We start from the raw sequence: 56,411 nt of genomic DNA, 5'->3' as shown, positions 1-56,411 counted from the left end.
GATTGGATCGACGCGTGACAGTCGAGGGTTTTCAGTTGATCGCGCAGCGGCCGATGCTCGAGGCGATGCCCGCGTGGGCGCCGCACTTTCCCCAGTTCGACCTCGTGTTCGGACACTCCGACCTGGGGCACGCGTTTCTGGTGAACAGCCAGTCGGGGGAGTGCGCGGTGCTACATCCGTACCGCGCCGCCGCGAAAGGGTACGGCGCGTTCGCCGATCCCGCGGATTTCGCCGACCAGGTCCTGCGCGAGCCGGGGTTCGCCGCGTTCGTCCTGCGCAACGAGCACGTCGCATGCATTCGCGATCTGCTCGGGCCGCTCGATCCGGAGCAGGTGTACATCGCCACGCCGTATCCGTTTCTCGGCGGCGGCGAGGAGCCCGAGACCTACGACACCGGCGAACTGTGGACGTTCCTGGAGCTCGTCGCACAAGCGCAGCAACTTTAGTTGCGGGCACCGTTCCGACCGGTTCGTAGACGTGTCATGATGGGAACATGTGTTCGAATTGCGGTGCGGCCGGGTTGGGTGGTCGACGGTGAGCGAGGATGCCTTTTCGGCGGTCCGGCGCCTGCCGCGCCCCCGTCCGGTGCTGGTCGATCCCAAGCGGATCTGGCTGCTGCCGAACCGGCCGGGACCCCAGCGGCCGTCGCTGGGTGTCGCGTCGAACAGCCTCGATCCGAGGTTCCAGGAACCGTGGGTGCAGGCGACCCAGTACGGCTGGGTCCGGCTGCACCTCGGGCATTACGTCGCGTGGTACGCCGAGGTCGCGGTCGACTACCGCACGCGTAACAAGCTCACGGAGACAACGCTGCGCCACTGGGTGCCATGGGATGCGGTGCGATTGCCGTCGGCGGGTAAAGGCTCGTGACGCTCAGTGCGATGAGTCCCGGCTACGCTCCAGCATGCGCTGCGCGGTCCAGGTCCGGGTTCGGTTCCCAGACGGTCATGTTGAGCATGTATGCCCCGCCGTGGGTCGGCGTTTGCCCGAACTCCTGGATTCCTATCCCCGCTTCGATGATCTGTGCCGCCTGACGGGGTCGACAGCGCGATGACAGACGTGCGGGTATGTCTTGCTCCGCTGTGGGTATCCGCACCGGACCAGCAACTTCGGTGCATCCCTAGGAGGATGGAATGAAGTACGTGGTTTCCTGGACCTACCGTTGGAACGGCTCCGCGGCCGAGAATGAAGCCGGCATGCAGCGCGCGTTGGACGTGTTCGCGAATTGGAAGCCGTCTCCCACCATGACGTACCACCAATTCGTCGGCCGGCTCGACGGCAGGGGCGGATTCGCGGTGGTCGAGACCGATAATCCGATCGACCTGGCCGACGGTCCGTCCAAGTTCGGCTTCTTCGCGGAGTACGAGGTCTACCCTGTCGTCGAGATCGCGGAGGGCGCGCAAGCATTCCAGCGGGGCGCGGACTTCAGGGCATCGATCGGCTGAACCTCGCCGATCAGCTCCGATACCCGTTCAGCGTGAGCGCTCATGGGAGAAGGCTGTCGCGATCAGCAGAATCCTGATCGCGACGCAGCGGCGTGCCGATACTCGCTCCACGCCGCTTCTGCGAATTTGTGAGCACAGTGTGTTTCACGCTTCCGAACCCGTACCTGAGCAGTCGCGAACCAGGCCCGTCACCGACACCGTGAGCTGATCTGGACGCGGACTTCGCCGCCGCCTTGGCCCTCGCCGCCCGCGAGACCGCTACGCGTGCCCAGAAGATGGCCGAAGCCGCCATCGCCTACGAACGTCGCCTCACTGACGAAAACGCCGGTACCGCGCGGTTCGAGGAACCCCTCGGTCCTCTGGACACATACCGGCCGCCGCTCGAGATGGGCACGTTCGATATCAATGGCGGTCCACGACCGCTTCCGTACCGAACCCGCCTTCCCGACCGCCGTCAACGATTCGGTACGGCGCGCTGATCTCATGGAGGCCGTAGCGGACGACGACGCAGGCCAAACCCGCGCCGCAAAGGCCCGCGCCGCCGCCAACGCCCTCGCCGCCAGCGCCGACGATCGCGCGCGAGTCCGCGGGGAGAAGATCACGCAGATCGCACAAGACGCAGTCTCGGCTGCCGCCGAAGCCACACGAGCCGCCGAGGACGCCGCCAAAGCCGCCAACGACTGCAAAAGGCGCTGACGGCATGAAGTGATCCTCGACCCGCTCAGCGATTGTCACCCCGAAGGCGATCAGGGCCTGATCCGCTGGGTTCGGTCGACAAGGGCTGTACGCGTGGCGATCTCGGTGCCCGTACAGCGCCGATCGCGCGGCGACCTCACCGTTCGGGCTGTGCTGCACGATGTCGAGGATTCGCCGAGCTGGTCTGCGGTGTCGGGCAATTGGCGTTCGGTGTGTTCGCTGGTGAGGAAGAAGCGCGGGCGTTCGGTGTCCGCGGCCACGACGGGAGATCGTTCACCGGCGGGCCGGACGGACCGGTCCCGATGACGGCGACGCCGCGCACCTGCGCGCGAGCTCAAACGCGCAGACCGGTGAAGGGCGCGATCGGAATGTTGCGCAGCACCAGCCAGCCGAGCACCAGCGCGAGCACGATATGCGGCGCGTTCCGGTACTGATACCAGCGCACCGAATCACGGCCGCGGACGCGATCGCGCGTCCAGAAAACGAACGTGCCGATCAGCGCGATCAACGCGATCAGGCCGAGGGCGTTGTAGTGCAGCGCGCCGGGAAGGTCGCCGTGCAGCAGCGAATACAGCATGCGGGAACTGCCGCAGCCGGGGCAGTTGATGCCGAGCAGCGCCTTCGACGGGCAGACCGGGATGACGCCGCCCGGCGTGGTGGGATCGGCCCACAGCAGGGCGGCGCAAACCAGCGCGCCCGCACCGGCGACCGCGACGGGCGCGGCCAGCCGGTGCGGCATCGAGACGGGCGTACTCACACGCCGGACGCCCCGATGAGCGCGACATTGAGGACGATGACGATCACGACGCTGATCACGCCGCACACCGCGGAGATCATCGTCCACTTCTTGGCGTCCTCGGCCGCACGGTAGGCCTCGGCGGCCTGGCCCTGCGCCCACAGGTTGTTGACATTGGCCGCCTTCATGATCGCGACGATGCCGAACGGAAGGCAGCAGAACACCGTCGCGAGGATCGCCCAGATCATGTTGTTGTCCGGCGGCGTGCCGGGGTTGTAGCCCGGACCGTAACCGGGCGCGGCGGGATAGCCGGGGGCAGCGGGATAGCCGCCCGCGGCCGGATAACCCGGCGCCGCGGGGTAACCGGGCGCGGCCGGATAACCCGGAGCCGCAGGGTAACCCGGAGCGGCTGGGTATCCGGGCTGCTGCGCGTAGGGATCACTCGCAGGCTGCGGCTGCTGCGGCTGCTGCGCGTACGGGTCGGACTGCTTGTACGGGTCGAAGCCGGGCTGGGGCGGGGGGTACGTCATCAATTCCTCACTTGTCGTCGACGCTCGGCGAGCGCGGATGTGGACTTCGGTGGAACTCCGAGTGCGCGCGCCCCCCGAACGACCCTGACAGTCTGTTGACCAGGTCTCCGGCAGTGTAGTGGGTCTCGGCCGCCCTCTCCCGTCGGACGCCCGCCGTCGTCCTCGCGCCCGCGACAGCGTGTTTCGGCCCGGCGGGCACGAGTTCGGCTCACGCTGATCGCGATCGGCCGCACGCGCGATCACGCACGCCGGGCCGCGCCGCGCGGGGACTCGCGGCGCGGGCGCGACGCACCGTACCGGCGACGAGTGGTAGGAAAGGGACGTGTCCGTTAACGGCGAAGACTCCGGTCCGAACAGCAGATCACGTGCGGTGGACGAGGTCGTCGAGTTGGTCAGTCAACTGATCAGATTCGACACCTCGAACACGGGCGACCTGGCCACCACGAAAGGTGAGCGGGAATGCGCCCAGTGGGTGGCCGATCAATTGCAGCAGGTCGGATACATCACCGAATACGTGGAATCCGGTGCACCATGCCGCGGAAACGTGTTCGCGCGCCTGAAGGGAGCCGATCCCAGCCGGGGCGCGCTGCTGATGCACGGGCACCTCGACGTGGTGCCCGCCGAGGCGTCGGACTGGAGCGTGCATCCGTTCTCCGGCGCGGTGCGCGACGGCTATGTGTGGGGCCGCGGCGCCATCGACATGAAGGACATGGTCGGCATGATGCTGGCGGTGGCGCGCCAGTTCAAGATCGAGGGCACGGTGCCGCCGCGCGACATCGTCTTCGCGTTCCTTGCCGACGAGGAGAACGGCGGCAAGTGGGGGTCGCATTGGTTGGTGGACAACCGCCCCGACCTGTTCGACGGGGTCACCGAAGCGGTGGGGGAGGTCGGCGGTTTCTCGCTGACGGTGCCGCGCCGCGACGGCGGTGAACGCAGGTTCTACTTGGTGGAGACGGCCGAGAAGGGCCTGGGCTGGATGCGCTTGCGCGCCAAGGCCCGCGCCGGACACGGCTCGTTCCTGCACGAGGACAACGCGGTGACCATCCTCGCCGACGCGGTGGCGCGGCTGGGCAAACACACCTTCCCGCTGGTGCTCTCGGATTCGGTGGCCGAGTTCCTCGCCGCCGTGTCGGAGGAGACCGGCTTCCCGTTCGACCCGGAGAGCCCGGACATCGAGGGACAGCTGGCCAAGCTCGGCACCATCTCCCGCATCATCGGCGCCACGCTGCGCGACACCGCCAATCCCACCATGCTGCAAGCCGGTTACAAGGCCAACGTCATTCCGCAGACCGCGGAGGCGGTGGTGGACTGCCGGGTGGTGCCGGGCCGGCAGGCCGCCTTCGAACGCGAGGTGGACGAGCTGCTCGGCCCCGACGTCGAACGCGAGTGGATCACCAAGCTCGACTCCTACGAGACGACCTTCGACGGGCACCTGGTCGACGCCATGAACGACGCGATCCTTGCCCACGACCCGCATGGCCGCACGGTGCCCTACATGCTCTCCGGTGGCACCGACGCGAAAGCCTTCGCCCGCTTGGGGATTCGCTGCTTCGGCTTCGCGCCGCTGCGGCTGCCGCCCGACCTGGACTTCAGCGCGTTGTTCCACGGTGTGGACGAACGTGTTCCGGTGGACGCCCTCGAGTTCGGCACCCAGGTGCTGGAACACTTCCTGTTGCACAGCTGATCCGTATACACGGCCCCGAAATACAACGGCTCCGAAAAGAGGAACGATGACCTACGACCCCTACGACGCGCTCCCGAAGGTACCTGGCTTCACCCTCACCTCCGAGGACGTCACCGACCGGGCCCCGCTCGGCAACGATCAGGTCAGCGGCGTGTTCGGCGCCGGAGGCAAGGACGTCTCCCCGCAGCTGTCCTGGTCCGGGTTCCCCGCCGAGACCAAGAGTTTCGCGGTCACCGTCTACGACCCGGACGCCCCGACCGCCTCCGGCTTCTGGCACTGGGCCGTCGCCAACATCCCGGTGTCGGTCACTTCGCTGCCCAGCGGTGCGGGCAGCGAGGGCGGTTCGCTGCCCGCGGGCGCGGTCACCCTGCGCAACGACGGCGGCTTCGCCGGATTCGTCGGGGCCGCACCGCCGCCGGGCCACGGCCCGCACCGCTACTTCGTCGTGGTGCACGCGGTGGACGTGGAGAGCCTGGGCATCGGGCCCGACGCGTCGCCCGCCTACCTGGGCTTCAACCTGTTCCCCCACACCCTGGCCCGCGCCACCATGATCGGCACCTACGAACAGTAGTCCTGCGCTGAAAAGGACCGTGGCCCCGGGCTTTTCGCTCGGGGCCACGGTCGTCTCATCGCGGCTCAGGAGACATTGACGACCGTCTCGGGCAGCGGGTTGGTGTAGAGCGTCGCGATCTCCTCGGCGTACTTCGCGGCGATCGGGTTGCGCTTGAGCTTCATGGTCGGGGTCAGCTCGTCACCGCCGGGCTCCCACGGCTTGCCGACGATCGTGAAGCGCTTGATCTGCTCGACCCGCGACAGTTTGCGGTTTCCGGCCTCAATCGCGGCGAGCACTTCGTCGACGATCTCCTTGCGGGCGGCCAGTGCGGCGAGATCCTCGGCGGGAGCGCCGATCTCCTTGGCGCGGATCGCGGCGGTGTCGGGGTCGAGCACGATCAGCGCGGAGATGTAGGGCTTGGCCTCTCCGATCGCCACCACCTGACCGACCAGCGAGGACGCCGCCTTCACCGCGTTCTCGATGTTGGTGGGCGAGATGTTCTTGCCCGCCTCGTTGATGATGAGTTCCTTCTTGCGGTCCACGATCCGCACGTAGCCGTCGGCGTCGATGGTCGCCACGTCGCCGGTGTACAGCCAGCCGTCGGAGTCGAGCGCTTCCTTGGTCTTGTCGGGCTGCTTGCGGTAGCCCGGCGTGATGATCGGGCCGCGCACCAGCAATTCGCCGTCCTCGCCGAGGCGCAGTTCCAGCCCGTCCACCGCGCGGCCGACCGAGCCGGGCCGCGGCTTGTCCAGTTCGGTGTAGGTGGCCACGCCGCTGGTCTCCGACATGCCCCAGACCTCGGTGACGGTGAAGCCGAGGCCGAGGAAGTACTCGAGGGTTTCCGGCGGGATGGCGGCCGCGCCGGAGGCGGCGACCTTGAGATTGTCCAGGCCGAGCGCGTGCCGCAGCTTCGAGAGCACGAGCGCGTCGGCGAGCTTGTGCTGCAACCCGAGCACCGGGCCGCGTCCCTTGCCCGCGAGATCGGCGCGCGCGGCGGCGATTCCGGTGCCGATGGCCCAGGCCGCGAGCGACTTCTTGACCGGGCTCGGCTCGGTGGCCAGCTTGCCGTCGATGCCCGCCTTGATCTTCTGCCACACCCGCGGCACGCCGAAGAACACGGTCGGCCGCGCGTCGGGCAGCGCCGCGGCGATCTCGCGCGGATCGGGGACGCAGGTGATGAGGATGCCGGTGAGCAGGCTGATGGCGTGGCCGGAGATGCGGTCGGCGACGTGCGCGGCGGGCAGGTAGGAAATGGCCCGGTCGTCGTAGCCGACCCGCAGCGGCCCCGACACCAGCGCGATGATCTGGGCGAGCATGTTGCGGTGGGTGATTTCCACGCCCTTGGACGGGCCGGTGGTGCCCGAGGTGTAGATCAGCGTGGCCAGATCGCCGGGCTCGACGGCCTGCCAGGCGGCGGCGAAGTCGAAGTCGGCGGCCGGGTTGGCCTCCACCTCGTCCAGGGAGATCCCGCCGGCCGCAGGGCCGTCCACCACGACGGTGTGCGCGAGTTCGACGCCCGCGCCCGCGATCACGTCGAGGAACGCGCGTTCGGTGATCACCACTTTGTTCTCGGCGTTGGTGAACAAGTGAGTGATCTGTTCGGGGGAGCTGGTGTTGTAGATCGAGAACGGTGTCGCGCCCAAGTGCAGTGCGGCCGTGTCGACGAGGTTGAACTCGGGCCGGTTGGTGAGCATGATCCCGACGGTGTCGCCGCGGCCGACGCCGAGCGCGGCGAGCCCGGCCGCGATCGATTCGACCCGCTTGCCGTACTCCCGCCAGGTGATCTCCGTCGTGCCGCCGACCGTGCGTAGCGCGATCCCGTCCGGCCGCAGCTTGACGGTCTCCTGGAACGCCTCGGGAACGGTGTAGACCGTCTTGCCTGATTCGTGCGCGAAACCGATTTCTGTAGTGCTCATATTCCCTGTTCCCGATGATCCTGTCGGTGAACCGACCCGATGCGCTCGGCGCCAACCGCTGACGCAATGCGCCAGACTGTATGTCATCTTCTCACCGCATGGGTGTCAACGTGTGGCGCGGCTCACTCATGGTAGCCACAGCCGGCCGAATATGACGGTCTTTACAGCGCGAGCAGCCGACGCCACCAACACCCCGGCGTCAACCGCCGGGACGAGAACCGCCGGACCGAACGCCCCAGCCCCGACCAGGTCTCGTCCTCGGCCGGAAGCGTGTGCCCGCGCCTTCGCCGTTTGGCCTCCAGGTACCGGCGGGCGCGCTCGCTGCGCGGCCGCGTCACCAAAGGTATGACGGTGACGGCGATGCCGAGCTCGGTCAGGGCGCGCACCTTGTCCGGGTTGTTCGTCAGCAGGCGCACCGACCGAAGCCCGAGGTGCAGCAGCGCGCGGGCCGCGTGTTCGTAGGAGCGCGTGTCGACGCACAGCCCGAGCCGCTCGTAGCTGTCGAAGGTGTCCAGGCCGAACACCTCGCTGGTGCGCAAACCCCTTGCCTTGTCGACCAATCCGGCGCCGCGGCCCTCCTGTTCGAGGTAGACCAGCACGCCGCACCCCGCGTCCTGGATCAAATCCATCGACAGATCGAGCTCGGGCCCGCAATCACAGTCGTCGGAGCGCAAGGCGTCGCCGTACAGGCAGCGCGAATGGATGCGCACCAGGCAGCCATCGACCACCGAGCCGAACACGAGGGCGTGCCCCCCGTCCTCGGCGCCAGGGATCGCCAAGACTCGAACGCGGAGTTCTCGCCCCTTGCGAGTCAGACGATGCCCGGTCTCACGGAGATCGGGTGCCGCTCGGTCCATGCCCCTCCGATGCCATGCCCCGCTGATGCACAGTGCAGCGGTCGGCGAGCTGCGGAATCCCCAGTCGCACAATCCATCTATGGTAGCCGGAGGCCGGGCATCGCATCAGGGGCTAGACCAGAACCGGTGGCGCGCTTTCGTGCGCGGGGCCCTCCGGCAGCGCGCCGCCGGAATCCGCCCGCGGCAGAATGGTCTGCTCCAGCGACCACGGCGATTCGCCGTTGGGGATCCAGTGTTGGCGCCTGCGGCGTTTGGCGTCGAGATACTCGATGGCGCGCTGACTCAGCGCCTCGGTGACCAGCGGAACCACTTGCACCGCAAGGCCTACCTCGCGCAGCGCGTGCATCTTGGCCGGATTGTTGGTCAGCAGCTGGACGGTCCGCAGGTTCAGCACGTCGAACAGCGCGCGAGCCGCCTGCTCGTAGGAGCGTCCGTCCGGCGGATAGCCCAGCTTCTCGTAGCTGGTGAAGGTGTCCTCGCCCGATTGTTCGCTCTCCAGGTACCCGCGCGCCTTGGCGAGCAGGCCCGCGCCGCGGCCCTCCTGCTCGAGATAGACCAGCACGCCGCCCCCGGCCTCCTGGATCATGTCGAGGGACTTGTCCAGTTCTGGACCACAATCGCAGTCGTCCGATCGCAGCGCCTCACCGTAGAGGCAACGCGAATGAACCCGAACCAGACAGCCGTCGCCGATGTCTCCGAAGACGAGAATGTGGCCACCTCCGTCGCCGTGATCGGGTAGTTCGATCACGCGAACGCGAGTGTCACGCCCCTTGCGCGTGAACCGATGACCGGCTTCGGCAAGATCCGACGCAACCGTCGTCAACCGCTCCTCCGACTCAACAGGTGCGGCGACTGCCGCACATCCGAGATGACCTCGCAACGTTACCCCGCGTGTGACGTAACACGCATGTTACTACCAGGTCTTTTGTGTTAAAATACGCCGCCGCGCCGCGCGGATCAGGTCATTGTTCGTTCCCCAGCCGGACCACATCGTCGATGCGGTCCTTGTCCGGCATCGCGCGCGGCACCGCACCCAGCTTCTGAGTCGGGATCATCGCCGCGGTCGCCCAGATGAAGTCTTTCGCGGCCAGCTCACCGCCGGTTTCGACCAGGCGGCACGCCAGCGCCGCGGAGAACGCGGCGGCGGCGCCCGGCGAATTCTTCAACGCACCGTGGAACCGGCCGACATCGAGATTCAACCGCTCGGAGCGCACCGAACAGCGAAATCCGTCGATCGCGCACACCGCGCGCACCCCCAGCCCGCGCAGCCGCTGCGCGCTGTCTTCGGTGGAGCCGGTCGACACCACCGGCAGCATCGCCTCGAGTTCCGCCGGCGATCCGACCAGGTAGTCCACCACCTCGAGGTACTGGTAAAGGTCTTGCGGCACAGCGGGACTCGGCGACGGGCAGACGATCACCTGCGGCCGCGGCCGCATGCCGCGCACCATCGCGAGGACCTGTTCGGCGACGCCTTTGGGGTGTTCGAGCGTCAGCAACACCACCTCCGAGCTCGCCAGCGCCGCGTGCACGCCACCGGTGTGCAGATCCGTCACGTCGAGCTTGACTCTGTCGTCCTTGCACCCGATGAGTCTCGTCTCGCCGCTGGAATCCATGATCACGGCCGTGACGGGGGACCGGCCGCCGTCGACGATCTTGACCAGATCGCAGCGGACGTTCTCGTTGGTCAGGAAGCCGATGATCTCCGCGCCGTCCTTGTCGTTGCCGACCGCCGAGACGAGCGCGACCTCCAAGCCCAGGCGTGCGGCGGCCACCGCGCGATTCAGCCCCTTCCCACCGGGCGGCCTGGTGAAGCTGCCGCGCGCCGCGCGGTCCGCGGCGGGGAAACCGTCGACGCGGTAGAGGTGATCGATGACCGCGTCACCGACCACCGTCACCGACTTCGGCCGCCGGACCGAATCGGGTAGCGAGACAAGGATTTTGCCGCTCGGCATGGCCTGGGGGATGACGTAGCCCGTGTCGGCGGTGAGCAGATCGGCCAGCGCGGTGAAGGTATCGCCCTCCGACGACGTGCGCAGCCGCTTGACCGTCGGCGCCTCGGGAACGCGATCGACCCCGAGCGCTTCGTGCAGCCGCCGCCAGTGCTCGACGAGGTATCCGCGCCGAGGGCCGAGGTTGTCCGCGTAGAGCCGGGCGAGATCGACGCCGTCAGGGGGGTTGTCACGAAAAAGGCCGAGCGCCAACGCCGAATCGGCGATCAGGCGATCGGTCGGGGGCAGCTGTCGCACCGTCTCGCGCACGACCGGTAGCAAGGATTCGCCCGCGGGCAGGCCGGTGCGTTGCGCGTGCTGGCGCACGATCGGCAGCTCGAGCAGGCTGGTGACGTCGATCTCGGTGTTGCCCAAGCGTTCTGGCCGCAGACCGTAGTAGGTGCACAAGCGGGTGAGGATGTCGCGAATCGCGATCGTGCGGGGATTCTGCGGAGCCATCGGCGAGTCCGCCCTCCATCGCGTCGTTGCCGTTTCGTCGTGCTTCTGCGGAGATTGCCCTCATTGCGGTGTTTAACAGGCAATGAGACCGGCAATTCCCAAGATACTCCGGCAATTGACCGGGGGAAAGGCAAATGCCACACTGATTTTGGGCGATCTGGTCGTCCTCCACCAGCGGACTCGGGAGGGCCTTGGTGATGAAAGAGATTCTGCTGATACGTCGCAACCGGCGGCGCAGGCGTCACAAGCCCGGCGCGGCCGAGACCGAACTCGGGTCTCACCGTCCGGCCGCGTAGTCCTCGTCCGACCATCGCGACACCCGAACCGTGTCAACCGCCGGTTCCGCTCCGCCGTCCAGCGAGCCCCGGCCCGTGCGTGACTCGCGCACTTCGCCGGGGCTCGCCGCTCTCCGAACTCTTCGGTGACCCCACTCGACCCTCGGATGCTCGACAGGAGGCATTCGTGACCATCTACGTCACCGACTGGTCGATGACCAGCGATTGCACCAACGAATCGGCGCAGCGCGTCGCCGACAAATGGCCCAAGTCGTGGCGGCTGAGCTGGCTGCCCGACCGCCTGCTCACCCGCGAACAGGCACTGGCGGGGATGGATCTCGCCGAGATCGTCAGCACCCAGACCTACCGGCACGATCGGCTCGCCCACCTGCGGGCGGTGCACTACGCCGGACAACTCGGAATTCCCCTGGAGCAGATTCTGCTCGGGCTGTAGTACCGGAGGCAGCCAATGACCATTCACACCACCGAATGGACCATGATCAGCGACCTGACCCCCGAATCGGCCTACCGCGACGGCGAACTCAGCGCCGACACGTGGCGGCTGAGCTGGTTGCCAGGTCGCACGCTCTCCCGCGAGCAGGCGCTCGCGGGCATGGAGCTGGACGAATTGCTCAGCGACCCGGACATGGTGCACGACCGCATGACGCACGCACGCGCCGCCGAGCGCGCCGACCGGCTGGGCATCCTGCTCGACCACGCGATCATCTTGTTGCACAAGCGGATCGTCGCGCGACTACGGGACCGACCGGACGAGTCGGCGCCCGGCCCCGTCGGCGCATGCGGCAGCGGTTCTGGCGCGCACGGCATGCCGCGGCGCACGAGCGGCCCGCCGCGCGTGTACGGGTGAGCGAATTCAGGTCCTCGCCACGTTGTCCGCGCCGACCGCCTCGGCGATCGAGCGGTAGCCGTGGTCGCGCAGACGCGCGGCGAGGCCGCGGTGGATCTTGCGAGTCCAGAACGGGCCGCCGTAGATGAAGCCGGTGAAACCCTGCAGCAGGCTGGCGCCCGCGAGGATGCGCTCGAAAGCCTGGTCGGGGGTTTCGATCCCGCCGACGGAGATCAGTACGAGGCGATCGCCGACGCGCCGGTACAGCCGGCGCAGCACCTCGAGCGAGCGTTCGGCCACGGGCGCGCCGGACAGGCCGCCCGCGCCCATGGCGGCGACCTCGGCGGCGTCGGTGCGCAGGCCGTCGCGGCGAATGGTGGTGTTGGTGGCGACGATGCCCGCGAGACCGAGTTCCAGCGCGAGGTCGGCGACGGCGTCGATGTCCTCGTCGGACAGGTCGGGGGCGATCTTCACCAGAACCGGCACCCTGACGGTGTCGAGCACGGCCCGCAGCAGCGGGCGCAGCGATTCCACGGCCTGCAGGTCGCGCAGGCCGGGCGTGTTGGGGGAGCTGACGTTGACCACGACGAAGTCGGCCAGCGGGCCGAGCAGTGCGGCGCTCGTCGCGTAGTCGGCGGCGGCGTCGGCCGCTTCGACGATCTTGGTCTTGCCGATGTTGGCGCCGATCGGGATGGTGGCGGCTCTGGCCCGCAGTTGGTCGGCGGCGCGGGCGGCGCCGTGGTTGTTGAAGCCCATCCGGTTGATCAGGGCGCGGTCGGCCGGGAGCCGGAACATCCGCGGTGCGGGGTTGCCGGGCTGGGCCTTGGCGGTGACGGTGCCGACTTCGGCGAAGCCCCACCCGAACGGCCCCCAGATGTCGGCGCCCTCTGCGTTCTTGTCGAAACCGGCCGCAAGACCGAGCGGGGCGCGGAACTCGACGCCGAAGACGGTGTTGCGCAGGATCGGGTCGTCGACGACCGCGAGCCGCTCGACCAGCAGCCGGGTCGGCGCGAACCGGGCGGCCACCCGCATGGCCGCGAAGGCGAGGTGGTGGATGCGCTCCGGCGGAACCAGGAACATCAAGCGAAGTAGCAGTGCGTACATCCGTCTCACATCCCCGGCTCTGGCTGGGGTAGTAGCGAGGTCTTGCGACGACGCAGCAGCACCTTACGGCTGCCGTCGGTGTAGGCGCGCACGCGCGAGAGCTCCCATCCGCCGAATTCGGCCTGAATCGCCAGGCGCATCGAGGCGGTCACCCTGGTCACGTCTTTCGGTAAACGCAGCGGGACGTATTCGTAGTCGTCGCTGCTGGTCTCCCAGTTCGCCGGTAATGCTGTGCGGGAGCTTTTCGGCGCCATCACTGACCTCTCTTCAGCTGGTCCGCGCGGATCCGCTGGACACCGTCCCCGGTGGCGGATCCGACGAACAGATCACCGGTGCGCTCGTCGACGGTCACCGAGTCGGGCTGCCGGACGGTCGGATAGCGTCCCACTTCCTCCGGTATGCCCGCCGACAGATCGAATCCGACGACTTCGTTGCTCTGGGTGCACGTCACCCACACGGTCTCGGACCGTCGATCGTAGGCGAGCGCGTAAGGCGACGATCCTACCGGGAAACGCTGGCGCAGGACGAGTGGTCCGGTGGTGTAGACGAGCAGTTCCTCGCCCGCGGTGTCGGTGACGATCACCCTGCCGAAGTGGTCGGAGATCATGTTCGTGGCGCCGTCGCCCGCACGCAGGGCGAGCCCGAGGTGGTCTTTGGCGGGGTCGATCTCGGTGACGGAGGTCTGGCGGCGGTCGAGCACCGCGATGCGATCCGGGGTCAGCGCGACGACGTCGGCCGAGACCAGGCCGGAGACGGAGTCGCGCACGTCGCCGCCGGGGCCGAGGATGCGGACCGAGCCGTCGGCGGTGCCGACGACCAGCGTGCCGTCCGCACGCTGACCGACCGAGCGGACGTCGCCCTCGACCGGCGTCTCGGTGACCGCGCCGCTCGCGGCGTCGACCCGGATGATCCAGCCGGGCGCGGTGACCAGGACCTCACCGGGGTTGCCCTGGGCCAGGCTGGTCCCGTGCGCGGGCAGGGTGACAGTGCGCTGGCCTGCGCCCGCGGGAGCGGCGGGGTCGATCAGGAAGAGCAGGGTTGAGCTGTCGCTGCTCGCGTCGAGAGCGGCGAGCAGGCCGGTGCCGGATTCGGCGAACATGTTGCGGATCGGGGCGCTCAGGCCGATCACCTGGCCCGTGGGCGCGGTTCGCGGCGCGGGGGCGATGGCGGCGGTGGCGGGTTCCCGGGTCGGGACGTCGGGTTCGCCCTTGTCGGAAGAGCATCCGGCCAGCAGGGCGAGCACCGCCGAGCCGACGACGAGCGCTGAGGGGACCGAGCCGCGAGGGCGCACCACCGAACTCCTCCTACCGACGAATCAACCCGACGTCACCATCTGACCATGATGGCGCAACACCGCCACCGACCGGGGTGGCGGCGGCACCGAATAACCCGTGATGGGGGTTACCGTGTAATCAAACAGTGTCCAACCCAGGGAGATCCGGTTGAAAGCCGACCATCCATCGGGATTTGCCATCGATGACATAACCGTTGGTCCGTTTGCTCACGGGTTCGGCACCACCGCCGACGGCAGGCCGTACGCGTTCCGCACGGTGCGCTCGATCCTGACGCTCGAGATCTACCGCGCCGACCTGGACAGCGACGTGCCGGGTCCGGAGGACGTGGTCGCGGTGGCGGAGGTCCGGGTCACCGACGTCGACTTGGACGACGAACGCAGTGTGGTCGCGCTGGTGCGCGACATGATCCCCGACGCTGTCGCGGTCGAGGCGGCCGCGGACCGTGACGTCACGACCGTGCGCGCCCTGCTCGGGCGAATCAGTTCCGTCATCGATGGTATGTAGGTAGTGATGTACTCCACACGAATCGCCCGAATCGCGCTGGCCGCGCTCGCCTGTGCCACGGTGGCCGCGACCGCCGCGTGCAATTCGGGTCCGGACGAGGCCTCGGTCGAGGCGGCCCGCTCCAAGGCCATCGCCGAGCTGTCCTCCTCCGCCGCCGCGACCTCCAGTGCCATCGCCAACCGGCCGCTGCCGACCGCCGCCGAACTCGACGCCCAGATCAAGCGGGCGCTCGACCCGACACTGCCCGACAGCGAACGCACCGCGCTGATCGAGGACGGCGACGCCTTCCGCGACGCGATCCCGGACATGTACCGGGCGCTGCAGGACAACCCGCGCGCCGTCTACGGCGTCACCGATCCCGTCTTCGACAACCGCGACGGCACCCTGACCGCCACCATGCGACTGGACAAGGACGGCACCGGCACCGCCGTGCGCACCACCGTCGTGCACTTCGTCTACCTCGACGGCCGCTGGAAGATCTCCCGCACCGACCTGTGCGGCATCCTGCGCTCGGCCGATTACCGCACCGCGGCGTGCGGCTAGCGGCGCGGCCCGTTAGATGCTGCATTCCGGTTTCCTGGGGTGGGGTCGGCTCGTCCACCGCTACCGCTATCTCGTGCTGGCCGGATTCGCGCTGGCCGTGCTGCTGTCCGGCTGGTACGGGCGCGACCTGACCGAGCGGCTCAGCCAGGAGGGCTGGTTCGACGAGAGCAGCGAATCGGTGGCCGCGTCCGAACTGGCCGACGCCACCTTCGGCCGTGACACCGACAGCGACCTGATCCTGCTCTACACCGTGCCCGATGGCAGCACCGTCGACTCCCCTGAGGTGCGCGCCGCGGTCACCGGCCAGCTGCGCGGTCTGCTCGAACGCTATCCGGACCGGATACTGAAGATCGACAGCTACTGGGACAGCCCGTTCACCGCCAACGCCAGCGACGCCACGAAGACCCACGCCTTTGCCAGCGTCGGACTCCGCGGCGAGGGCACCGCCACCGTCGAGAACTATCTCGCGATCAAGGACGCACTCGGCGCTGGCAACGAAGGCGGCGGACCTGGCGGCACCACGGTGCAGCTCGCAGGGTTGCAGCCGATCGTCGAGGGCATCAACACCGGGATGCAGAACGACATCCAGCGCGCGGAGCTGATCGCGCTGCCGATCGTGGCGATCATGCTGTATTTCGTGTTCGGCGGGGTGATCGGGGCACTGCTGCCGGTGATCATCGGCGGGATGACCATCCTGGGCACCCAGGGCATGTTGCGCGTGCTCACCGACCACATCGAGGTCAACGTCTTCGCCAACGCGGTGATGACCCTGGTCAGCCTCGGCCTGGCAATCGACTACGGCCTGTTCACCGTCACCCGCTTCCGCGAGGAGTTGGCGGCCGGACGCAGTGTGGAGGAGGCGACCGCCCGCACCGTGGCCACGGCGGGACGCACGGTGATGTTCTCCGCCGCGATCATCGCGATCAGCCTGGCGGCACTGTTCATCTTCCCCAACGGAGTGCTGCGCTCGGTGCCCTACGGCGGCATCAGCTCGGTGCTGCTCGCGGCGCTGCTCTCGGTGACGGCGCTGCCCGCCGCGCTGAGCATCGTCGGCCGCCGCATCGACTTCCTCGGCTGGAAACGCTTCTCCCGCACCAAGACCGAAGCCCAGATCGACGCCGGATTCTTCTCCCGGCTCGCGCTGTTCGCCATGCGGCGGCCGTGGGCGGTGGCGGTGCCGATCGTGCTGGTGCTGCTCGCGCTGAGCATTCCATTCCGCAATATCGAGTTCGGCGGGATCAGCGAACGCTATCTCGCCGAGGACAATCCGGCCCGGGTCGCCCAGGAGAGCTTCGACGAGCTGTTTCCCAGCTTTCGTACCGAACCGTTGAAACTCGTTGTGGTCGGCGCGAATCCGCAGCAGCTCGGCGACATCCGCTTCGAGGCCAACCAGGTGCCTGGCCTGACCGGGCGCTTCGAACCGGCGGCGGCGACCAAGGACGGCGTCAATGTCCTCGATGCGGGGCTGACCGACAAACGCGACGCCGACGCGGTGATCGCTGCGCTGCGCGCCATTCCCGAACCTGCGGGCGTGCGGGTGATGGTGGCAGGCGTGCCCGCGCTCGAGCGCGACAGCATCAACGGATTGCTCGACGGTCTGCCGATGCTGGTCGCGATCCTGGCCGGTACCGCGCTGGCGGTGATGTTCGTCGCGTTCCGTTCGATCGTGCTGGCGCTCAAGGCCGTCGCCATGAGCGCGCTGAGTCTCGCTTCGACGATGGGCATCCTCACCTGGATCTTCGTGGAAGGGCACGGGGCGGAGGCCTTCCGGTTCACGCCGGGACCGCTGATGTTCGCGGTGCTGGCGTTGATCGTGACGGTGATCTTCGGGCTGTCCACCGACTACGAGGTCTTCCTGCTGTCCCGGGTCGTCGAGGCGCGGCAGGCGGGAGCCGACGCACCGGAGGCCATCCGCTACGGCATCGCCCACACCGGCGGGGTGATCACCTCGGCCGCCGCCATTCTCATCGTGGTGACCGGCGCGTTCGGCTTCTCCGATCTGGTGCTGATGAAGTACATCGCCTACGGCATGATCGCCGCGCTGATCATCGATGCGACCGTCATCCGGATGCTGCTGACCCCCGCCGTGCTGAAGCTGATCTGGCGGTGAGCGGAGTAGGCCGAGGTCAGCGGCGGACCGGAAGGACCAGTTGGGCGCCCGTGACCGGATGGTCGAGGACTTCGACCGGATGCTGGTAGACCCGGCTCAGCAGTTCGGTGGTGAGCACCTCGCGCGGCGGACCGTCGGCGGCGACGCGGCCGGATTCCAGCACGGCGACGCGATCGGCGTAGGCGGCGGCGATACCGAGGTCGTGCAGCACGACGACCACCGCGGCGCCCGCCGCTGCCCGCTCGGTGGCCAGCCGCAGCACCGCTTCCTGGTGGCCGAGATCCAATGCGGCGGTGGGTTCGTCGAGCAGCAGGGTGGCGGTGTCCTGGGCGAGGACGCGGGCCAGGGCGACACGCGCGCGTTCACCGCCGGACAGCGTCGGGAACGATCGCGTGGCCAGGTGCGCGACGTCGGCCGATGCCATGGCCGCCGCGACGAACTCGTCGTCCCGTTCGCCGCGCGCGGTGCGCACCCACGGCGCACGGCCCATGGCCACGACTTCGCGTGCGGTGAACGGGAATCCGACGGTGTGGCTCTGCGGCAGCACCGCACGCCTGCGCGCCATGTCCAGCGGCGTCCAGTGCTCCAGCGCGCGGCCGTCCAGTTCGACGGCCCCCTCGCTGAGCGCCAGCTCCCCGGCCAACGCCGCCAGCAGCGTGGACTTGCCCGCCCCGTTCGGCCCCACCAGTGCGACGACCTCTCCCGCGGCCACCGCGAAATCGACCGTGTCGAGCACGCGCCGCGCGTGCGCGCTCACGCCACCGCGCCGGTCCACGCTCACCCCGCGCGCCCGCAACGTCACCGTCCCGCGCTCGGGGCGCTGCGGCTCCTCCTGCGTCCGCCCGAGCATCGCGCCCAATCCTTGCCGCATGGCGCTCACCGGCGACCTCCGATCCTCGGATCGTCCGCGTAGCCCGGCACGAGCGCGGCGCGATCGATCGACGCATTCGTGTGCCGGGCGACACCGCGTCGCGCACCAGCGGCGGGCTGCGCTCGACGACCCCGCTGGAAACAGCACGTCCTCGCGGCGACCGCCGAGCCGCGCGATCGGTCCGGGCGAGCAGCGCTCATCCCCACCCTCCGGCGCGGGCGCGGGTACGGCGGAGCAGCCAGAAGAAGAAGGGGCCGCCGATGAGCGAGGTGAGCATGCCGAGCGGGAGGTCGGCGTTGTCGACGAGGGAGCGGGCGGCGACGTCGGCGATCAGCAGCACGACCGCGCCGACGATGGCGCTGAGCGGGATCAGCACACGATGGCCTGGGCCGACGAGCATCCGCACCAGATGCGGGACGATCAGGCCGACGAACAGGATGATCCCGGTGAACGCGACACCCGCGGTGGCGAGTACCGCCACGATGACGATGACGTTGCGACGCAGCCGTTCCACGTCGACGCCGAGGTGGCGGGCGGCGGATTCGCCGAGTGCCAGCAGGTCCAGACGCGGCGCCACCACGATCGCCGCGAGTACGCCCAGCGCGGCGAGCGGGGCGACCACCGCCACCGACTCCCAGCTCGCGCCGTTGAGACTGCCCAACTGCCAGAACACGATCTGATCGCGCGCCGCGGGTGAGGCGACGAACAACAGGAACGCGATCAGACCGCCCGCGAAGGCGTTGATCGCGACACCGGTGAGCACCAGGGTCACCACTTCGGTGCGGCCGTTGGAGCGCGCGAGCAGATACACCAGCAGAGTGGTGAACAGGCCCGCGACGAATGCCGCGGCGGCGACCGACCATGCCGCGACGAAGGCGCCGCCGATCACGATGACGGTGCCCGCACCGACCGCAGCGCCCGCCGAAACGCCGATCACGCCGGGCTCCGCCAGCGGATTGGCGAACACACCCTGCAACAACGCACCCGCTGTCGCCAGCGCCGCACCCACCAGCATCGCCAGCACCACCCGGGGGAAACGCACCTCCCACAGCGTCACGTCACCGGCAGGATGGGCGGGCAGCGGCCCCCAGTCCAGACCGATCCGGTGGAACACGCTGCCCGCGACCTCGGCGGGCGAGGTCGGCACCTGACCGATCGCGGCGGACGCCAAGGCCAGCACCACCAATGCGGCGATCGCCACCGCGAACGCGACGGTGATCCGCGAGACCGAGCGGGTGCGCGTGGGAACCGGCGCGGCGGGCGGCCGTGACTCGATGCCGTTCTCCCGCACGGGCCCGGCGCCGTTGGCCGACGACACCGACGACGTGCCCGCCCTTTCACTCATGCCGGCGCCTCGCCGGCGCTCGGCTCCGGCATGCGCGATGCACGCTGGCACATGATTCGCTCACTACGTTCACTCATGCCGGCGCGGCGCCGTAGACGGCCTCGTCGAGCGCGGCGACCACACGCCCGGTGTTCGGACCGAAGCTCAGCAGCACCCCGTCGGCCATGTCGACCACGCGGCGGTTCTTGCCTGCCGGCGTCTGCGCGATGCCGGGCACCTTCAGCAGTCCGTCCACGCCGCCGACCGAGCTGAGGCCGTCGGTCATGACGAGCAGCACATCGGGAGCGGAGCTGATCATCGCCTCGCTGGTGATGGCGGTGAACGGTCCGGTCAATCCGGCCGCGGTGCCCGCGTCCTCGCCGCCGATGGCGGTGATCAGTTCGTCCGCGCCGGAGCCGGGCCCGGCCATCATCGTGATAGCGGTGCTGCGCAGGTACAGGAACGCGATGCGCAGCGGCTTGTCCTGGCCGGGAACCCCGGCGGAAGCGGCGGCGATCTCGTCGCGGGTGCGGTCGGCCAGGGCACGACCGCGGTCAGGGACGCCGAGCGCGGCGGCGACGGCCTCGATCTGGGGCACCACGCCTGCCATGGTTCGCTGCGGGTCGAAGTAGACGACGGTCACCCCGGCCGCGCGCAGCTGCTCCCGTATCGCGGGCGTGGCGCTGGTGGTATCGGTGAGGAAGACCGTGGGGCGCAGCGCCAGAACGGATTCCACGTTCAGCGAGCCGTTGCCGCCGGTCACGATCGGCAGGTTCTCGATCGCGGGGAACACCCCCGATGTGCTGCGCCCGACGAGGTTGGCGCCGAGACCGAGCGCCCAGACGGTCTGGACGAGGGTGCCGTGGCGGTCGGCGGCGATGATGCGGTCGGCCGAGGTGACCGTGACCTCGGTGCCGTCGAAGGAACGCACCGACGCAGGCAGCGCCGGAGCCGGGGCCGGGCCGATCGGCACCGGTTGCTGATCGCCGACCGTGGCGGTGCTCGGCCCGCGCTGTCCGGAACCCGCCGCGCCGCTGTCGCTGCCGCCGCATGCCGCGGTTCCGGCGAACAGGGTCAGGGCGAGGGCGACGAGGAGGTAGCGAACCACCCCGGGACGGCCACGGTCGAGAAACCTCATGTAGGCAAGCCTAATCTGCATCATTCGATGCGCGCGCTGACGTCGTCCAGTGCGGCCGCGATCGCGCGCGGCAATTCCAGGGTCTCGGCGGCCATCACGCCGGTCAGCTGCCCGATGTCGCGGGCGCCGACGATCATGCTCGCGATGCCCGGCCGGTCCCGGATCCACGCCAGCGCGACCGCGAGCGGCGAGGTGCCGAGCCCATCGGCGGCGGTGACGAGCGCGTCGACCACCCGGGTCGCGCGTTCGTCGAGACGGTGGCGGATCTCGGCCGCGGTCGCCTCGTCGGCCCCGCGCGAGTCCGCGGGCACACCGTCACGGTATTTGCCGGTCAGGATGCCGCCCGCCAGCGGCGCCGAGGCGATCACGCCGACTCCGTGATGCTGTGCGGCGGGCACGAATTCGCTTTCTGCGCCGCGCGCGAGCAACGAATACGGTGTATGGGCCGCGGAGACCGGCGCGATGGCGGCGAGACTGGCCAGCTGCCACGGATTGAATCCGCGCACACCCGCGTAGCGGACCTTGCCGGAGCGCACCGCGTGTTCGAGGGTGCCCGCGATCTCGTCGAGCGGAGTGTTCGGATCCCAGGCCGCGACGTGCCAGATGTCGAGGTAGTCGGTGCCGAGTTCGAGCAGCGTCCGGTCCAGCTGGCGCAGCAGCCCGCGGCGGGACGCGTCGATCTCGGCGCGCGGCGCGGGACCCGGGACGGTGGTCTGCGCAGATTCGGTGCGTGGCAGCACACCCGCGCAGCCGCTCAGCACGAGATCGTCGCGCGACACCAGGTCACCGAGCAGATCGGCGAGGATCCGCTGCGCCGCGCCGCCCGCGTAGGCGGGGGAGGTGTCGACCAGGGTGCCGCCCGCCTCGGCGAACGCCACCAGCTGCCCCGCGGCGTCGTCGGCGTCCGTCTGCGCGCCCCAGGTGTGGGTCGCCAGTCCTATCCTGGACACCCGCAGGCCGCTGCGTCCGACCCTCCGCTGTTCCATCACCGGATCCGCGCTTTCATCACGGCGCCAAGCCTAAAGGTTGAGTGGGCCCCAGACGGTCATCAGCGGCGCATGGCCTTGTGCGAAAGCCGAGGTACGTCCGAACAGGCAGCTCGACCTGCCCCGTCATCGGTGCTTGGCAGGCCTGGAGCTGAGGGCGGGGCAGCGGCCGGAATCACGCGTCCACCGGGCGACATGTACTGTCGCTGCCGTATTGCGGTGCCGCTTTCCGGCGAGCGGTGTCGTCGCTGAACCAATTGCCCAGTCGGAATGGATTTTTCGGGCAGCGGAAGAGGAGGTTGCGTGGGCGAGTCGATGACCTGGTTGCAGGCACTGGTACTCGGACTGGTGCAGGGTCTGACGGAGTTCCTGCCGGTTTCCTCCTCGGCGCATCTGCGGATCGTGTCCTCGGTGTTCTTCGGCGACGACGCGGGCGCCTCGTTCACCGCGGTCACTCAGCTCGGCACCGAGGCGGCCGTGCTGGTGTATTTCGCCAAGGACATCTGGCGCATCGTCGTCGCCTGGTTCACCACCTTGACCGAGAAGATCAGCGCCAGGTCCAGGGAGATGGTGCCGATCACCGATCAGGTCACCACCAAACTGCCCATCGTCACCGCGGGCGGCGTTCCGTACGGGTTGGACGAGGATCGACAACGCGAACTCGACTACCGCATCGGCTGGTATGTGATCATCGCCACCATCCCGATCGGCCTCATCGGCTTCGTGCTGAAGGACCAGATCCGCACCGGCGCGCGCAACCTGTGGCTGGTCTCGTTCATGCTGATCGCCTTCGCGCTGGTGATCGCCGCCGCCGAGTACTACGGCGCCAAGCGGCGACCGCTCGAGCAGCTCACCACCCGCGACGGACTGGTGATGGGTTTCGCCCAGTCCCTGGCGCTGATTCCCGGGGTGTCGCGCTCCGGCGCCACCTCCTCGGCGGGCCTGTTCCTCGGGTTGGAGCGCGAGGCGGCGGTCCGGTTCTCGTTCCTGCTGGCCATTCCCGCGGTGACCGCGTCCGGCCTGTTCAGCCTGCCCGACGCGTTCGCGCCCGCGGGCGAGGGACTCAACGCGTCGGGCCCGCAGCTGCTGGTCGCCACGCTCGTGTCCTTCGTCGTCGGCTACGCGTCGGTGGCATGGCTGCTGAAGTTCGTGTCGAAGCACTCGTTCAACTGGTTCGTCGGCTACCGCATCGTGCTCGGCTTGGTGATCATGGCTCTGCTCGCGGGCGGGGTGGTGTCGGCGACATGAGCCGCTTCGCTCCGACAGCGCCCACTAAGCTGGCCGCATGACGGTGATCCTGCTGCGGCACGGCGTGTCGACCTCGAACACCGCCCGCACACTAGCCGGTCGCAGTCCAGGAGTCGATCTCACCGAGCACGGCGCGGACCAGGCCCGCACGGTCGCCGAACGACTCGGGGCCCTTCCGATTCAGCACATCGTGCACTCGCCGCTGCTGCGCTGCCAGCGCTCGGTCGGTCCGCTCGCCGACAAGCTCGGGCTGGAACCGGAGTACGACGACCGGCTCATCGAGGTCGATTACGGCGAGTGGACCGGCAAGCCGATCGCCGACCTGCTCACCGAACCGCTGTGGAAAGTGGTGCAGCGGCACGCCTCCGGCGCGGTGTTCCCTGGCGGCGAAGGTCTCGCCCAGGTGCAGGCCCGCGCCGTCGCGGCGATTCGCGAACACGATCGTGTCTTCGCCGAGCGGCACGGCCACGACGTGCTGTGGGTCGCGTGCACGCACGGTGACGTGATCAAGTCCGTGCTCGCCGACGCACTGGGCCTGCACCTGGACGGATTTCAGCGCATCGTGGTGGAACCGGCGTCGATCAGCGTCGTCCGCTACACCCCGCACGCGCCCTACGTGTGGCGGCTCAACGACACCGGTTCGGATCTGAGCGCGTTGGAGGCGATCAGACCGCGGCCGCGGAACGACGCGGACGCGGATCGACCCGATACGTCCGGCCCCGTTCCCGGCGGCGAGCTAGGCGGTACTCCTAGTGCGGATAATGGGAATGCGGAGCGCTGAGATTCCTTGTAAACGAGTAGTCGGTGTTTCGGGAGTCCGGGCGCCGCGGATAGTCGATCAGGGTCACGCATCAGGAGGTGCAGATGGCACGAGCAATCCATGTATTTCGCACCCCCGATCGTTTCGTCGCCGGGACCGTCGGTGAGCCGGGCGATCGCTCCTTCTATCTGCAGGCGGTGCAGCAGCCGCGCGTGGTGAGCGTGCTGCTGGAGAAGCAGCAGGTGAAGGTGCTCGCCGACCGCATGGGACTGTTGCTGGACGAGGTGGCGCGCCGCTTCGGCGCGCAGGTACCGCCGCAGGCCGAGAACGTGAGCGACACCGATCCGCTGGTGACGCCGATCGACGCCGAATTCCGGGTCGGCACCATGGGTCTGGGCTGGGACGCCGACGCGGGCGCCGTCGTGGTGGAGTTGCTGGCGATCACCGAGACCGAGGTGGACGAATCGGTGGTGCTGGACGACACCGAGGAAGGCCCCGACGCGGTCCGGGTGTTCCTCACCCCGATCCAGGCTCGCGAGTTCGCGCTGCGTTCGGCGCGGGTGATCGCGGCGGGCCGTCCGCCGTGTCCGCTGTGCGGGGAACCGCTTTCGTCGCGCGGGCACATGTGTGTGCGGACCAACGGCTACAAGCGTGGAGACATCTTCGGCGCGGCCGAGCTGGACGAGGAGTGATGCGTGTCGCGGGTCGACGAGGGGTTCTCCAGCGGTGAGCTGAGCGTGATCGGACGGGTGAGCACCGCGAGCAACGTGACGCTCGTCTGCGATGTGAACCCGGATGTCGACGGGCACCCGCTGCGCGTGGTGTACAAGCCGGTGCGCGGAGAGCGTCCGCTGTGGGATTTCCCGGACGGCACCCTCGCCGGACGCGAGGTGGCGTCGTATCTGATCTCCGACGCGCTCGGCTGGGGCGTGATTCCCGAGACGATTCTGCGTGACGGACCCTACGGTCCCGGCATGGTGCAGCGCTGGGTGGAGTCGGTCGACAACCACACCGAACGGGGCAACCGGCTCGATCTGGTCGACCTGTGCCCGCCCGGCTCGGTCCCCGACGGCTTCTGCGAGGTGTTGCGCGCGCTGGACGGCGCGGGCAACGAGGTCTCGCTGATTCACGCCGACGACCCGCGGCTGCGGCGCATGGCGGTGCTGGACGTGCTGCTCAACAACGCCGACCGCAAGGGCGGGCATGCGCTGGAGGGCGTCGACGGTCAGGTGTACGGCGTCGACCACGGCATCTGCCTGCACAGACAGCACAAGTTGCGCACGGTGCTGTGGGGTTGGGCGGGCAAGCCGATCGGCGACGGCCTGGTCACCGACATCGCCGCCTTCGCCGCCGCGCTGCCCGGCGAAGTCGCCGACGCCCTCGCCGAGCACATCACCGACGCGGAGATCGACGCACTCGCGGGCCGCACGAAGGAATTGCTGGAGCACCCGGTGATGCCGCTGCCGCGAACGTCGCGGCCGATCCCGTGGCCTGCGTTCTGAGGACGGTGTTCCGAGTACGGAGGCGGGAACCGAAGGGCCGGAAAGTGTCCCTGGCAGGGCCTCCCTCCGGCGCGCCCGCTCGGCGAGACTCGATGCATGCTGCGTTATCGACCGTTCGGCACCACCGGCCTACGAGTTTCCGAAATCGTCCTCGGCACAATGGGATTCGATGATCCTGCGCGGGCGCGCGAGATCGTCGACGCCTATGCCGACGCGGGCGGCAACGTGCTCGACACGGCATCCGCCTACGGCGACGGCGAGGACATCCTCGGCGAGATCCTCGGCACTCGGCGCGATCGCTTCGTGCTGGGCACGAAATACACCCTCAGCCGCGATCCCGGCGATGTGAACGCCGCGGGCAATCACCGCAAGAACCTGATGCTCTCGCTGGAGCGCAGCCTGCGCCGGTTGCGCACCGATTACATCGACATCCTCTGGGTGCACATCTGGGATCGGCACACTCCGCTGGAGGAGACCCTGCGCGCCCTCGACGACGCCGTGTCGGCGGGCAAGGTGCTGTATCTGGGGATCTCGGACGCTCCCGCGTGGGTCGTCGCACGCGCCAACACCCTGGCTCAATGGCGGGATCGGACACCCTTCGCGGGGCTGCAGGTGCCGTACAACCTGCTCGACCGCGATGTGGAACGCGAACTGTTGCCGATGGCAGAGGCGTTCGGGATGAGCGTCACCGCGTGGGCGCCGCTCGCCGCGGGAAAGCTGTCCGGCGCGACCGGCAAACGGGTCGATCCGGCCGCGCTGACCGCTCGCGAGCGTGCGGCCGCCGCCGCGGTCGCCGCGGTCGCCGACGAGCTCGGTGTCCGGCCCGCGCAGGTGGCGCTGGCGTGGACCCGGCACAAGTCGCGCGCGGTGCTGCCGCTGGTCGGGATGAGCAGCGTCGCGCAACTCACCGAGAATCTGGCCGCCGCCGAGCTGACGCTGCCCGAGGACGCGGTGCGCCGCCTGGAGGCCGCCGCGCCGTTCGAACGCGGATTTCCAGGCGATTTCCTGGCCGAATGCGAACCCCATCCTTTCGTGTTCGGCACCGCCGCGACCAGGGTGGACGGGCGTCGCGGCGCTTCGCTGTAGATCGCCTCACGGCCGCACGGTGATCGGTCGCCGCGCCGCGGTTTGGGGGACTCACGGCAGGTTGCCGGGCGAACCGCGGACTCCCGGATTCGTCGGATGTTCCCTTCCTCGTGAGCGAAACCATTGACTTCTGGTCGTCGTCGCGTTTCGGCTGGTCCCGGCAGGGTGTGCGGGTAGCGCGGTGGCCCGGGGAGCCGGGTCGAGCGCCGATGAGCTCGGCCACACCTTTACCCTCGAACCATGCAGTCCTGGTCCGATATCGCCCTTCCGACCGTCCCCGGAGCAGGGCCACCGTTGCGGTTGTACGACACCGCCGACGCGCGGGTGCGGCCGGTCACCCCGGGCGCCACCGCCACCATGTACGTCTGCGGGATCACCCCCTACGACGCCACTCACCTCGGACACGCCGCGACCTACTTGACCTTCGACCTGGTCAACCGGCTGTGGCGCGACGCGGGCCACGACGTGAACTACGTGCAGAACGTCACCGACGTCGACGATCCGCTGTTCGAGCGGGCCGCGCGCGATGGCATGGACTGGCGTGACCTGGGCACCCGCGAGATCAATTTGTTCCGTTCGGACATGCAGGCGCTGCGCATCGTGCCGCCGCGCGAGTACGTGGGCGCGATCGAGTCGGTGGAGGAGGTCGTCGAGTTCGTTCAGAAGCTGCTCGCCTCGGGCGCGGCCTACGTCGTCGACGACGCGGAGTTCCCCGACGTCTACTTCCGCGCCGATGCCACCGACCAGTTCGGCTACGAATCCGGCTACGACCGCGCGACGATGGAGCGGCTGTTCGCCGAGCGCGGCGGCGACCCGGACCGCCCCGGCAAGCGCGACACCATCGACGCGCTGCTGTGGCGCGCCGCCCGTCCCGGCGAGCCGTCCTGGCCTGCGCCGTTCGGTGCGGGTCGTCCCGGCTGGCACATCGAGTGTTCGGCGATCGCGCTCAACCGCCTCGGCCCGGAGTTCGACATCCAGGGCGGCGGCAGTGATCTGATCTACCCGCACCACGAGTACTCCGCCGCGCACGCCGAATCCATCGTCGCGGACCGCCGCTTCGCCCGCCACTACGTGCACGCCGGTTTGATCGGCCTCGACGGCGAGAAGATGTCGAAGTCCAGGGGCAACCTGGTGCTCGTCTCGAAGCTGCGCAAGTCCGGCGTCGACGCGGCCGCCATCCGCCTCGGCCTGCTCGCCGGCCACTACCGCCAGGACCGCATGTGGACCGATCAGGTCCTCACCGAGGCCGAGGCGCGCCTGACCCGCTGGCGCAGCGCCACCACGCTGGCCTCCGGCCCCGCCGCCGAGGACACCATCGCCCGGCTGCGCCAACACCTGGCCGACGACCTCGACACACCGAAAGCCCTTGCCGCCGTGGATAACTGGGCCACTCAGGCGCTCCAATACGGCGGCCCCGACACCGCTGCGCCTGCTTCGATCGCGACGGCCGTCGACGCGCTGCTCGGCGTCGAGCTCTAGGGTTCAGCCCGCACTCGGCTCGTCCGCCACGGCAAATCCGCCGATCCTGCCCGTGCGCTGGCGGCCGCGGTCGATGAGCTGCACGAGTCCGTTGGGGAGCTGGAGAAGGTGCTCGCCGACGGCGAGGGCCCGGTTCGTCTCGATGACGAGGGCGACTTGATGATCTCACCATTGACCGCCGAGGATGTGCCAGCCGAAGCGAAGGCACTCGAGGCGGAGCTGACTCCCGATCCGATCGGAGGACCTGATGGACGACCCCGACACCGGCGAGGTCCTCGTCACAGCGGCCGACAAACGCGGGGTGACACCCCTACGGCGAGGTCAAGCTCAACATGACCAACCGGCTCACCCTCAGCGGAAGCTGACTGAGGTTCGGGAGCGGTCGATTCCTTTGTGCGGTGGCCGGGGTCTACATGGTGGAGGCGCGGCCCGCGCGACAGGCCGGTCTCGATCATGCACGCCGAGAAAGAAAGGCTGATCGCCGATGAGCATTCCCGCGACCATGCGCGCGCTGCAGCAGACCTCCCTCAATGGCCCGCAGGACATGCGTCTGATCACCGATGCGTCGGTGCCGAGCCCCGGTCCGGGCGAGGTTCTGATCCGCGTCACCGCAGCCGGTGTCAATTTCGCCGATATCTCGAAGTCTCACGGCACGTTCGGGGACGGCCCGCGGCCACCGTACCTGGCGGGTTTCGAGGCCGCCGGTGAGGTTGTCGCGGTGGGCGAGGCGGTGACCAGTCCGCAGCAGGGGACTCGTGTCGTCGGCGTCGGAGACGGCGCTTTCGCCGAGTACATGGTGCTGCCCGCGGCCGCGGCGGTGCCGGTGCCACCCAGCTGGACGGAGCAGCAGGCGTTGGGGCTGATGGTCAACTGGCCCACCGCGCTGGCCGCACTCGAGCCCCTGGGCGGCATCACCGCCGGGCAGACCGTGCTGATCCAGGCCGCGGCGGGCGCGACCGGCCAGGCCGCGGTCGCCATCGCCAAGCACTATGGCGCGACAGTTGTCGCCACCGCCTCGCCGGCCAAGCACGAGACAGTGCTGGCGCTGGGCGCCGACTTCGTTCTGGACTCCCTCCGCGGCGATCTCGCCGCCGAGGTGTTGAGGCTGACCAGCGGAGCTGGCGTCGATGTGGTGCTGGAATCGGCAGGCGGTGCCACCTTCGAGGCCAGTCTGGCCGCCGCCAAGCGGGTCACCGGTCGGGTCGTCGTCTACGGCTTGGCGGGCGGTGAAGCCGCGATCACCAACTGGGATCTGGTGTACAAGCATCAAGTCCACCTCATCGGTCTCAACATCGGCGTGCTGATCCAGGCCGCACCGCAGATCTTCGGCGAGGTCATGGGCGAACTGTCCACGCTGATAGCCGCCGGTGTGCTTGCCCCCGTCCAGCCCACCGTCTATGACTTGGCCGACGGACCGAAAGCGTTGGCGGAACTGGAGACCAGGGCCACCGTCGGCAAGCTGGCCCTGCTGCCATGAAAGCCCGAATGTCATGCTGGTTCCTACCACCGAAACCTCCGCTGCCCGGCGCGGCCGGCGAAGCAGGAAAGCGAACCTGGCCCGCTACACGACCTTCCGCGGCATGATTCTGCAGCTCAACGAAGTCTGATCGCTAGGCTGGCGGCGTGACATCGCATTTGCGGGCGGCACCGGATCGAGACCAGTTCACCGTCGAGACCGAACGGTTCCGCCGGGAGCTGCTGGCGCACTGCTACCGCATGGTCGGCTCGGCGCACGACGCCGAGGACTTGGTGCAGGAGACCTATCTGCGGGCGTGGCGGTCCTTCTCCGGATTCGAGGGCCGGGCGTCGATTCGTTCCTGGCTCTACAAGATCGCCACCAACGTCTGTCTGAAGGCGTTGGAGCGGCGTCGGATTCGGGTGTTGCCGTCAGGTCTGGCCGGCCCGTACGACGGACCTCATCGTGCGCCGAGTCCCGTTGCACCGGGGGAGGTCTCGTGGCTGGAGCCGCTTCCTGACGCACAGATCGCCCCACTCGATGGCGATCCGGCCGCGGTGGTGGTCGAACGCGAATCGCTGCGGCTGGCGCTCATCGCGAGCCTGCAGCATCTGCCTGCCCGGCAGCGAGCGATCCTCATCCTGCGCGAGGTGCTGGCGTTCTCGGCGCCCGAGACCGCGGAGATCCTCGGCACCACCACTGCGGCGGTCAAGAGCGGCCTGCAGCGGGCCCGGACCCGGCTGGACGAGTTGGAGCCCGAGCCGGAGAAACTGCTCGAGCCGACCGACCAGCGGGCGCGGGCGCTGCTCGACGGCTATATCGCGGCGTTCGAGCACTCCGACGCGAGCCTGCTCGAACAGGTGCTGCGCATCGACGCCACCCTGGAGGCGACGCCGTTCGGCGACTGGCAGTCGGGCCGGACGATGTGTATCCACATACTCGATGCGTACGTGCTGGGCACGCCCGGCGATTGGCGGATGATCGCGACCACCGCCAACGGACAGCCGGCCGCCGTCGTGTACCACCGGGACGCGGACGGCACGCTGCGAGCCGACGGAGTTGTGGTGCTGGCACCCACCGCCACCGGCGTCTCCCACGTGATCAAGTTCTACGATCCGGCGCTGGTCGCAACGTTCGGCTTCCCGGACACGCTCACGCACTGACCCGCCGACATGGCCCGGCCGATGTGGCGGCCCTTGGATTCGGCGACGGCGCGGGCGTGGGCGGCGGTCTTGCCGAACGCCGCGTTCCGTGATCTGGTGCACGAATGTGCAATCTGCATCCTGGTTCTCTGATCGCCGGCCTTCGTGGCGCGCTGGGTGGTCCGCTGCGGCTGGACCCGGTGGGCGAGCCGGGGAACGCGCGGACGGTGGCGGCGCGAGGGCGGTTCTTCGGCGACGCGGCGGATCCCGAGTCCGGTGCGGTGCGGGCCGATCGGGCGGTGCTGTCGTGGGTCGGGTGCACGACGTACGCGCTCGCGCTCGGCGGTTCGGTGTTCCTGCTCGACGCGTGGGTGCCGCGGGTAACCAGTTCCGGTTACGTGCCCGCGACGCCGCAGGAGCTGGCGGACCTGCGTCCCGCCGCGATCTTCATCGGCCACGGCCATTTCGACCACGCCGGTGACGCGGGCGCGATCGCCGAAGCCAGCGGCGCGACCGTCTATGGCACGGCCGAACACTGCACGGCCATCCGCGCCCAAGTTCCCGGGGCCACGTTCCCGACGGTCGCGCTCGGCGACGCGCACACTCCCATCGGGCAACGCCACGAGGTCACCGTCGCCGGGGTCGAGATCACCGCGGTCCGGCACCTGCATTCGGCGCGCACCCCGGAGGACCCGTCCGACGAGGCGCGCCGGTTCTTCCCGCGTCCCGAACTGGGCCCGATCCGGCGCTACCGCCCCACGCTCACCGATCTGCGCCAGACGCTGCCGCGCCTGCTCGATCCGGAGGGCGGTGTCCTGCTGTACCAGTTCCGTGTCCCCGGTTTCACGCTGACCTGGCACGATTCGGCGGGCCCGCTGACGGAGAAGGCGCCCGAGGTCTTCGACGTGCTGGCGGGGTTGCCGAGCACCGACGTGCACATCGGCGCGGTACAGGGCTACAACCAGATCACCAACGGGCTACGCGACCCGCGCAAGTACGTCGAAGCGTTGGGCCCGTCGGTTTTCGTCCCTGCCCACCACGACAATTGGTTGCCGGGCCTGACCGCGAGCGCCGCCACTTACGACGCCCCGCTGAATACCGAACTCGCGCGCTTGGCCCCCGGCCGACGCCCGGAACTGCGCACGATGCACGACCCCACCGACTACCTCAGCCCCGGCCGCCTCACCTTCGCCCTCTGAACCCCGCAGCTCCACACACATCTTGCGCACGCGAAAGTTGTGGTCCAGCCGCGATCGGCGAATCGTTCCGGGCGGTGCGGCACGGAAATCCGCGTGGGCGACCAGTTTTCGGTCAAGCCAGCACCAGCAAGCCGGTCAGGTACATGGCCGCCACACCGACCGCGACGCCGAGGACGGCGGTGGCATCCATCGCCGCCACCGTCCCGGTCGCCCGATCGTCAGTGGTGCGCAACGCGGGCGCAATCTGCACGACGACCTGTGCGATCGCACCGATGCCCAGGCCGAGCAACAGCAGCGACAGTTCGGCATTGTTGACCCCAGCACCGAGCACCGCACCGAGGATCGCCGGTCCGCCCGCGATGAGCCCGAGCCCGAGCAGCCGCAGCACACCGGGGCGTTGCGCCGCCAGTAGCGGGCTCACGATCGCCAACCCTTCGGTGGTGTTGTGCAGCGCGAAGCCGATCACCAGCGCCGCGCCGAGCGCGAGTTCGCCCAGCGCGTAGGCGGATCCGATGGCCAAGCCCTCGCCGAGGTTGTGCAGGCCGATGCCGATGGCGATCATCAGCGCCAGCCGTCCACCGCCGCGCCCGCCCGCGGGGTCGCCGCGGCGATGCAGCCAGCGGTCGACGAAGGTGAGCCCTAGGAAGGCGAGGATCGCCCCGAGCGCGAGCAGGCTGACCCCGCCGAACGCGCCGCCCGAACGGCCACCGAGCTCGAACCCTTCGAACACCGCGTCGACGGCGAGGAAGATCAGCAGTCCGACGGTCGCCGCGAGCAGGAAACGGATGCCGTCCTTGCCGATTCGCCGCAGCACAGGAAGCAGCAGCATGCCGAGCACCACTGGGACGATGCCCACGTACGTGCCGAGCAACGCCATCACCGCGAACAGGTCGCGACCACCGGTGGGCGTCTCGACGGCCGCGCCGATCTCGTGTTCGATGACCAGCCCGGTGGAGGTCAGCATGGACACCAGATACGGCTGCCCTTCCTGCCACGGGTAGTCGAGGGTGAGCACGGTGCTGCGGCGCGGTCCGATCGGGTCCTCGCCGCCGCGCACGTCGACGAAGGCGTCGTTGACGAACACCTGAGCCACCTGCACCGGATCGGGTCCGGCATTGCGGACGGTGAGATCGATGCGGCCCGGCGACATCCGAACCTGTTCGACCGCGATCTCTTCGACGGGCGGGCCGATCCGCTCGGGCAGCGAACGCCCGCCCACGACGGCCAGCGCGGCCAGCGCCAGCCCGAGCAACAGGACCACCGCGACGGTCGACGCCCAGCCGCGCCACCCGCTCGCTGGTTCGCGATTCGCCGCGGCCTCGGGTGTGACCGGCTCGCGTGCGGTCTCGATATCGGTGCGCTCACTCATTCGGTCACCTCGAAGAATCCCATCCACCCCAGTTCGGCGAACTCGGACTTGTGCGCGTGGAACATGTACCTGCCCGGATACGGGAATCGCAGTTCGCAGATGCCGCGCTGGCCTTGGCCCTGGACGATGGTGTCGGTGTATTCCGTTGGCTGCAGGCGAGTTCCGGTGGGGTAGTAGTCGAAGAAGTTGCCGTGGATGTGGAAGCTGTTGATCGGGTCGTACTCGAGCACGTTGACCAGGTAGATGCGCACCAGTTCGTTGCGTTTCACCCGCACCGGTTCGTGCATGTAGTGGAACGGGATGCCGTTGACGGCGTAGAGCTGATTGCCTTCGGCGTCGAAGGTGGTGTTGTAGCCGTGCTGCACCATCACCAGTTCGTCGGCGGCCGGACGCGGTTGCGGCGGGTCGACGATGAATGTCCCGCACATGCCGCGGGCTATGTGTTCGGCGAGCGGCCCGACGTGACAGTGGTAGAGATGCAGCCCGAAGGGCGTGGCGTCGAATTCGTAGACGCTGGTCTGCCCGGGTTCGATGAGTCCTGCGCCGAGACCGGGGGTGCCGTCCATCTCCGCGGGGTGGATGCCGTGGAAGTGCATGGTGTGCGGGTGCTGGGAGCCGTTGGTGAAGGTGATGCGCAGCAGGTCGCCTTCGGTGCAGCGCAGGGTGGGACCGGGGATGCGGCCGTCGAACACCCAGGCCGGGAACTTCACGCCCGGCGCGACCTCGAGTTCCTTGTCGGTGGAGGCGATCTCCCACTCCCGCAGAGTGCGCCCGTCGCGGGTTTTCGAGACGGTGCCGTAGTCGAAGTCGCGCAGGATGTCGGTGGGGTTGAATCCGTTGGCGTCGTGATCGACCGTCGAGCCGATGCGGAAGGTGGGGCCGCTGGCGCCACCGCCGTGGGTGACCGCGCCGTGCATGCCGTGTCCGCCGCCCTGTTCGGTGCGCGGCCGCGCCTCCGACAGACCAGCACGTGCCGCCACCGCCGCGCCTCCGATGCCCAGTAGCGCGCCCCCGCCCGCCAGAAACCCCCGCCGCGAAGCTCCCCCCATCGAGTCACGCTGCACCGGCCCACGCCTTTCCCGCAAAGTTTCGTATTACCTAAGTTAGATCTGCGGGATAACTAATACAACTATGTGGGAATCCGTTCAGAGCGGTCGGTTCGGACTGCGGCGGTCGCCCGCTCAGCTCACCGCGGGATCGAGCGCTTCGATCGGCTCGTGCACCGAGCCGCCCGGCCGATCCACGTAGAGCGCCTCGATCTCAGCCGCGTACTTCTCGGCGATGGGCTTGCGGCGCAGTTTCATGGTCAGGGTGATCTCGTCGCCGCCCGGCTCCCAGAAGACGGGCAGAATGGTGAACCGCTTGACCTGCTCGACCCGCGACAGCGTCGCGTTACCTGCCGCAACGCCACGCGCGATCGCCGCGATCACGCCAGGGTCGGCAGCCAGGGCCGCGGGCGAGGAATCCGGCAGTCCGTGCTGCGCGGCGTAGGGCGCCGCGGATTCGGCGTCGAGCACGACGAGCGCGGCGGTGAACGGCCGCCGATCCCCGATCACGGCCAGCGAGCCGACCAGCGGCGTTGCCGCCTTGACGGCGTTCTCGATATTGGCGGGAGACATGTTCTTGCCCGCCGAATTGATGATCAATTCCTTTTTGCGGTCGACCACCTTCAGGTAGCCGTCCGCGTCGACGGTGATGATGTCGCCGGTGTGCAGCCAGCCTTCGGCGTCGAGCGCCTCGGCGGTCTTGTCCGGTTCCTTGCGGTAGCCGCGCATGACCAGCGGTCCTCGCACCATGAACTCACCGTCCTCGGTGACGGCCCCCTCCAGGCCAGGCAGCAGCTTGCCGACGGTGCCGAGGCGCGCCTGCTGCGGCGGGCTCACGCTGGCCACGCAGGTCAGCTCGGACATGCCCCACACTTCGGAGATCGGGATACCGAGCCCGAAGAAGAAGCCGAGCGTCTCCGGCGGTACAGGCGCGGCGCCCGACATCGCCCACTTCACCTGGTCCAGGCCGAGTTTCGCGCGCAGCTTGGACAGCACGGCGGCGTCGGCGCGCGCCCATTCCTCGGCGAGTGCGGGATCGAGCGGCTCGTCCCGCAGCCGGGCCTCGGCCTTGCGGCGGGCCGTGTCGAGGGCCCACTGCAAGGCGGCCTTGGTGGTGGGATCGGCCTCGTTCACGACCGAGAACTCGATCGCCGCCTTGAACTTCTCCCACACTCGCGGCACCGCGCCCCAGATGGTGGGACGCACGTCGAGCAGCGCGGCGGGCAACTGGGCGCGATCGGGGACAGCGGTGATCTGCGTGCCGAACACCTCCTGCAGATACAGCGCGGTGAATCGGTCGGCCATGTGCGCGGTCGGCAGGTAGGAGGTCTGGCGGTCGCCGAATTCGACCGGCAGAACCGAGGCGAACGCGCGCGCCTCGAACAGCAGACTCTCGTGGGTGATCTCCACGCCCTTGGGGTTGCCGGTGGTGCCGGAGGTGTAGCAGAGGGTGACGATGTCGTCCGGTCGCACGGCCCGCCAGGTCGCCTCGAAATCGAAATCGTCGGCGGCCGAAGCCATGAGCTCGGCGACTCCGAGGGTTCCGGCGGGCGCTCCGTCGACGCACACGATGGTCTCGATCGGCGCTCCGCAGCCGCGAACCCGCTCGACGTACTGTTCCTCGCAGATCACCACCCGGTTGCCCGCATTGCTGAAGACGTATCGCAGCTGGTCGGGGGCGAGGGTGTTGTACACCGAGAACGAGGTGGCGCCGGTGTGCTGCGCGCCGACCTCGAGGGGATAGAACTCGACGCGGTTGCCCATCATCAACGCCACGGTGTCGCCGCGCCCGACGCCGAGCGCGTTCAGTCCGCCTGCGACGGAACGGACCTGGTCGGCGTATTCGCGCCACGTCAGGCTTTGTTCCCCGCCGATCGACCGGACGGCCACGGCGTCCGGATCGATCGCGGCGACGCGCTGAAAAGCGGCACAGGAGGTGTTCGGTTCGGTCATTTCGGTCTCACTCACGACGCCCGGCACTGTGCCTCGACCGTAGGTCGCGCAGGCCGCCGCGCGCGGACTTTCCCCGAATCCTGTTCTCGGACAACACTGTTCCGGTGTCGCGGGGCCGCCACAAACCCGCCTGGGTAGGCTGGATGACATGACCGAGCGCAAGCCGCCGGATCAGACCTTCGAATCGTGGATCGACAAACAGGTCCGCGAGGCGACCGAGCGCGGGGAGTTCGACAACCTGCGCGGCGCGGGCCGCCCGATTCCCGGTGCGGGCACCCCCGTGGACGAGAACTGGTGGTTGCGCGACTATCTGCGCCGCGAAGGGGTGCGCGCCGACGGCATGCTGCCGGACTCGCTCGTGCTGCGCCGCGATGTCGAGCGCATTCACGAGACGGTGGCCGACTTGGACGCCGAGCGTCAGGTTCGCGCCGCGGTCGCCGAACTCAATATGCGCGTGGTCCGCTATCTGCGGGCGCCGACGCCGCCGCACGTTCCGGTCGGGCCGGTGAACGCCGACGCGGTGGTGGCTCGCTGGCGAGCCGACCGCACATCCACGCCCGCGACGCCGTCGCCTGCTGTTCCGCGGCGAGCGCCGTCTGCTGCTGCTCCAAGGCGAGCGCCGGACCCCGCGAGTCCGCCGCCGCGCCGGTGGTGGCAGCTTTTCCGCCGCTGACGTCCGCCGCACGCCGCGGGATCGACAGTCCATACACCGATAGGTGTCGAGCGCGATAGTTCGGCTGCCGGAGGATGCGGCATACGGGATGCTCGCGTCGGCCGCCGCTCGAGTGCTGCGGAATCTACGCTTGCCGCTAGAGATTTTGCGCTCTTATGCCGAGTTGATAAGCCACATACGGCAATTCGCCGATTCCTCGGAGATTGCCGAACGCATGGGCAGCGAGCTGGGTCGGATTGCTCGCGCCGAAAATGTCCCGCAATGTCGCCGCGGCGAGGTCGGCGATATTGCCGAGCAGGGGCTTCTGCCCGGCTCGCAACCTCGAAGGGCCGTGCCATAGTCCGCGAGTGCACAGGGCGTTGGCTTCGTATTCCCAGCCGAGCCCGATCATTCGACGGTGGAACTCGGCACCACCGAAGCCGACGTCATAATCGGCGGCCTCGCAAATCAATCCGCGCCCGGGTCAGTGTTTCGCTTCGGATTCGAGGCGCTGAACGAGTGCGGACATGGTTGCGTCGCGGTCGAGCCAGGCGTCGGTTGCGGTGGCGAAGATGCCGCGCAGCAGTGAGAACGGTACCCAGCGTCGGGGTGCGATGATGCGGGCGGCTCGTCGTTCGATGCCGGCGGTGGCCGCGCGTGCGATCTGTTCGGGCGGTACCGGTTTTCCCAGTGGGCCTTTGAATGCGCGCGCGGCCATGGTGGTCGCGGTCTGGTTGCCGCCGAGAGCGGGGTGCGCGAGGGGTGTGACGACCCAGCCAGGGAGCAGGACGCCTGCGCGGGCGCCGGTGTGCGCGAGTTCGGTTCGCAATGAGCGGCCGAACATTTCGACCGCGGCTTTGGACGCGGCGTAGGCGGAGTTGGCGAGCCCGTTGACGAACGCGTAGATCGACGCGGTCACCAGAACGTAGCCGTCGTTGCGGACGACCTCGTCGAGGCAGGCTTTGACGGTGCGCCACACGCCGAGGAGATTGACCTCGATGACCCTTTCGTAGGCGGCCACCTCCGCGGTGGCGACGGTGACGGGCGGATCGACGGCGATACCGGCGTTGGCGAACACGACGTCGATGCGGCCGAAGCGGGAGACCGCCTGATCGGCGACCGAGCGCATCCGCTCGAGGGAGGTCACATCGGCGGCGACCGCGAGCACCGCCTCGGGTCCCAGCTCGGCGGCGAGGGCGTCGAGGGCGGCCTGGTCCAGGTCGACCAGGACCAGCCGTGCCCCGCGGTCGAGCAGGCTGCGAGCACAGGCGGCCCCGATGCCGCCGGTCGCGCCGGTGATCAGGACGACTTTGTCACGCAAGCTGTAGCGGCTCATGATTCGTTCTCCCGGGTGAGGTCAGCGGCCGAGGCGCTGAACGTTGCGTCTACTCGGGTACTACCCACTTGATCTCGGCGGGAGACTTGTCGATGCGCAGCCCCCGCCAGCTGGGATGACGCAGTCCCTCGGACGTGGCCTCGCGATATTCGATGTCGGCGACCAATTCGGGCGCGACCCAGTGCGCCGCCGCGGCCACCGCACGCGGCGGTGGCACGTCGAAAGGCGTGTCGGGGCGGGTGATTTCGTCGAGGCGGGCGCGCAGGCGGCGGCGTTCGGCGAGTGTCCATCCGGTGCCGACGCTGCCGATCGGCACCAGCCGTCCCGCCGAATCGTGCGCTCCCAGAACCAAAGACCCGAATGTCTTGGCGAACGGGCCATTTCCTGGCAACCATCCGGCGATAACGGCTTCGGCGGTCTTCCGGAACGGCGTCTTGATCCAGTTGCGTGTCCGCTCGCCGGGTTGATATATGGAGTCGAGGCGTTTGGCGACCAGTCCTTCGAGCCCGTTCTCAGCCGCGGCCGCGGCCAGCGCTTCGGGATCGATGTCGGTCCAGTAGGGCGACAACTGGATCGGCGGGCGGGCGAGCTCGAGCCGCGCCAGCAGTTCCCGCCGCTGCGAGTACGGCACGGCGGTGGTTGCGTGCCCGTCGAGGGCGAGCAGGTCGAAGATCATGTACAGCACCGGCACGTCGCGGATCAGCTGCGCGGATGGCGCCTGCACGTGCATGCGCCGCTGGAGCCGGGAGAACGACGGCGCGCCGCCCGCACCCTGCGGCGCGACGATCTCCCCGTCGATGGTGAGCCGGTGAGCACCTGCCGCCACGGCGACGGCGGCGGCGATCTCGGGGAACGAACCGGTGACCTGTTTGCGGTTGCGGCTGTAGAGCTGGCATGTCCCGTCGATCGCCACGGCAATGGCGCGCATGCCGTCCCATTTCATCTCGAAAGCCCAACCGTCCGGGTCAGCGGGCGGTCGTCCGGAACGGGCCAGCATCGGCGGCGGCGCGGACACCACCGATACAGCATATCTTCAGCAAATAGACGTTCGGATAGTCCGCAGGCAGACCAATGGCCCTGGCGCGGCGCATGGTTCCGGGGCACGCTTGCTGGTAGCCGGGTATCGGCGCTCGGGTGGAAGGAGGGACCGCATGGACAAGGCAATGGGAGGCGTGGATGTCGCGGCAGCGCCGGTCCCCACCTCACCCTTGCTAGAGCGAGTCCGGCAAGGGGTTATCGGGGAAGGTGGGGTCTTGGACGGCCCCTATGGTCGGCGCCGGATCACCTACGCCGACTACACCGCCTCGGGCCGATCGCTGGATTTCCTCGAGGACTTCATCCGCAGACAGGTGTTACCGCGCTACGCCAACACCCACACCGAAAGCTCCGGCACCGGATTGCAGACCTCACGACTGCGGCAGGACGCACGCCGGATCATCCACGACGCGGTTGGCGGCACCGAGCACGATCTGGTGATCTTCTGCGGGTCCGGGGCCACGGCGGCGGTGAACAAACTGGTGGGCATTCTCGAGCTCCGCGTTCCCTCCGGGCCGGCCGCGCGCTACCGGTGGGATGGGCAGGTCCCCGATTCCCAGCGGCCGGTGGTGTTCATCGGTCCCTACGAACACCACTCCAATGAATTGCCGTGGCGGGAGTCCATCGCCGACCTGGTGGTGATCGACGAAGACGCCGACGGTCAGATCGATCAGGGGCAGCTCGAGCAGCGGCTGATCCGCTACGCGGACCGGCCATTGCGCATCGGTAGCTTCTCGGCCGCCTCCAACGTCACCGGCGTCTTGTCGGATACCGACCGGATCGCAACCCTGCTGCACCGGCACGGCGCGTTGTCCTTCTGGGACTTCGCCGCTGCCGGTCCCTATGTCCCGATCCGGGTGCGGGAGAGCGCTCCTGGTCGTGGCGACCACAAGGACGCGATCTTTCTCTCACCGCACAAGTTCATCGGAGGGCCGCAGACTCCCGGTGTCCTGGTGATCCGTCGTGAGTTGGTGCGCAACGCGGTGCCGACCGTCCCGGGAGGGGGCACGGTGGCGTTCGTGGACCCGATCGGACACCGCTACCTCGATGATCCCGTCGCCAGGGAAGAGGGCGGAACACCGGCGATCATCGAGTCGATCCGGGCCGGGCTGGTCTTCGCGCTCAAGGACGCCGTCGGTACCGACCTCATCGAGCAACGGGAACAACGGCTGTGGCGTCACGCCTTCGGCCGGTGGCGCGATCACCCGAACATCGAGATCCTCGGCCACCCGCATGCCCGGCGACTGTCCATCGTGTCCTTCCGTGTCCGGTCCGGCGTGGCTCGCTACCTGCACCACAACTACGTCGTAGCCCTGCTCAACGACTTGTTCGGCATCCAAGCTCGCGGCGGCTGCTCCTGCGCGGGCCCGTACGGGCACCGGCTGCTGGCCATCGATCCGCAGAACTCGCGCGCCTACCGAGACGAGATCGCCTTGGGTTGCGAAGGCATCAAGCCTGGCTGGACACGGATCAACTTCAACTACTTCATTTCCGACACCGTGCGCGACTACCTCATCGAGGCCGTCGAGTTGCTGGCCTCGTTCGGCCACCGTCTCCTCACCGACTACATCTTCAGTCCGGACACCGGCTTGTGGCGCCACCGCGGGGGGACCCAACAGCCCCCGCTGCGTCTGACCGACCTCTTCTACGACAGCGCGGGCACCCTGCACTATTCGACGGACCGCGAGACCCTCGACGAATCCGCGTTGACCGAACACCTGCGCGCGGCTCGCACCCTGTTCGGGGCCCGCCACGAGGAGGTCCCCGACGGTCCCACAGGCCTCCCAGCGCATTTCGAAGCGCTGCGCTGGTTCCCGCTACCCCCGCAATGCCTGACGCCCAATTCCCGCTAAGGCCTGGCGCGGCCCATCGTGCACCCTGTCGATAGACCACCCGCTCTGGCGTGGGCCGACCTGCGGGTATCGCGCGGGGCGAAAAGGACGGAGGTGCCCCTCGAGCTTCCGTCAACGCGTCCCGCCCTCGACCAGCGCGGCGTACATTTCCGATCATGGACACGGTCGAGCTGAGCGCACCGGAAGGTCCCCTGCCCGCGCTGGTCGCCCGGCCTTCGGGTGCGGGTCCGTGGCCTGGCGTCGTCGTGGTGCACGACGTGCTGGGGTTCGGCCCGGATCTCGAGCGGCACATGGCGATGCTCGCCGAGCATGGTTACTTGGCGGTCGCTCCCGATCTGTTCTCACGCGGCCGCGCACGCTGTATGCGGGCGGTGATGCGCGCCCTGTGGTTCACCGGCGGCAAGTCCGATGACGACGCGGTCCCGGTACGCGACATCCTCGCCGCACGCGACCGCCTGGTGTCCGATCCGGCGTGCACCGGCCGCACCGCTGTGATCGGTTTCTGCATGGGCGGCGGGTTCGCGCTGCTGACCGCGCCGCGCGGCTTCGACGCCGCGGCCCCGTTCTACCCGGGCCTCTACGGCGACTACCGCACCTTGCTCGACGGCATCTGCCCGGTGGTGGCCAGCTACGGGCGCCTCGATCCGTCGCTGGTCGGCGCACCCGCCGAACTGGAGCGCACGCTCACCGAATTCGGTGTCGCTCACGACATCAAGACGTATCCAGGCGTCACCCACGGCTTCGCCAACACTTTCCCCGGCGACCGGCTGCTGCGCGTCACGGGTCTCGGCCACAACGCCGACGCGTCGGCGGACGCTTGGCGTCGCATCTTCGCCTTCTTCGAGACTCACCTGGCGGATCGTGGGGACACGCCGCCCTCGCGGTGATCGTTCGCGCCTTGGCGCGCCGACAGCCTGGTCGGCACCCCGGCGACCAGACAGCGCCTGTGCGGCCGCCTGGTCGCCGGGGTGTTCGGGACTTGTCGGGCCTACGGCGCGGTGAGCGCGGCGACAGCCGGTGCGAACATGGTGTTCTTGATCGCGCCGAGCGTGCCGGAGTCCTTGCCGCCCAACGGAATCAGCATTTCCAGCGCGCCGGCCAACACTTGCCCTTCGGCGGCGGTCGCGTCGACGATATCGACCTCGGCGGCCGCCTCTCCGCCGTAGCGGCGGCCGGTGGTCATCGAGGCGACCGCGGTCTTCGGGGACAGCTTGGCTTGGATGAGGGCGGCCATGCCGGGGGTGAAGGGGATGCGGATGTCGACTTCGGGGAAGCAGAAGTAGCCGCGGTCGGCGCGCATCACGCGGTAGTCGTGGGCGATGGCGAGCATGGCGCCCGCACCGAAAGCGTGTCCGGGCAGCGCGGCCGCGGTCGGCACCGGCAGGGTGAGCACCCGCGCGAACAGAGCCTGCACGCGTTGGACGTACCACGTGCCGCGGTCGGGGTTGGCGCCGAGCCAGTCCAGGTCGAGGCCGTTGGAGTAGAACTTGCCGCCTGCGGTGGTGACCAGCCCTTGCGCGCCCTCGGCCAGGGCGGTGTCCAGGTGGGCGTCGACTTCGTCGAGAAACTCGGGGGAGAAGCGGTTTTCGTCGCCGCCGAGGTCCAGGACGGCGATCTTGTCGTGGTAATCCAGAGTGGGCATGGTGTTTCCTTCGTCATGGGACTGTTTCACGGGGGCGGTCCGACCGCGAGCACGGCGCGCACGGCGGCCCGAAGTTGTTCGCGGGCAAGGGGTTCGGCGATCCGGTCGCGGCGGATCAGAATGGCGGTCGGCAGGTCGACCAGGCAGGTGGTGAGCACCTCGACGGCGCGGCGGTCGCGGCGGCCCCATTGCCGCTGCGCGAGGCGCGCCATCAGATCGATCAGCGCGCGTTCGGCGGTGCGCACGTCAGCGGCCACGTCGTCGGGCAGGTCCGCACCGAGCAGCTGCTCGCGCGAGACGGTGAGCAGCAGCCGGGAGGAGTCGGGGAATCGTTCGGCGAAAACGCTCGGCGCCTCGGCGGCAGCCACGATCGCCTCGGCCGCACTGTCTTCGACGTCCGACCGCGCGTCGACCAACTCGTTCTGCACCGCGTGGAATCGCCGAGCGGCGCGCAACCACGCGTGCCCGAGCACCCCGGACCGCGATCCGAACGTATGGTACAGCGCGCCGTTCGACATGCCGGTGGCCGCGGCGACGGCGCGAATGGTGACCGCGGCGGGCCCACCGCGAACCGCCAGCGATTCCGCGGCGTCGAGCGCGGCGCCGGGGTCGTGGGTGCGGGGGCGTGGCATGCCGACGACTATAACAGAGCAAGCGCTCTGTTATGCAAGGGTGTCATGGCCCGGCTCGGGTTCCGCACGCGCACTGCATATTTCGCCCGGTAACAGCTACTGTGAGTCACTTAGCGGATTCCGTTGTGCCCGCACGCGCGACCGAATCGATGCGGTACTGTTCGGGCCCTCCCCCTTGCCCGCACGAGCAGAACGGCATCCGCATGTCACGAGTGGTCACCAAGGAGCAGTACTTCGACAGCGCTTTGGAAGTGCTGGCCGAACTCGGGTTCAAGGGCCTCAACATCGGGCTGCTGTGCCGTCGGCTGGGGGTCACCAGCGGCTCGTTCTATCACCATTTCGGTAGCTGGCAGGGTTTCGTCGACGCGCTGCTCGAGCATTGGGAGAACCGGCAGGTGCTCATCCTGCGCACGTTGAAGTTCAATCAGGGCGATCCCGACGACGACGTGCGCGCCATGTCCGATCTCGCGGCGGGCCTGCATCACGAGGCCGAGGCCGCGATCCGGGCTTGGGCCGCCAACGACGAATCGGTGAATCTGGCGCTCAAGCGGGTCGACGAGTCGCGCCGCCGCACCGTGCACAAGGTGATCAACGGGGTGGTCGGTGACGAAGAGACCGCCACCGTGGTCACCTCGCTCGGTATGGCGATGCTGGTCGGCTACCAGCAGATCAGCGCGGCCGGTGGCGACGTGTCACTGCAGCGGCTGCTCAACGAATACGCCCGGCTGATCTATTCGCATGCCCGCCGCCCGGTGTCGGTGGGCGCTCAGCCGAGCAGTTCGTCCACGTAGCACCAGCGCCACGCCTCGCCCGGTTCCACGCTGCGCATGACCGGATGGTTGGTCGCGGCGTGGTGTTTGGTGGCGTGATTGCCGGGCGAGGAGTCGCAGCAGGCGATGTGCCCGCAGGACAGGCACATTCGCAGGTGCACCCAGGTCATTCCCTCGGCGACGCATTCGTCGCACCGGTCGGGTTCGGTGGGTTCGCGCAGCAGCGGCGCGGCCCGCAGGTGCTCGCAGTCGGCCGTCGCGACGGCGGGCGCGGCGAGGAGTTCGTGGCGTTCTTCCTCGGTCTCGTCGAAACGGTCGATCATGGATTCCTCGAGATCCAGCCTGGCCAGCACGTGCTGCAGGATCTCGTAATCCATGCCGCCCGAATCCCGCACCCGCAGCACGGTTTCGCGTTCGGCGTGCAACATCTCCAGCCGCAGCCTGCGGTATTCGGCGGTGGGGGTGCGCTGTTCGGATTCCGCGCGGCCCAGCCGTTCCCAAGCGGCGTTGGTCCGCCAGGTCAGCCGATCCCGCAGCGATTGCACGACCTGCGGCGGGGTGTCGGGTCCGACGGCCGCGTCCAGCGCCGCCATCCCCGCGGTGCTCGCCTGGGTGAGCAGGTTGGCTTTCTGCAGCGCGTCCTCGGAGCGGCTCGGGCCGCGCAGATGCAGCCAGCGCACCAGCCAGGGCAGCGAGGTGCCTTGCAGCAGTAGCGTTCCCGCCACCACGACCAGCGCGAGCAGCTTCAGCACGGGCAGCTGCGGGGTGTTCTCGGGCAACAGCAGCACGGCCGCCAGCGTGACGACGCCGCGCATGCCCGCCCACGACACCACCGTCGGGTAACTCAGCGGGGCCGTCGACCGTCCGAGCCGTTGAAACAGCAGCGACCACGGGAAGATCCACAGCGGCCGCGCCACCATCACCGTGAGCAGCACCGCGATCGCCGAGACGATCAGGGTGGTGTGGTCGAGGCCGCTACCCCACGCACCTTCCAGGATCGCCCGCACCTGCAGGCCGATGATGAGGAACACCGAACTTTCCAGGATGAATTGGATGGTGCGCCAGTTGGTGCGTTCGGCGATGCGCGAGGCCGCCGACTGCCAGACCGGTGCGCCGTGTCCGAGGATCATGCCGCAGGTCACGACCGCGATCACACCGGAGGCGTGGATGCCTTCGGCGGGCAGATACGCGGCGAACGGCGCGAGGAACGACAGCGTGGTGTCCAGCACGGGATCGGTGATCCGCCTGCGCAGCAGCGCGAGCACCGCGGCGACGGCGATACCGACCAGCGCGCCACCGCCCGCGGCGAGCAGGAAGTTGCCGCCCGCCCCCCACACCGACGCCACGCCCGCCGAGGCCGCGATCGCGGTCCGCAACGCCACCAGCGCGGTCGCGTCGTTGAACAGCGATTCGTCCTCGAGGATGGTGACGATGCGCCGCGGCATCCCGATCCGGCGCGCCACCGCCGTCGCCGCGACCGCGTCCGGCGGTGCGACCACGGCACCGAGCGCCACCGCCACCGCGAACGGCACCGGCAGCAGCCACCACACGACCCCGGCCACCGCGAAGGTGCTGAACAGCACCAGACCCACCGACAGTGACGCGATGGTGCCGATGTTGGCGCGGAAGTCCACCAGCGAGGTCCGGATCGCCGCGGTGTAGAGCAGCGGCGGCAGCAAGCCGAGCAGCACCACCTCCGGTTCGAGATGCACTTCCGGCACGAACGGCAGATAGGACGCGGCTACTCCGGCCAGGGTCAGCACCAGAGGTTCGGAGACGCCGAACCGGCGCGCCAGGGCCGCCAGCGCGGCCGCCGACGCGACCAGAACCACCAAGCCGATCGCCACATGCACCAAAGCATTCTCGCAAAACGCGACCGCAGGGTCGGTGCTGCGGTGGACGACACGGCCGCCACGCCGATTCCCGCGAATGGCTGCCGCGCGGCCGCGCACGCGCAATGCTTATCCGATATGGAGGAGTTTGGGAATTGGCGTACGAACGGACACCGGTTCACCCATCGCGGTCACCAGATCTTCTGGACCGAGGGCGGCGGCGGACCCGAAGGGGTCCTGTTGTGTATCCACGGCTTCCCGACCGCGTCCTGGGACTGGCATGCCGTGTGGCCCGGCCTGTGCCAACGGTTCGCGCGGGTCATGGCCGCCGACATGATCGGCTTCGGCTGGTCGGCCAAGCCGCGCACCTACGACTACAGCATCGCCGACCAAGCCGACCTGCAGGAACAACTGCTGCGTGAGCAAGGCGTCCAGCGTTTCCACCTGCTGGCCCACGATTACGGCGACACCGTCGCCCAGGAGATGCTCGCCCGCGACGCCGAACGGCGCGCGGCCGGAGACGACTCGCTGATCATCGAATCGGTGTGCCTGCTCAACGGGGGACTGTTCCCCGAGACCCACCGTCCGCGCCTGGTGCAGCGGCTGCTGGCCGGACCGCTTGGACCGTTGGCCGGCATCTTCGGCGGCGAGACCGCGTTCGGCCGGAGCCTGACGGCGGTCTTCGGGCCCGACACCCGCCCCAGCGCCACCGAGCTGCACCAATTCTGGCTGCTGTGGTCGTCGCGGCACGGTAAAAGCATCGGACACAAGCTGATCCGGTACATGGCCGAGCGTCGTAAGAACCGGGAACGCTGGGTCGGCGCGCTCCAGCGCACCGAGGTGCCGGTCCGGTTGATCGACGGGCTGCGCGACCCGGTCTCGGGCGCGCACATGGTCGAGCGCTACCGCGAGCTGATCGAGCGACCCGACGTGGTGGAGATTCCGGACATCGGCCACTACCCGCAGATCGAGGCGCCGCAGCGGACCCTGGACGCGTTCCTGGAATTCCACCGCACCCGGGTCAGGTAATCGCCGAAAGCACCGGCAAACACCTCGCACTATGGGCAACCCCATAGAATGGACGCGTGGCACGCCGATCCAGTACCGACGGTTCTCGCACCCGCCTGCCCGACGCGCGACAGCGGATGATCGAGGGCGCCATCGACTCGCTGCGCGTGCACGGCGCCAGCGCGACCAGCGTCGACCGGGTGCTGGCCAGCACCGGCGCGCCGCGCGGCTCGGTGTATCACCATTTCCCCGGCGGACGCACCCAGCTGATCAACGACGCGGTCACCACCGCGGGCGACATCATGTCCGGCTACATCGAGCGCCTCACCCGCGACAGCGACCCGGTCGAGGCGCTGGAGAAGTTCGCCGACATGTGGCGCACCACGCTGCGCGACAGCCAGTTCCGCGCGGGCTGCCCGATCTTCGCGGTCGCCGTCGAAACCAACGACGACGCACCGGAATTCGCACGCGCCGCGGCAGCGGTGTTCGAGCGGTGGCACGCCGCGCTCATCGACGTGCTGACCCGGCACGAGGTCCCCGCCGACCGGGCCCGCCGCCTGGCCATCCTCACCGTCGCCTCCTTCGAGGGCGCGATCGCGCTGTGCCGGGTGCAGCAGAGCATCGAACCCCTCGACGACGCCGTGGCGGAACTGCGGGCGCTCTACACGGCGACGCACTGATCCCCTACCGGAGTCGGAGGCGGAGATCCGACCGCACGCGGATGTGCGACCGACGCCGACTGGCTAGCGTGCTTCCAGAGCGGGGCAGGCCCGCATTCCAGCACCGCGCGTGAAGCGTTCGGCGACAGGGGACGGTAGAGCGGATGAAGATCGAAGGTTCACGAGTCCTGGTCACGGGCGCCACCGGCGGCATCGGGCATGCCATCGCCCACGAGTTCGCCGACCGCGGCGCCGAACTGGTGCTGACCGGTCGCCGCGTCGACGTGCTCGGCCCGCTGACCGAGCAGACCGGCGCCCGCGCCGTGCCCGCCGACCTGGCCGACCGCGAGGGCGTGGCGGCACTGCTCGCAGCCGCGGGACCGGTCGACATCGTCGTCGCCAACGCCGCTGTGCCCGGCAGTGGACTACTCACCGACTACTCGATCGAGCAGATCGACCGCGCGCTCGACGTGAACCTGCGCGCCCCGATCGTGACCGCCCGCCTGCTCGCCGAACCCCTCATCACCCAGGGACACGGCCACCTGGTGTTCATCTCCTCCATCTCGGGCAAGCTCGCCTCACCACGCGCCTCCCTCTACAACGCCACCAAGTTCGGGTTGCGCGGCTTCGCTCAGGCACTGCGGCAGGATCTCGCCCCGCACGGCGTCGGGGTGTCGACGATCTTTCCCGGTTTCGTTCGCGACGCGGGCATGTTCGCCGACGCCGGTGTCCCCGCCGCCCCCGGCACGGGTACCTCGAGCCCCGAGCAGGTGGCCGCCGCGGTGCGCCGCGCCGTCGAACGCGATATCGGCGAAATCGACGTGGCCCCGCTCCAGGTGCGCCTCGGCGTGCTGCTGGCCGGCATCGCGCCGGGCCTGGCCGCGCGGGTGCAGCGGCTGGGTGGCGCGGACAAGATCGCGGCGACATTGGCGGACGCGCAGCGCGCCAAACGGTAAGCGCCGCACGGACATCGCGCCAGACTCAGTCCCGCGCCGCAGCGTTCGGCTGCTTCTACTCGACCAGCGCGACCTGCTACTGCCGTTCTCCAGTGCCGACGCGAACGGCCGAACGCTCTGATATTCGGCGACCGGCCGTTTCCCGGCGGCTCGGCCTCACTGCCGAGTGATCTGCTCGTAGGCGGGCCGCCCGGGAGAGTCGATCGATCTCAGCGCAGCCGCAACACCATGGTGACGCTCGTCGTGCCCGCTCGGTTGACGATCTGGGAATCGGGCACGTCGACGAAGCCCACACGCTGGTACAGGCGGCGCGCCGGATTGTCCTCGCGCACACTGAGACTGATCGCCGGGTAGCGGCCGGCGGCGTCGGCGATCAGCCGTTCGAGCATGGCCGTGCCGAGCCCGGTGCCGCGCGCGCTCGGTGCGACAGCGATCGCGAGTTCCGGGGTGGCGTCGTCGATGTAGCCGTAGGCGGCGTTCGCGCCGGTGAGCAGCCGCACCCAGGCCGCACCGCACGGGGATTCGGCTGGGCCGCCGACGACTCCGAGATCGCCCTCGGCGCCCCAGCCGTCGACGTAGCGCGACAGCGCGGGGATCGTCTTCAGGTCGGCGACCGCATGTCCCTGGTCGGCGGCATGCGATGCCTCGTACAGCATTTCCCAGAGGAAAGGTTCGTCGGCGGCCACGGCAGGTCGCAGCAGAGCGGGGGTCACGGACCCGACGATAGGGCAGCGGCGATCGGCGCGGCCACGTCATTTCCCGGTCATATGCTGCGCCGTGTTCGGGGCTGCGCGGGCGGCGACCCTTGACATCAGGATTATGGTGTATGCCATAGTGGTTGCGGCAAGGGCCGAGACCGCACCCAGCACCGACCGCCGTCGCGCGCCGTTAGGAGCCGCCGATGTCCCGCGCAGCCGATCTCCGGTTGGACACGATCGAACTCACCCAGGACGGGCGGGTGCTCACCGCCCGCGCCGTCGCGCCGCCGCTGAACTTCGTGACCACCGAGTTCGTCCGCGACCTCGACCGCCTCACCGCCGCCGTCGACACCGACGACACGGTCGGCGCGGTCGTGCTCACCGGCGGACTGCCGGGACGGTTCCTCACCCATGCCGACCCCAGCGCGCTGACCGGCATGATCGAACTACCGCATCCGTTCGTACCCGCCCGCCTGGCCGCGCCGGTGCTGCGCGCCGCGGGCGCGGCGCTGCGCGTTCCCGGGGCGATCGCGGCAGTGGAGCGATTCGGGGGCGGCCTCGGTGTCGGCCTGGTGTGGGGTCACCGCTGGAAACGAACCACCCTGCGCATGAACCGTTCTCGCGCGGTGTACCTGGCGGCCGTCAACGGGCCCGCGCTCGGCGGCGGTCACGAGATCGCGCTGGCCTGCGACCTGCGCTACGCCGCCGACGCCGACCACGTCAAACTCGGTCAGATCGAGACCATGGCCAACCTCATTCCCGGCGGCGGCGGAACCCAGCGCCTCACCAGGCTGCTCGGCGCGGCCGCCGCCCTCGAGATCACCCTGGAGGGCGCGCCGCTGTCGGTGCGGGAGGCTTACCGCCTCGGCCTGCTGCACCGCGTCGTCCCCGAGGACCAGCTCCTGACCGAAACCCAAGCCACCGCAGCCCGTTTGGCCGCCCGCAACCCGGTCGTCGTCGCCGAACTCAAACGCGCGGTCTACTTCGGCACCGACACCCGCCTGTCCCGCGGCCTCGACCGCGAACAGGCCGGATTCGTCTCCGTCGGCACCACCGCCGCCGCGGCGCGCACCACCCGCGCCTTCTTCGACGACCTGGCCCGCCTCGGCGACACCCCGTTCCTCGCCGACCCGAAACCGTGGCTGGACGGCACCCGCGTCGACCAGGTGAGCCGATGAACGCCCCCGCCCACGACACGGCTCCCGCCCACGACACCGCACAGTGGCACAAGACCGCCTGCATCCTGTGTGAGAACAACTGCGGTCTGCTCATCCAGCTCGACGGCCGCCGCTTCGCCAAGATCCGCGGCGACAAAGACCACGTCGCCTCCGCCGGTTACACCTGCAACAAGGCGCTTCGCCTGGACCACTACCAGAACGGCGGCGCCCGCCTGACCAGTCCGCTGCGCCGCGAAGCCGACGGCACCTTCACCGAAATCGACTGGGACACCGCTATTTCCGAGGTCGCGGCACGTCTGGCGCAGGTACGCGACCAGCACGGCGGCGACAAGATCTTCTATTACGGCGGCGGCGGACAAGGCAACCATCTCGGCGGCGCCTACAGCGGCGCCCTGCGCCGCGCCCTCGGCAGCCGCTATCGCTCCACCGCGCTCGCCCAGGAGAAGACCGGCGAAGGCTGGGTCGACGCCCACCTCACCGGCGGCCACACCACCGGCGACTTCGAACACGCGGAAGTGTCGGTGTTCCTCGGCAAGAACCCCTGGCAGTCGCACGGTGTGCCGCGCGCCCGCACCATCCTGCAGCAGATCGCCAAAGATCCCGCCCGCACCATGATCGTCATCGACCCGGTGCGCACCGAAACCGCCGACCTCGCCGACATCCACCTCCAGGTCCGCCCGGGCACCGACGCGTGGTGCCTGGCCGCGCTGCTGGCGATCCTGGTCCGCGACGATCTGCTCGACCACGCCTTCCTCACCGCGCACACCAGCCAGGCCGAGGATGTCGTCGCCGCGCTGCGCGATGTCGACATCGCCGGCTACGCCGACCGCTGCGGCGTGCCCGTCGACTTGCTGCGCACCGCAGCTCATCGCATCGGCACCGCAGGCAGCGTCGCCACCTACGAAGATCTCGGTGTCCAGCAAAGCCCCAACAGCACCCTGATCTCCTATCTGAACAAGCTGCTGTGGCTGCTCACCGGCAATTTCGCCGCACCCGGCGCCATGCAACCGCACTCGTGGATGGTGCCGCTCGCCGGCTACAGCCGCGACATTCGCCGCAGCCCCGTCACCGGCGCACCCGTCCTCGGCGGCATGCTGCCCTGTAATTCCATCGCCGAGGAGATCCTCACCGATCACCCCGACCGGTTCCGCGCGATGATCGTCGAATCCGCCAATCCCGCGCATTCCCTTGCCGATTCGACGTCCTTCCGCGCCGCCATGGACGCATTGGATTTGGTGGTCGTCATCGACGTCGCGCTCACCGAGACCGCACGCCACGCCGACTACGTCCTGCCTGCCGCCAGCCAGTTCGAGAAGTGGGAAGCCACCTTCTTCACCCTCGAATTCCCGCACAACACTTTCCATCTGCGCGCGCCGCTGCTCGATCCGCTGCCGGGCACCCTGCCCGAACCCGAGATCTACGCGCGCCTGCTGCGTGAACTCGGCGCGGTCTCCCGCACCCGGCTCGCGTTGCTGCGCACCGCCGCCCGTCTCGGCCGACGCCCCTACGCACTGGCTTTCGCGGCGCTGCTGGCTGCCGACAAGAACATCGCGGGTCTGGCGCCCTATCTGCTCTACGAAACCCTCGGCCCGACCCTGCCCGGCAACGCCCGCGCCGCGGCGGTGCTGTGGGCGCTGGCGCAACGCGTCGCCCGTGCCCATCCCGCCGCGATGCGCCGCGCCGGGCACCGTGACGCCGATGCCCTGTTCGACGCGATCCTCGCGGGGCGCTCCGGCGTCACCTTCACCGTCGACGACTACGACGACGCCTGGGACTACGTCCCGCACCCCGGCAAACGCATCCCCCTGGCCATTCCGGAACTGCTGCACGCCCTGGGTGAACTCGACATCACCCCGGCCACGCACACCAGCGCCGACTACCCGTTCGTGCTGGCCGCGGGGGAGCGGCGCTCGTTCACCGCCAACACGATCTTCCGCGACGACAGCTGGCGCCGCCGCGACCCGGAGGGCGCGCTGCGCATGAACCCCGACGACGCCACCCGGCTAGGTCTGGCCACCGGCGACCATGCCCGCGTCACCACCCGCCGCGGTAGCGCCGTCACCACCGTCGAACTCACCGACCGCATGCAACCCGGCCATGCGTCCCTGCCCAACGGTTTCGGCCTCGACCTGCCAGGCCGTGCCCGCACCGGCGTCGCCCTCAACGAACTCACCGACGTCACCCTCCGCGACGCCATCGCGGGCACCCCCTGGCACAAGCACGTCCCCGCCCGCATCGAACCCGCCGACTGAACCCGACACATCGGCAGTGCCCATGTGCAGAGTGCGGCACCAGGTGTGGCACCTGCGCACACCAGCAGCTGACGAACGGAACCAGCGCCGCCTCACTGCGGTCGCGAATGCCCGCCCGGCGTCGATCTTTCGATTCGAAGTCGACGCCTTGCCCTCACGTGCTCGGCGCGGACTCCGCGAGCACCTCGGTGGCCGGTACATCGGATCGCGGGACCGGCGCGGGTGTCACGCGGACCCAGGTGTTGTTGACCGCCGCGGCGCCGGAGAACGGGTCGATCGTCGCGGGGTCGTGCAGCAGGTTGACATTCGCGCCGGGCAGCGACGCGGCCAGCGTCCAGCCGACGCCCGGCTCGCGGTGTCCCCATCCGTGCGGGATAGCCACGACGCCGCGCCGGATTTCGTCGCTCACCTCCAGCGCCACGGTGATCGAGCCGGTCGCCGAGGTGACCGTCACCGGGGCGCCGTCGAGCAGTCCACGCTCGGCGGCGTCGTCGGGGTGCATGAGGGCCGTACAGCGGTCCTTGCCTTTCACCATCGACGGCACGTTGTGCAACCACGAGTTGTTGCTGCGCAGGTGCCTTCGCCCGATCAATTTCAGGTCGAAGCCCTCCGACGGCACGGTCAGCGACCGGCCGCGGCCCGCGTTGTCGACCAGTTCGCGGGCCGCGGCCAGGAAGTCCGGCGGAGCCAACCGCACCTTCTTGTCCCACGTCCCGATCAACTCCCGCAGCCGCGGACGCAACGGACCCAGATCGACGCCACCTGCCGACTCGCGCACCTTCGCCACGGTCAACCCGCCTCGCCCCTTCCGCAGCACGCCGTAAGGGCCCGCCGCCATCGCCGCCGACACCAGCCGCAACGGGCTCAACCGCCCGAACACCGCGTTCGCCACCCGCCCGGTGATCCCGCGCGCAGGCAACGGCAACACCTCGGTCACCAGCCGCGCCAGAATCTGCCAATCATCCAGCCCGTCGGCGGGCGGCTCGAACACTCGCGCGTCGTAGCGCACGTTGTTGCGCACACTGAACATCGGGAACAGGATGCTCAGATCCTCCCGTTCCAGTGGTGACACCGGCGGCAAGATGATGTCGGCGTGCCGGGTGGTCTCGGTGTTCTAGAGACCGGGTTGGAGCGAACTCGCAGCATTTGCGTGTTCATAGCCTTAGAGATTACCGCCATCGGCATCGAAAGCACCTCTGCGACGAGCTCGCGGCCTTGAGCGAGATTCGTTGCGTAGTCATGCATTCCGGGTGCTTGAGTGTCGAATGGTCCGGCAGGCGGCCGTGGATCGTCGATTGTGACTGTGGGGGAATCGGTTTGCGCGGTGGGTGTTGGCTTGGCACCTGGAAAGGAATGGATCGTCGAGCCGTCGCCGGGATGTGCTGTCCAGCAGCACACTTGGCTGGGGGCAGGGCGGCGCAGTATCGCCGGGATGCGCGCGGATCAGCGGTAACGGCGCGCATCGCGGCGGTGTGGTTGCCGAGCTCTCTGACCCATGAAGCGAATCTAAAGCGAATTATGATTGGATGTCAACGATATTGGTGGAGTGATCGGTGGGCGGTCATCCACGAGTTGGTGTCGAATCGACGGCGGCGGTGTCTGAGGTGACCGGTTCCCTCCGGACAGTGGCCACTCGTAGGGTGGTTACGGAAAGTGAGGGAACAGTTCGTGGGTCAGCATCGCAGGAAGTACTCGCCGGAGTACAAGGACGAGGCCGTGAAAATGGTGATCGAGTCACCACAGCGGTCGATCACGGAGATTGCCCGTGATCTGGGTATCGACTCCGGGACGCTGACGAATTGGGTTGCAGCGCATCGGAAGAAGAATCCGGTCACCGAGGAACCGTTGACGATGTCGGAGCGGGCGCGGCTGCGGGAGCTGGAACGCGAGAACCGGGAACTGCGTATGAAGGCGGAATTCTTGGAAAAAGCGGCCTTCTTCGCGAGCCGGCAGCAGTGAAGTTCGCCTTCATCGCCGAGCTGGACGCGGAGAAGGCCTACTCTGTGGCGTTCATGTGCCGGAATCTGGATGTATCGAGATCGGGCTACTACGAATGGAAATCACGACCCGTACCCGAATCCGAGGACCGGCGTGAGGATTTGAAGTTGATGATCCGAGCGGTGTTCGACGACAGCTACCACACTTACGGATACCGGCGCATCCACGCAGTGCTCACCGGCTCCGGTCACCTGGTCGACGACGACACCGTGCGCAAGCTGATGCGCGAGATGGGGTTGTGGCCGGTCCAGCCTCGACCGTGGCGGCCGATCACCACCGACGCCGAGCTCGACCACCGGATCCCCGATCTGGTGGGCCGGGACTTCACCGCGGCGGGGCCGGGGCGGAAATTCGTCTCCGACATCACCTACATTCCCACCGGGGAGGGCTGGCTGTATCTGGCGACGGTGATCGACTGTGGCACGAAGATGGGTGGCCGGCTGGTCGATGGCCGACCATTACCGGACCCCTTTGATCGAAGCCACTCTCGATATGGCAGCCGGTCGCGTGCCGATCGTGAAGGACGCCATCTTCCATTCCGATCGCGGATCGAACTACACGAGTTACGATTTCGGCAAGAAGCTGGCGCGGATGGGGATGCGGCAATCGGTGGGGCGCACCGGCGTATGCTGGGATAACGCGATGGCGGAATCGTTCTTCGGCGCTCTCAAAAATGAGTGTCTGCACCATGTTTCGTTTGCTACCCACACCGATGCCCGGCGCGCGGTTGTGAAATACATTGAGACGTTTTACAATCGGAAACGCCTCCACTCGGGACTCGGCTACAAGGCGCCGCTGCAGGTGCATACCGCATTCCTGAATCAGCAGACAGCGGCATGAGATAGACCTACGGGGCCGCTGTCCGGAAGTCACCGGGCTCCTCAATCAGTGCTGCTTGCCCAGACCCGAACGGTCGGCTCAGCGGGTGTTGGCCACCTTTCGCCAAATTCGAGCCCAGGTGCCGGTTCTCGGGCGCGATCCGCTGTCAGCCTCCGTACAGTGCTGCTCGGAAGGGATCGAGAGGTGGCGATACGTCGTGAAGATTATGGGTTTCATGTCTGTGGTGAGTCTGCTCGGTGCCGCGGGAGTGCAGGGGATCTGGGCACTTTCGCGGTGGTCCGCCGCTGATCGGGTCCGGCTGGACGGAGCTACCGTGGCGGTGCCGGCTGTCACATCGAAGGGACAGGACTGACATCATGCGATCGGAGAAGGCGACTGTCCGGCTGCTGTTCGCGGCCGCGATCCTTATGGTGATCGTCGCGGTCGTGCACGAGGCTGCCGGGTATTTCTGGTACGTCGATCCGCTGGTCGAGGACGCGTCGGAGATACCGAACAGTGTGGAGTCCGGCTCGGAGGGGCAGCCTGTTCTGATGGCGGTGGCCATGTATCACTTCGTCGGCTGGGTGTTCCTGCTGATGGGATTGGCTCCTGGCTGGGCCGCTCGCCTGGTGCGTGGCGGCCAGTACCGGACGGCGCGGGTGCTGGTCCTGGTCACCCTGTGGTTGTTGTGGGCGATGATCGCCACGTTCATCGTTGTCAACGTCGCGTTCCGTGGGCTCGACGACATTCTGGTCCTGGCGCAATGGACCTTCTTCGTGCCGTCGATGATCCTTGCCCACCTGGCTCTGCGTGGAATCGCGACCGATCAGCCAGCGCGGGTGACCAGCTGAAGCGGCGTGTTGACCAGAACGACCAGCGGCATTGGCAGGAGGAACGATGAGTCCGCGCATCCAGCTGGATTCGGCGTCGCCGCAGGCGATCGACGGTCGACAGGTCAGAGCCGCAACCTTTCAGAAGGTCCGGCTGGGGTAC

The 56,411-nt window shown here is 68.7% G+C and carries 55 protein-coding genes and 2 pseudogenes (1 of these 57 running past the window's edge); 33 read left to right on the top strand and 24 right to left on the bottom strand.

What is annotated here, in order from left to right; genetic code table 11:
• Nucleotides 1-14 precede the first annotated feature (14 nt).
• The 4 genes from AB0H50_RS26740 (at nt 15) to AB0H50_RS26725 (ending at nt 2,138) form a co-directional block, all read left to right on the top strand.
• The gene (locus AB0H50_RS26740) at nt 15-446 is read left to right on the top strand and encodes a T6SS immunity protein Tdi1 domain-containing protein (protein ID WP_357457564.1); all 432 of its coding nucleotides are present in this window, start codon (nt 15-17) and stop codon (nt 444-446) included.
• Nucleotides 447-534: 88 nt separating this feature from the next.
• Nucleotides 535-867, top strand: a complete 333-nt coding sequence (locus AB0H50_RS26735; protein ID WP_357457562.1) for a hypothetical protein — start codon at nt 535-537, stop codon at nt 865-867.
• 263 nt (nt 868-1,130) lie between these two features.
• Entirely contained in the window at nt 1,131-1,442 is a 312-nt protein-coding gene (locus AB0H50_RS26730) for a DUF3303 family protein (protein WP_357457560.1), read from the top strand.
• Between the two features lie 405 nt (nt 1,443-1,847).
• Complete coding sequence (locus tag AB0H50_RS26725) at nt 1,848-2,138, top strand: hypothetical protein (RefSeq protein ID WP_357457558.1); 291 nt, start codon at nt 1,848-1,850, stop codon at nt 2,136-2,138.
• Nucleotides 2,139-2,472: 334 nt separating this feature from the next.
• Here AB0H50_RS26725 and AB0H50_RS26720 read toward each other — a convergent pair whose 3' ends face one another.
• Together AB0H50_RS26720 and AB0H50_RS26715 are read right to left on the bottom strand one after the other, a co-directional pair.
• Nucleotides 2,473-2,877 carry a DUF2752 domain-containing protein gene (locus AB0H50_RS26720; RefSeq protein ID WP_357457683.1) on the bottom strand — a complete coding sequence of 135 codons (405 nt, stop codon included), beginning with the start codon at nt 2,875-2,877 and terminating at the stop codon, nt 2,473-2,475.
• Nucleotides 2,878-2,891: 14 nt separating this feature from the next.
• On the bottom strand, nt 2,892-3,404 hold the full coding sequence (locus AB0H50_RS26715) for a CD225/dispanin family protein (protein WP_357457556.1): 513 nt from the start codon (nt 3,402-3,404) through the stop codon (nt 2,892-2,894).
• A gap of 322 nt (nt 3,405-3,726) precedes the next feature.
• Between AB0H50_RS26715 and AB0H50_RS26710 the strand changes: the two genes are divergently transcribed.
• Together AB0H50_RS26710 and AB0H50_RS26705 are read left to right on the top strand one after the other, a co-directional pair.
• Complete coding sequence (locus AB0H50_RS26710; protein WP_357457554.1) at nt 3,727-5,088, top strand: M20/M25/M40 family metallo-hydrolase; 1,362 nt, start codon at nt 3,727-3,729, stop codon at nt 5,086-5,088.
• 46 nt (nt 5,089-5,134) lie between these two features.
• The gene (locus AB0H50_RS26705) at nt 5,135-5,659 is read left to right on the top strand and encodes a YbhB/YbcL family Raf kinase inhibitor-like protein (RefSeq protein ID WP_357457552.1); all 525 of its coding nucleotides are present in this window, start codon (nt 5,135-5,137) and stop codon (nt 5,657-5,659) included.
• A gap of 65 nt (nt 5,660-5,724) precedes the next feature.
• Here AB0H50_RS26705 and AB0H50_RS26700 read toward each other — a convergent pair whose 3' ends face one another.
• From AB0H50_RS26700 to AB0H50_RS26685, 4 genes are all read right to left on the bottom strand, one after another.
• Nucleotides 5,725-7,557: a long-chain fatty acid--CoA ligase gene (locus tag AB0H50_RS26700; RefSeq protein ID WP_357457550.1), complete on the bottom strand. Its 1,833-nt coding sequence runs from the start codon at nt 7,555-7,557 to the stop codon at nt 5,725-5,727.
• A 161-nt stretch (nt 7,558-7,718) separates the two neighbouring features.
• A complete protein-coding gene (locus AB0H50_RS26695) occupies nt 7,719-8,336 on the bottom strand; it encodes a GTP cyclohydrolase II (protein WP_357457549.1) in 618 nt (205 codons plus the stop codon).
• A gap of 190 nt (nt 8,337-8,526) precedes the next feature.
• On the bottom strand, nt 8,527-9,162 hold the full coding sequence (locus AB0H50_RS26690) for a GTP cyclohydrolase II (protein ID WP_357457547.1): 636 nt from the start codon (nt 9,160-9,162) through the stop codon (nt 8,527-8,529).
• Between the two features lie 214 nt (nt 9,163-9,376).
• A complete protein-coding gene (locus tag AB0H50_RS26685) occupies nt 9,377-10,861 on the bottom strand; it encodes a PfkB family carbohydrate kinase (RefSeq protein WP_357457545.1) in 1,485 nt (494 codons plus the stop codon).
• 462 nt (nt 10,862-11,323) lie between these two features.
• On the opposite strand from AB0H50_RS26685, the gene AB0H50_RS26680 reads away from it, so the two are divergent.
• Entirely contained in the window at nt 11,324-11,590 is a 267-nt protein-coding gene (locus AB0H50_RS26680; RefSeq protein ID WP_357457543.1) for a hypothetical protein, read from the top strand.
• Between the two features lie 15 nt (nt 11,591-11,605).
• Nucleotides 11,606-12,004: a hypothetical protein gene (locus AB0H50_RS26675; RefSeq protein WP_357457541.1), complete on the top strand. Its 399-nt coding sequence runs from the start codon at nt 11,606-11,608 to the stop codon at nt 12,002-12,004.
• 6 nt (nt 12,005-12,010) lie between these two features.
• On the opposite strand, the gene AB0H50_RS26670 is transcribed toward AB0H50_RS26675, so the two are convergent.
• From AB0H50_RS26670 to AB0H50_RS26660, 3 genes are read right to left on the bottom strand one after another with little or no spacing between them, the layout of a single operon-like run.
• On the bottom strand, nt 12,011-13,087 hold the full coding sequence (locus AB0H50_RS26670; protein WP_357457539.1) for a quinone-dependent dihydroorotate dehydrogenase: 1,077 nt from the start codon (nt 13,085-13,087) through the stop codon (nt 12,011-12,013).
• A gap of 5 nt (nt 13,088-13,092) precedes the next feature.
• A complete protein-coding gene (locus tag AB0H50_RS26665) occupies nt 13,093-13,341 on the bottom strand; it encodes a DUF5703 family protein (protein WP_068053194.1) in 249 nt (82 codons plus the stop codon).
• Complete coding sequence (locus tag AB0H50_RS26660; protein WP_357457537.1) at nt 13,341-14,381, bottom strand: hypothetical protein; 1,041 nt, start codon at nt 14,379-14,381, stop codon at nt 13,341-13,343. The genes AB0H50_RS26665 and AB0H50_RS26660 overlap by 1 nt, the downstream gene beginning before the upstream one ends.
• A 148-nt stretch (nt 14,382-14,529) precedes the next feature.
• Here AB0H50_RS26660 and AB0H50_RS26655 point away from each other — a divergent pair, with 148 nt between their 5' ends.
• The 3 genes from AB0H50_RS26655 to AB0H50_RS26645 are packed head-to-tail and all read left to right on the top strand — an operon-like array spanning nt 14,530 to nt 17,539.
• Nucleotides 14,530-14,886 carry a hypothetical protein gene (locus AB0H50_RS26655; protein ID WP_357457535.1) on the top strand — a complete coding sequence of 119 codons (357 nt, stop codon included), beginning with the start codon at nt 14,530-14,532 and terminating at the stop codon, nt 14,884-14,886.
• 6 nt (nt 14,887-14,892) lie between these two features.
• Nucleotides 14,893-15,429 (top strand): hypothetical protein, encoded by a 537-nt coding sequence (locus tag AB0H50_RS26650; RefSeq protein ID WP_357457534.1) that lies wholly within the window; start codon nt 14,893-14,895, stop codon nt 15,427-15,429.
• A gap of 16 nt (nt 15,430-15,445) precedes the next feature.
• The gene (locus AB0H50_RS26645) at nt 15,446-17,539 is read left to right on the top strand and encodes an MMPL family transporter (protein ID WP_357457532.1); all 2,094 of its coding nucleotides are present in this window, start codon (nt 15,446-15,448) and stop codon (nt 17,537-17,539) included.
• A 16-nt stretch (nt 17,540-17,555) separates the two neighbouring features.
• Here the strand turns inward: AB0H50_RS26645 and AB0H50_RS26640 are convergent, their stop codons facing one another.
• The 4 genes from AB0H50_RS26640 to AB0H50_RS26625 form a co-directional block, all read right to left on the bottom strand.
• On the bottom strand, nt 17,556-18,410 hold the full coding sequence (locus AB0H50_RS26640) for a heme ABC transporter ATP-binding protein (RefSeq protein WP_357457681.1): 855 nt from the start codon (nt 18,408-18,410) through the stop codon (nt 17,556-17,558).
• Between the two features lie 196 nt (nt 18,411-18,606).
• Nucleotides 18,607-19,755, bottom strand: coding sequence for an iron ABC transporter permease (locus tag AB0H50_RS26635; RefSeq protein ID WP_357457530.1), 1,149 nt, complete (start codon nt 19,753-19,755; stop codon nt 18,607-18,609).
• A 73-nt stretch (nt 19,756-19,828) separates the two neighbouring features.
• Nucleotides 19,829-20,872 carry an ABC transporter substrate-binding protein gene (locus tag AB0H50_RS26630; protein WP_357457528.1) on the bottom strand — a complete coding sequence of 348 codons (1,044 nt, stop codon included), beginning with the start codon at nt 20,870-20,872 and terminating at the stop codon, nt 19,829-19,831.
• Nucleotides 20,873-20,892: 20 nt separating this feature from the next.
• Nucleotides 20,893-21,858, bottom strand: a complete 966-nt coding sequence (locus tag AB0H50_RS26625) for an aldo/keto reductase (RefSeq protein ID WP_357457526.1) — start codon at nt 21,856-21,858, stop codon at nt 20,893-20,895.
• Between the two features lie 303 nt (nt 21,859-22,161).
• Here AB0H50_RS26625 and AB0H50_RS26620 point away from each other — a divergent pair, with 303 nt between their 5' ends.
• The 10 genes and pseudogenes from AB0H50_RS26620 (at nt 22,162) to AB0H50_RS26575 (ending at nt 31,730) form a co-directional block, all read left to right on the top strand.
• Nucleotides 22,162-23,106, top strand: a complete 945-nt coding sequence (locus AB0H50_RS26620; protein WP_357457525.1) for an undecaprenyl-diphosphate phosphatase — start codon at nt 22,162-22,164, stop codon at nt 23,104-23,106.
• A 37-nt stretch (nt 23,107-23,143) separates the two neighbouring features.
• Entirely contained in the window at nt 23,144-23,887 is a 744-nt protein-coding gene (locus AB0H50_RS26615; RefSeq protein ID WP_357457523.1) for a histidine phosphatase family protein, read from the top strand.
• An 83-nt stretch (nt 23,888-23,970) separates the two neighbouring features.
• Nucleotides 23,971-24,558, top strand: a complete 588-nt coding sequence (locus AB0H50_RS26610) for a DUF3090 domain-containing protein (RefSeq protein WP_357457521.1) — start codon at nt 23,971-23,973, stop codon at nt 24,556-24,558.
• Nucleotides 24,559-24,561: 3 nt separating this feature from the next.
• Nucleotides 24,562-25,368 carry an SCO1664 family protein gene (locus AB0H50_RS26605; protein ID WP_357457520.1) on the top strand — a complete coding sequence of 269 codons (807 nt, stop codon included), beginning with the start codon at nt 24,562-24,564 and terminating at the stop codon, nt 25,366-25,368.
• A 96-nt stretch (nt 25,369-25,464) separates the two neighbouring features.
• Entirely contained in the window at nt 25,465-26,454 is a 990-nt protein-coding gene (locus tag AB0H50_RS26600) for an aldo/keto reductase (RefSeq protein ID WP_357457518.1), read from the top strand.
• Nucleotides 26,455-26,694: 240 nt separating this feature from the next.
• Nucleotides 26,695-27,933 carry a cysteine--1-D-myo-inosityl 2-amino-2-deoxy-alpha-D-glucopyranoside ligase gene (gene mshC, locus AB0H50_RS26595; protein WP_357457516.1) on the top strand — a complete coding sequence of 413 codons (1,239 nt, stop codon included), beginning with the start codon at nt 26,695-26,697 and terminating at the stop codon, nt 27,931-27,933.
• A gap of 30 nt (nt 27,934-27,963) precedes the next feature.
• Nucleotides 27,964-28,158 (top strand): annotated as a pseudogene (locus AB0H50_RS26590) (hypothetical protein); the annotation flags it as partial.
• A 259-nt stretch (nt 28,159-28,417) separates the two neighbouring features.
• Nucleotides 28,418-29,410 carry a zinc-binding dehydrogenase gene (locus tag AB0H50_RS26585; RefSeq protein ID WP_357457514.1) on the top strand — a complete coding sequence of 331 codons (993 nt, stop codon included), beginning with the start codon at nt 28,418-28,420 and terminating at the stop codon, nt 29,408-29,410.
• 146 nt (nt 29,411-29,556) lie between these two features.
• The gene (locus AB0H50_RS26580) at nt 29,557-30,552 is read left to right on the top strand and encodes a sigma-70 family RNA polymerase sigma factor (protein ID WP_357457512.1); all 996 of its coding nucleotides are present in this window, start codon (nt 29,557-29,559) and stop codon (nt 30,550-30,552) included.
• A 104-nt stretch (nt 30,553-30,656) separates the two neighbouring features.
• Nucleotides 30,657-31,730, top strand: coding sequence for an MBL fold metallo-hydrolase (locus AB0H50_RS26575; protein ID WP_357457510.1), 1,074 nt, complete (start codon nt 30,657-30,659; stop codon nt 31,728-31,730).
• A gap of 112 nt (nt 31,731-31,842) precedes the next feature.
• Here the strand turns inward: AB0H50_RS26575 and AB0H50_RS26570 are convergent, their stop codons facing one another.
• The 3 genes from AB0H50_RS26570 to fadD11 form a co-directional block, all read right to left on the bottom strand.
• Nucleotides 31,843-33,099: a ZIP family metal transporter gene (locus AB0H50_RS26570; RefSeq protein WP_357457508.1), complete on the bottom strand. Its 1,257-nt coding sequence runs from the start codon at nt 33,097-33,099 to the stop codon at nt 31,843-31,845.
• Nucleotides 33,096-34,148 (bottom strand): multicopper oxidase domain-containing protein, encoded by a 1,053-nt coding sequence (locus AB0H50_RS26565; protein ID WP_357457506.1) that lies wholly within the window; start codon nt 34,146-34,148, stop codon nt 33,096-33,098. The genes AB0H50_RS26570 and AB0H50_RS26565 overlap by 4 nt, the downstream gene beginning before the upstream one ends.
• Before the next feature lie 132 nt (nt 34,149-34,280).
• Nucleotides 34,281-36,098 carry a fatty acid--CoA ligase FadD11 gene (gene fadD11, locus AB0H50_RS26560; RefSeq protein ID WP_357457679.1) on the bottom strand — a complete coding sequence of 606 codons (1,818 nt, stop codon included), beginning with the start codon at nt 36,096-36,098 and terminating at the stop codon, nt 34,281-34,283.
• Between the two features lie 148 nt (nt 36,099-36,246).
• On the opposite strand from fadD11, the gene AB0H50_RS26555 reads away from it, so the two are divergent.
• Complete coding sequence (locus AB0H50_RS26555) at nt 36,247-36,771, top strand: DUF1992 domain-containing protein (protein WP_357457504.1); 525 nt, start codon at nt 36,247-36,249, stop codon at nt 36,769-36,771.
• Nucleotides 36,772-36,907: 136 nt separating this feature from the next.
• Here the strand turns inward: AB0H50_RS26555 and AB0H50_RS26550 are convergent, their stop codons facing one another.
• The 3 genes from AB0H50_RS26550 to ligD are packed head-to-tail and all read right to left on the bottom strand — an operon-like array spanning nt 36,908 to nt 39,104.
• Nucleotides 36,908-37,222: a hypothetical protein gene (locus tag AB0H50_RS26550; RefSeq protein WP_357457502.1), complete on the bottom strand. Its 315-nt coding sequence runs from the start codon at nt 37,220-37,222 to the stop codon at nt 36,908-36,910.
• Between the two features lie 12 nt (nt 37,223-37,234).
• Complete coding sequence (locus AB0H50_RS26545; RefSeq protein ID WP_357457500.1) at nt 37,235-38,086, bottom strand: SDR family NAD(P)-dependent oxidoreductase; 852 nt, start codon at nt 38,084-38,086, stop codon at nt 37,235-37,237.
• A gap of 49 nt (nt 38,087-38,135) precedes the next feature.
• The gene (gene ligD, locus AB0H50_RS26540) at nt 38,136-39,104 is read right to left on the bottom strand and encodes a non-homologous end-joining DNA ligase (protein ID WP_357457498.1); all 969 of its coding nucleotides are present in this window, start codon (nt 39,102-39,104) and stop codon (nt 38,136-38,138) included.
• A 235-nt stretch (nt 39,105-39,339) separates the two neighbouring features.
• On the opposite strand from ligD, the gene AB0H50_RS26535 reads away from it, so the two are divergent.
• Together AB0H50_RS26535 and AB0H50_RS26530 are read left to right on the top strand one after the other, a co-directional pair.
• Nucleotides 39,340-40,974, top strand: coding sequence for an aminotransferase class V-fold PLP-dependent enzyme (locus AB0H50_RS26535; protein WP_357457496.1), 1,635 nt, complete (start codon nt 39,340-39,342; stop codon nt 40,972-40,974).
• A 155-nt stretch (nt 40,975-41,129) separates the two neighbouring features.
• The gene (locus AB0H50_RS26530) at nt 41,130-41,861 is read left to right on the top strand and encodes a dienelactone hydrolase family protein (RefSeq protein WP_357457494.1); all 732 of its coding nucleotides are present in this window, start codon (nt 41,130-41,132) and stop codon (nt 41,859-41,861) included.
• A 101-nt stretch (nt 41,862-41,962) separates the two neighbouring features.
• Here AB0H50_RS26530 and AB0H50_RS26525 read toward each other — a convergent pair whose 3' ends face one another.
• Both AB0H50_RS26525 and AB0H50_RS26520 read right to left on the bottom strand, forming a co-directional pair.
• Entirely contained in the window at nt 41,963-42,616 is a 654-nt protein-coding gene (locus AB0H50_RS26525; RefSeq protein ID WP_357457492.1) for an enoyl-CoA hydratase-related protein, read from the bottom strand.
• Nucleotides 42,617-42,642: 26 nt separating this feature from the next.
• The gene (locus AB0H50_RS26520; protein WP_357457491.1) at nt 42,643-43,248 is read right to left on the bottom strand and encodes a helix-turn-helix domain-containing protein; all 606 of its coding nucleotides are present in this window, start codon (nt 43,246-43,248) and stop codon (nt 42,643-42,645) included.
• Nucleotides 43,249-43,451: 203 nt separating this feature from the next.
• On the opposite strand from AB0H50_RS26520, the gene AB0H50_RS26515 reads away from it, so the two are divergent.
• Nucleotides 43,452-44,039 carry a TetR/AcrR family transcriptional regulator gene (locus AB0H50_RS26515; RefSeq protein ID WP_357457489.1) on the top strand — a complete coding sequence of 196 codons (588 nt, stop codon included), beginning with the start codon at nt 43,452-43,454 and terminating at the stop codon, nt 44,037-44,039.
• Here AB0H50_RS26515 and AB0H50_RS26510 read toward each other — a convergent pair.
• A complete protein-coding gene (locus tag AB0H50_RS26510) occupies nt 44,015-45,871 on the bottom strand; it encodes a Na+/H+ antiporter (RefSeq protein WP_357457487.1) in 1,857 nt (618 codons plus the stop codon). The two genes, AB0H50_RS26515 and AB0H50_RS26510, sit on opposite strands and share 25 nt — an antisense overlap.
• 117 nt (nt 45,872-45,988) lie before the next feature.
• On the opposite strand from AB0H50_RS26510, the gene AB0H50_RS26505 reads away from it, so the two are divergent.
• The 3 genes from AB0H50_RS26505 to AB0H50_RS26495 all read left to right on the top strand — a co-directional run bounded on the left by AB0H50_RS26505 (nt 45,989) and on the right by AB0H50_RS26495 (nt 48,473).
• Nucleotides 45,989-46,879, top strand: coding sequence for an alpha/beta hydrolase (locus tag AB0H50_RS26505; RefSeq protein WP_357457485.1), 891 nt, complete (start codon nt 45,989-45,991; stop codon nt 46,877-46,879).
• 56 nt (nt 46,880-46,935) lie between these two features.
• The gene (locus tag AB0H50_RS26500) at nt 46,936-47,538 is read left to right on the top strand and encodes a TetR/AcrR family transcriptional regulator (RefSeq protein ID WP_357457483.1); all 603 of its coding nucleotides are present in this window, start codon (nt 46,936-46,938) and stop codon (nt 47,536-47,538) included.
• Between the two features lie 143 nt (nt 47,539-47,681).
• Complete coding sequence (locus AB0H50_RS26495; RefSeq protein WP_357457481.1) at nt 47,682-48,473, top strand: SDR family NAD(P)-dependent oxidoreductase; 792 nt, start codon at nt 47,682-47,684, stop codon at nt 48,471-48,473.
• A gap of 209 nt (nt 48,474-48,682) precedes the next feature.
• Here the strand turns inward: AB0H50_RS26495 and AB0H50_RS26490 are convergent, their stop codons facing one another.
• Nucleotides 48,683-49,186: an N-acetyltransferase gene (locus tag AB0H50_RS26490; protein WP_357457479.1), complete on the bottom strand. Its 504-nt coding sequence runs from the start codon at nt 49,184-49,186 to the stop codon at nt 48,683-48,685.
• 188 nt (nt 49,187-49,374) lie between these two features.
• On the opposite strand from AB0H50_RS26490, the gene AB0H50_RS26485 reads away from it, so the two are divergent.
• Both AB0H50_RS26485 and AB0H50_RS26480 read left to right on the top strand, forming a co-directional pair.
• Nucleotides 49,375-50,349 carry an enoyl-CoA hydratase/isomerase family protein gene (locus AB0H50_RS26485; protein ID WP_357457477.1) on the top strand — a complete coding sequence of 325 codons (975 nt, stop codon included), beginning with the start codon at nt 49,375-49,377 and terminating at the stop codon, nt 50,347-50,349.
• On the top strand, nt 50,346-52,601 hold the full coding sequence (locus AB0H50_RS26480) for a molybdopterin-dependent oxidoreductase (RefSeq protein WP_357457475.1): 2,256 nt from the start codon (nt 50,346-50,348) through the stop codon (nt 52,599-52,601). The genes AB0H50_RS26485 and AB0H50_RS26480 overlap by 4 nt, the downstream gene beginning before the upstream one ends.
• 154 nt (nt 52,602-52,755) lie before the next feature.
• Here AB0H50_RS26480 and AB0H50_RS26475 read toward each other — a convergent pair whose 3' ends face one another.
• On the bottom strand, nt 52,756-53,673 hold the full coding sequence (locus AB0H50_RS26475) for a molybdopterin dinucleotide binding domain-containing protein (protein WP_357457473.1): 918 nt from the start codon (nt 53,671-53,673) through the stop codon (nt 52,756-52,758).
• Nucleotides 53,674-54,269: 596 nt separating this feature from the next.
• Between AB0H50_RS26475 and AB0H50_RS26470 the strand changes: the two are divergent.
• The 3 genes and pseudogenes from AB0H50_RS26470 to AB0H50_RS26460 form a co-directional block, all read left to right on the top strand.
• Nucleotides 54,270-55,439, top strand: a pseudogene (locus AB0H50_RS26470) (IS3 family transposase).
• Nucleotides 55,440-55,795: 356 nt separating this feature from the next.
• Nucleotides 55,796-56,269: a hypothetical protein gene (locus AB0H50_RS26465; protein ID WP_357457471.1), complete on the top strand. Its 474-nt coding sequence runs from the start codon at nt 55,796-55,798 to the stop codon at nt 56,267-56,269.
• 46 nt (nt 56,270-56,315) lie between these two features.
• Nucleotides 56,316-56,411, top strand: the start of a protein-coding gene (locus tag AB0H50_RS26460) for a methyltransferase domain-containing protein (protein WP_357457469.1). 702 nt of this gene lie beyond the right edge of the window; only the first 96 of its 798 coding nucleotides appear in the window; its start codon is at nt 56,316-56,318; the stop codon falls past the right edge of the window.

Origin of the sequence: Nocardia sp. NPDC050793, assembly GCF_040654065.1 — a bacterium.
Taxonomy (GTDB): domain Bacteria; phylum Actinomycetota; class Actinomycetes; order Mycobacteriales; family Mycobacteriaceae; genus Nocardia.
Note: the sequence above shows the minus strand (reverse complement) of the source record. Positions and strands in the feature narration are given on the sequence as shown.

Coding starts and splice junctions, on each gene's coding strand:
- AB0H50_RS26505 (WP_357457485.1), top strand. CDS start 45,989: ATGGAGGAGTTTGGGAATTGGCGTACGAACGGACACCGGTTCACCCAT.
- AB0H50_RS26685 (WP_357457545.1), bottom strand. CDS start 10,861: ATGGCTCCGCAGAATCCCCGCACGATCGCGATTCGCGACATCCTCACC.
- AB0H50_RS26625 (WP_357457526.1), bottom strand. CDS start 21,858: ATGGAACAGCGGAGGGTCGGACGCAGCGGCCTGCGGGTGTCCAGGATA.
- fadD11 (WP_357457679.1), bottom strand. CDS start 36,098: ATGACCGAACCGAACACCTCCTGTGCCGCTTTTCAGCGCGTCGCCGCG.
- AB0H50_RS26670 (WP_357457539.1), bottom strand. CDS start 13,087: ATGTACGCACTGCTACTTCGCTTGATGTTCCTGGTTCCGCCGGAGCGC.
- AB0H50_RS26520 (WP_357457491.1), bottom strand. CDS start 43,248: ATGCCACGCCCCCGCACCCACGACCCCGGCGCCGCGCTCGACGCCGCG.
- AB0H50_RS26485 (WP_357457477.1), top strand. CDS start 49,375: ATGTCCCGCGCAGCCGATCTCCGGTTGGACACGATCGAACTCACCCAG.
- AB0H50_RS26700 (WP_357457550.1), bottom strand. CDS start 7,557: ATGAGCACTACAGAAATCGGTTTCGCGCACGAATCAGGCAAGACGGTC.
- mshC (WP_357457516.1), top strand. CDS start 26,695: ATGCAGTCCTGGTCCGATATCGCCCTTCCGACCGTCCCCGGAGCAGGG.
- AB0H50_RS26720 (WP_357457683.1), bottom strand. CDS start 2,877: ATGCCGCACCGGCTGGCCGCGCCCGTCGCGGTCGCCGGTGCGGGCGCG.
- AB0H50_RS26555 (WP_357457504.1), top strand. CDS start 36,247: ATGACCGAGCGCAAGCCGCCGGATCAGACCTTCGAATCGTGGATCGAC.
- AB0H50_RS26665 (WP_068053194.1), bottom strand. CDS start 13,341: ATGGCGCCGAAAAGCTCCCGCACAGCATTACCGGCGAACTGGGAGACC.
- AB0H50_RS26545 (WP_357457500.1), bottom strand. CDS start 38,086: ATGAGCCGCTACAGCTTGCGTGACAAAGTCGTCCTGATCACCGGCGCG.
- AB0H50_RS26635 (WP_357457530.1), bottom strand. CDS start 19,755: ATGAGTGAAAGGGCGGGCACGTCGTCGGTGTCGTCGGCCAACGGCGCC.
- AB0H50_RS26525 (WP_357457492.1), bottom strand. CDS start 42,616: ATGCCCACTCTGGATTACCACGACAAGATCGCCGTCCTGGACCTCGGC.
- AB0H50_RS26725 (WP_357457558.1), top strand. CDS start 1,848: ATGGCGGTCCACGACCGCTTCCGTACCGAACCCGCCTTCCCGACCGCC.
- AB0H50_RS26570 (WP_357457508.1), bottom strand. CDS start 33,099: ATGAGTGAGCGCACCGATATCGAGACCGCACGCGAGCCGGTCACACCC.
- AB0H50_RS26610 (WP_357457521.1), top strand. CDS start 23,971: ATGGCACGAGCAATCCATGTATTTCGCACCCCCGATCGTTTCGTCGCC.
- AB0H50_RS26705 (WP_357457552.1), top strand. CDS start 5,135: ATGACCTACGACCCCTACGACGCGCTCCCGAAGGTACCTGGCTTCACC.
- AB0H50_RS26565 (WP_357457506.1), bottom strand. CDS start 34,148: ATGGGGGGAGCTTCGCGGCGGGGGTTTCTGGCGGGCGGGGGCGCGCTA.
- AB0H50_RS26675 (WP_357457541.1), top strand. CDS start 11,606: ATGACCATTCACACCACCGAATGGACCATGATCAGCGACCTGACCCCC.
- AB0H50_RS26630 (WP_357457528.1), bottom strand. CDS start 20,872: ATGAGGTTTCTCGACCGTGGCCGTCCCGGGGTGGTTCGCTACCTCCTC.
- AB0H50_RS26515 (WP_357457489.1), top strand. CDS start 43,452: ATGTCACGAGTGGTCACCAAGGAGCAGTACTTCGACAGCGCTTTGGAA.
- AB0H50_RS26575 (WP_357457510.1), top strand. CDS start 30,657: ATGTGCAATCTGCATCCTGGTTCTCTGATCGCCGGCCTTCGTGGCGCG.
- AB0H50_RS26495 (WP_357457481.1), top strand. CDS start 47,682: ATGAAGATCGAAGGTTCACGAGTCCTGGTCACGGGCGCCACCGGCGGC.
- AB0H50_RS26530 (WP_357457494.1), top strand. CDS start 41,130: ATGGACACGGTCGAGCTGAGCGCACCGGAAGGTCCCCTGCCCGCGCTG.
- AB0H50_RS26650 (WP_357457534.1), top strand. CDS start 14,893: ATGTACTCCACACGAATCGCCCGAATCGCGCTGGCCGCGCTCGCCTGT.
- AB0H50_RS26465 (WP_357457471.1), top strand. CDS start 55,796: ATGCGATCGGAGAAGGCGACTGTCCGGCTGCTGTTCGCGGCCGCGATC.
- AB0H50_RS26480 (WP_357457475.1), top strand. CDS start 50,346: ATGAACGCCCCCGCCCACGACACGGCTCCCGCCCACGACACCGCACAG.
- AB0H50_RS26645 (WP_357457532.1), top strand. CDS start 15,446: ATGCTGCATTCCGGTTTCCTGGGGTGGGGTCGGCTCGTCCACCGCTAC.
- AB0H50_RS26730 (WP_357457560.1), top strand. CDS start 1,131: ATGAAGTACGTGGTTTCCTGGACCTACCGTTGGAACGGCTCCGCGGCC.
- AB0H50_RS26640 (WP_357457681.1), bottom strand. CDS start 18,410: ATGCGGCAAGGATTGGGCGCGATGCTCGGGCGGACGCAGGAGGAGCCG.
- AB0H50_RS26600 (WP_357457518.1), top strand. CDS start 25,465: ATGCTGCGTTATCGACCGTTCGGCACCACCGGCCTACGAGTTTCCGAA.
- AB0H50_RS26585 (WP_357457514.1), top strand. CDS start 28,418: ATGAGCATTCCCGCGACCATGCGCGCGCTGCAGCAGACCTCCCTCAAT.
- AB0H50_RS26715 (WP_357457556.1), bottom strand. CDS start 3,404: ATGACGTACCCCCCGCCCCAGCCCGGCTTCGACCCGTACAAGCAGTCC.
- AB0H50_RS26615 (WP_357457523.1), top strand. CDS start 23,144: ATGACGGTGATCCTGCTGCGGCACGGCGTGTCGACCTCGAACACCGCC.